Source organism: Microbacterium kunmingense, from assembly GCF_023155745.1.
Taxonomy (GTDB): domain Bacteria; phylum Actinomycetota; class Actinomycetes; order Actinomycetales; family Microbacteriaceae; genus Microbacterium; species Microbacterium kunmingense.
Map to the genome: position 1 here is coordinate 226,994 of NZ_JAKNUS010000003.1, position 56,419 is coordinate 283,412.

At 71.5% G+C, this 56,419-nt stretch carries 53 protein-coding genes and 1 tRNA gene (2 of these 54 cut by a window edge); 22 read left to right on the forward strand and 32 right to left on the reverse strand.

Going from position 1 to position 56,419, the window contains the following annotated elements; all coding sequences use genetic code 11:
• The 3 genes from MA875_RS06055 to prmC form a co-directional block, all read right to left on the reverse strand.
• Positions 1-455, reverse strand: partial view of an MraY family glycosyltransferase gene (locus MA875_RS06055; RefSeq protein WP_248241044.1) — the 5' portion only. It extends 706 nt beyond the left edge of the window; 455 of the gene's 1,161 nt are visible here — the first part of the coding sequence; it begins with the start codon at positions 453-455; the stop codon falls past the left edge of the window.
• The gene (locus MA875_RS06060; RefSeq protein ID WP_248241046.1) at positions 452-1,135 is read right to left on the reverse strand and encodes an L-threonylcarbamoyladenylate synthase; all 684 of its coding nucleotides are present in this window, start codon (positions 1,133-1,135) and stop codon (positions 452-454) included. The genes MA875_RS06055 and MA875_RS06060 overlap by 4 nt, the downstream gene beginning before the upstream one ends.
• A gap of 66 nt (positions 1,136-1,201) precedes the next feature.
• Entirely contained in the window at positions 1,202-2,080 is an 879-nt protein-coding gene (gene prmC, locus MA875_RS06065; protein ID WP_248241363.1) for a peptide chain release factor N(5)-glutamine methyltransferase, read from the reverse strand.
• 88 nt (positions 2,081-2,168) lie between these two features.
• Here prmC and cysK (MA875_RS06070) point away from each other — a divergent pair, with 88 nt between their 5' ends.
• The 3 genes from cysK (MA875_RS06070) to epsC are packed head-to-tail and all read left to right on the forward strand — an operon-like array spanning position 2,169 to position 4,669.
• Positions 2,169-3,107, forward strand: coding sequence for a cysteine synthase A (gene cysK, locus MA875_RS06070; protein WP_248241048.1), 939 nt, complete (start codon positions 2,169-2,171; stop codon positions 3,105-3,107).
• Between the two features lie 33 nt (positions 3,108-3,140).
• The gene (gene cysK / locus MA875_RS06075) at positions 3,141-4,094 is read left to right on the forward strand and encodes a cysteine synthase A (RefSeq protein ID WP_248241050.1); all 954 of its coding nucleotides are present in this window, start codon (positions 3,141-3,143) and stop codon (positions 4,092-4,094) included.
• On the forward strand, positions 4,091-4,669 hold the full coding sequence (gene epsC / locus MA875_RS06080; RefSeq protein WP_248241053.1) for a serine O-acetyltransferase EpsC: 579 nt from the start codon (positions 4,091-4,093) through the stop codon (positions 4,667-4,669). Before cysK (MA875_RS06075) ends, epsC begins: the two co-directional genes overlap by 4 nt.
• A gap of 6 nt (positions 4,670-4,675) precedes the next feature.
• On the opposite strand, the gene MA875_RS06085 is transcribed toward epsC, so the two are convergent.
• Positions 4,676-5,098, reverse strand: a complete 423-nt coding sequence (locus MA875_RS06085) for a hypothetical protein (RefSeq protein ID WP_248241055.1) — start codon at positions 5,096-5,098, stop codon at positions 4,676-4,678.
• 90 nt (positions 5,099-5,188) lie between these two features.
• Here MA875_RS06085 and MA875_RS06090 point away from each other — a divergent pair, with 90 nt between their 5' ends.
• Complete coding sequence (locus MA875_RS06090) at positions 5,189-6,586, forward strand: amidase (protein WP_248241057.1); 1,398 nt, start codon at positions 5,189-5,191, stop codon at positions 6,584-6,586.
• Between the two features lie 277 nt (positions 6,587-6,863).
• Here the strand turns inward: MA875_RS06090 and prfA are convergent, their stop codons facing one another.
• The 9 genes from prfA to MA875_RS06135 form a co-directional block, all read right to left on the reverse strand.
• On the reverse strand, positions 6,864-7,943 hold the full coding sequence (prfA, locus tag MA875_RS06095) for a peptide chain release factor 1 (protein ID WP_248241364.1): 1,080 nt from the start codon (positions 7,941-7,943) through the stop codon (positions 6,864-6,866).
• 27 nt (positions 7,944-7,970) lie between these two features.
• A complete protein-coding gene (gene rho / locus MA875_RS06100; RefSeq protein ID WP_248241061.1) occupies positions 7,971-10,187 on the reverse strand; it encodes a transcription termination factor Rho in 2,217 nt (738 codons plus the stop codon).
• 178 nt (positions 10,188-10,365) lie between these two features.
• The gene (gene thrB / locus MA875_RS06105; protein WP_248241063.1) at positions 10,366-11,304 is read right to left on the reverse strand and encodes a homoserine kinase; all 939 of its coding nucleotides are present in this window, start codon (positions 11,302-11,304) and stop codon (positions 10,366-10,368) included.
• Complete coding sequence (gene thrC, locus MA875_RS06110; protein WP_248241064.1) at positions 11,301-12,389, reverse strand: threonine synthase; 1,089 nt, start codon at positions 12,387-12,389, stop codon at positions 11,301-11,303. The genes thrB and thrC overlap by 4 nt, the downstream gene beginning before the upstream one ends.
• Position 12,390: 1 nt before the next feature.
• Positions 12,391-13,731, reverse strand: a complete 1,341-nt coding sequence (locus MA875_RS06115; protein WP_248241066.1) for a homoserine dehydrogenase — start codon at positions 13,729-13,731, stop codon at positions 12,391-12,393.
• A complete protein-coding gene (gene lysA / locus MA875_RS06120) occupies positions 13,724-15,124 on the reverse strand; it encodes a diaminopimelate decarboxylase (protein WP_248241067.1) in 1,401 nt (466 codons plus the stop codon). The genes MA875_RS06115 and lysA overlap by 8 nt, the downstream gene beginning before the upstream one ends.
• 207 nt (positions 15,125-15,331) lie before the next feature.
• Positions 15,332-16,159, reverse strand: coding sequence for an LmeA family phospholipid-binding protein (locus MA875_RS06125; protein ID WP_248241069.1), 828 nt, complete (start codon positions 16,157-16,159; stop codon positions 15,332-15,334).
• Positions 16,160-16,162: 3 nt separating this feature from the next.
• Complete coding sequence (gene argS / locus MA875_RS06130) at positions 16,163-17,827, reverse strand: arginine--tRNA ligase (RefSeq protein ID WP_248241070.1); 1,665 nt, start codon at positions 17,825-17,827, stop codon at positions 16,163-16,165.
• 48 nt (positions 17,828-17,875) lie between these two features.
• A complete protein-coding gene (locus tag MA875_RS06135; protein ID WP_248241073.1) occupies positions 17,876-18,697 on the reverse strand; it encodes a transglutaminase-like domain-containing protein in 822 nt (273 codons plus the stop codon).
• 69 nt (positions 18,698-18,766) lie between these two features.
• On the opposite strand from MA875_RS06135, the gene MA875_RS06140 reads away from it, so the two are divergent.
• Positions 18,767-19,588, forward strand: coding sequence for an SGNH/GDSL hydrolase family protein (locus MA875_RS06140; protein ID WP_248241074.1), 822 nt, complete (start codon positions 18,767-18,769; stop codon positions 19,586-19,588).
• Between the two features lie 43 nt (positions 19,589-19,631).
• Positions 19,632-19,704: transfer RNA gene (locus tag MA875_RS06145), tRNA-Arg, on the forward strand.
• 412 nt (positions 19,705-20,116) lie between these two features.
• Here the strand turns inward: MA875_RS06145 and MA875_RS06150 are convergent.
• The 3 genes from MA875_RS06150 to MA875_RS06160 are packed head-to-tail and all read right to left on the reverse strand — an operon-like array spanning position 20,117 to position 22,627.
• On the reverse strand, positions 20,117-21,010 hold the full coding sequence (locus MA875_RS06150) for a CPBP family intramembrane glutamic endopeptidase (protein WP_248241075.1): 894 nt from the start codon (positions 21,008-21,010) through the stop codon (positions 20,117-20,119).
• Positions 21,010-21,744 carry a tRNA (guanosine(46)-N7)-methyltransferase TrmB gene (gene trmB, locus MA875_RS06155; RefSeq protein ID WP_248241076.1) on the reverse strand — a complete coding sequence of 245 codons (735 nt, stop codon included), beginning with the start codon at positions 21,742-21,744 and terminating at the stop codon, positions 21,010-21,012. Before trmB ends, MA875_RS06150 begins: the two co-directional genes overlap by 1 nt.
• Before the next feature lie 40 nt (positions 21,745-21,784).
• Positions 21,785-22,627, reverse strand: a complete 843-nt coding sequence (locus tag MA875_RS06160) for a DUF3097 family protein (protein WP_248241079.1) — start codon at positions 22,625-22,627, stop codon at positions 21,785-21,787.
• Positions 22,628-22,767: 140 nt separating this feature from the next.
• Here MA875_RS06160 and MA875_RS06165 point away from each other — a divergent pair, with 140 nt between their 5' ends.
• The 4 genes from MA875_RS06165 to MA875_RS06180 all read left to right on the forward strand — a co-directional run bounded on the left by MA875_RS06165 (position 22,768) and on the right by MA875_RS06180 (position 26,909).
• Entirely contained in the window at positions 22,768-24,765 is a 1,998-nt protein-coding gene (locus MA875_RS06165) for a TPM domain-containing protein (RefSeq protein ID WP_248241081.1), read from the forward strand.
• 92 nt (positions 24,766-24,857) lie between these two features.
• Positions 24,858-25,610 (forward strand): PspA/IM30 family protein, encoded by a 753-nt coding sequence (locus tag MA875_RS06170; protein ID WP_248241083.1) that lies wholly within the window; start codon positions 24,858-24,860, stop codon positions 25,608-25,610.
• Between the two features lie 64 nt (positions 25,611-25,674).
• Entirely contained in the window at positions 25,675-26,487 is an 813-nt protein-coding gene (locus tag MA875_RS06175) for an arginase family protein (protein ID WP_248241084.1), read from the forward strand.
• A complete protein-coding gene (locus tag MA875_RS06180; protein ID WP_248241086.1) occupies positions 26,484-26,909 on the forward strand; it encodes a Fe-S oxidoreductase in 426 nt (141 codons plus the stop codon). Before MA875_RS06175 ends, MA875_RS06180 begins: the two co-directional genes overlap by 4 nt.
• On the opposite strand, the gene MA875_RS06185 is transcribed toward MA875_RS06180, so the two are convergent.
• From MA875_RS06185 to MA875_RS06195, 3 genes are read right to left on the reverse strand one after another with little or no spacing between them, the layout of a single operon-like run.
• Complete coding sequence (locus tag MA875_RS06185; RefSeq protein ID WP_248241088.1) at positions 26,893-27,369, reverse strand: SIP domain-containing protein; 477 nt, start codon at positions 27,367-27,369, stop codon at positions 26,893-26,895. The genes MA875_RS06180 and MA875_RS06185 overlap by 17 nt on opposite strands.
• 33 nt (positions 27,370-27,402) lie before the next feature.
• Positions 27,403-28,170 (reverse strand): tyrosine-protein phosphatase, encoded by a 768-nt coding sequence (locus MA875_RS06190; protein ID WP_248241090.1) that lies wholly within the window; start codon positions 28,168-28,170, stop codon positions 27,403-27,405.
• On the reverse strand, positions 28,167-28,652 hold the full coding sequence (locus MA875_RS06195; RefSeq protein WP_248241092.1) for a carboxymuconolactone decarboxylase family protein: 486 nt from the start codon (positions 28,650-28,652) through the stop codon (positions 28,167-28,169). Before MA875_RS06195 ends, MA875_RS06190 begins: the two co-directional genes overlap by 4 nt.
• 50 nt (positions 28,653-28,702) lie before the next feature.
• Between MA875_RS06195 and MA875_RS06200 the strand changes: the two genes are divergently transcribed.
• The 8 genes from MA875_RS06200 to MA875_RS06235 all read left to right on the forward strand — a co-directional run bounded on the left by MA875_RS06200 (position 28,703) and on the right by MA875_RS06235 (position 36,154).
• Positions 28,703-29,662, forward strand: a complete 960-nt coding sequence (locus tag MA875_RS06200; RefSeq protein ID WP_248241093.1) for an alpha/beta fold hydrolase — start codon at positions 28,703-28,705, stop codon at positions 29,660-29,662.
• Between the two features lie 132 nt (positions 29,663-29,794).
• Entirely contained in the window at positions 29,795-31,303 is a 1,509-nt protein-coding gene (locus MA875_RS06205) for an ABC transporter substrate-binding protein (protein ID WP_248241094.1), read from the forward strand.
• Positions 31,300-32,250, forward strand: a complete 951-nt coding sequence (locus tag MA875_RS06210) for an ABC transporter permease (RefSeq protein ID WP_248241095.1) — start codon at positions 31,300-31,302, stop codon at positions 32,248-32,250. Before MA875_RS06205 ends, MA875_RS06210 begins: the two co-directional genes overlap by 4 nt.
• Positions 32,247-33,125 carry an ABC transporter permease gene (locus tag MA875_RS06215; protein WP_248241097.1) on the forward strand — a complete coding sequence of 293 codons (879 nt, stop codon included), beginning with the start codon at positions 32,247-32,249 and terminating at the stop codon, positions 33,123-33,125. Before MA875_RS06210 ends, MA875_RS06215 begins: the two co-directional genes overlap by 4 nt.
• Positions 33,122-33,913, forward strand: coding sequence for an ATP-binding cassette domain-containing protein (locus MA875_RS06220; protein ID WP_248241099.1), 792 nt, complete (start codon positions 33,122-33,124; stop codon positions 33,911-33,913). Before MA875_RS06215 ends, MA875_RS06220 begins: the two co-directional genes overlap by 4 nt.
• Positions 33,910-34,734 carry an ABC transporter ATP-binding protein gene (locus tag MA875_RS06225; RefSeq protein ID WP_248241101.1) on the forward strand — a complete coding sequence of 275 codons (825 nt, stop codon included), beginning with the start codon at positions 33,910-33,912 and terminating at the stop codon, positions 34,732-34,734. The genes MA875_RS06220 and MA875_RS06225 overlap by 4 nt, the downstream gene beginning before the upstream one ends.
• Positions 34,735-34,744: 10 nt before the next feature.
• Complete coding sequence (locus MA875_RS06230) at positions 34,745-35,797, forward strand: M4 family metallopeptidase (protein WP_248241103.1); 1,053 nt, start codon at positions 34,745-34,747, stop codon at positions 35,795-35,797.
• 33 nt (positions 35,798-35,830) lie between these two features.
• On the forward strand, positions 35,831-36,154 hold the full coding sequence (locus MA875_RS06235) for a protealysin inhibitor emfourin (protein ID WP_248241104.1): 324 nt from the start codon (positions 35,831-35,833) through the stop codon (positions 36,152-36,154).
• Here MA875_RS06235 and MA875_RS06240 read toward each other — a convergent pair whose 3' ends face one another.
• Genes MA875_RS06240 through MA875_RS06250 form a run of 3 tightly spaced genes read right to left on the reverse strand, consistent with a single transcriptional unit; the run spans position 36,155 to position 38,298 of the window.
• Positions 36,155-36,769, reverse strand: a complete 615-nt coding sequence (locus tag MA875_RS06240) for a GNAT family N-acetyltransferase (RefSeq protein ID WP_248241106.1) — start codon at positions 36,767-36,769, stop codon at positions 36,155-36,157. It lies immediately after the preceding gene.
• A gap of 9 nt (positions 36,770-36,778) precedes the next feature.
• The gene (locus tag MA875_RS06245; protein ID WP_248241109.1) at positions 36,779-37,477 is read right to left on the reverse strand and encodes a uracil-DNA glycosylase; all 699 of its coding nucleotides are present in this window, start codon (positions 37,475-37,477) and stop codon (positions 36,779-36,781) included.
• Positions 37,477-38,298, reverse strand: a complete 822-nt coding sequence (locus tag MA875_RS06250; RefSeq protein ID WP_248241110.1) for an SDR family oxidoreductase — start codon at positions 38,296-38,298, stop codon at positions 37,477-37,479. The genes MA875_RS06245 and MA875_RS06250 overlap by 1 nt, the downstream gene beginning before the upstream one ends.
• Positions 38,299-38,457: 159 nt before the next feature.
• Between MA875_RS06250 and MA875_RS06255 the strand changes: the two genes are divergently transcribed.
• Complete coding sequence (locus MA875_RS06255; RefSeq protein WP_248241112.1) at positions 38,458-39,780, forward strand: bifunctional o-acetylhomoserine/o-acetylserine sulfhydrylase; 1,323 nt, start codon at positions 38,458-38,460, stop codon at positions 39,778-39,780.
• A 216-nt stretch (positions 39,781-39,996) separates the two neighbouring features.
• Here MA875_RS06255 and MA875_RS06260 read toward each other — a convergent pair whose 3' ends face one another.
• Together MA875_RS06260 and MA875_RS06265 are read right to left on the reverse strand one after the other, a co-directional pair.
• Complete coding sequence (locus MA875_RS06260) at positions 39,997-40,695, reverse strand: SDR family oxidoreductase (RefSeq protein WP_248241114.1); 699 nt, start codon at positions 40,693-40,695, stop codon at positions 39,997-39,999.
• 18 nt (positions 40,696-40,713) lie between these two features.
• The gene (locus MA875_RS06265) at positions 40,714-41,910 is read right to left on the reverse strand and encodes a sensor histidine kinase (protein ID WP_248241115.1); all 1,197 of its coding nucleotides are present in this window, start codon (positions 41,908-41,910) and stop codon (positions 40,714-40,716) included.
• Positions 41,911-41,989: 79 nt separating this feature from the next.
• Between MA875_RS06265 and metX the strand changes: the two genes are divergently transcribed.
• A complete protein-coding gene (metX, locus tag MA875_RS06270; protein ID WP_248241117.1) occupies positions 41,990-43,198 on the forward strand; it encodes a homoserine O-acetyltransferase MetX in 1,209 nt (402 codons plus the stop codon).
• On the opposite strand, the gene MA875_RS06275 is transcribed toward metX, so the two are convergent.
• The 6 genes from MA875_RS06275 to MA875_RS06300 are packed head-to-tail and all read right to left on the reverse strand — an operon-like array spanning position 43,195 to position 48,934.
• On the reverse strand, positions 43,195-43,989 hold the full coding sequence (locus MA875_RS06275) for an NUDIX domain-containing protein (protein ID WP_248241119.1): 795 nt from the start codon (positions 43,987-43,989) through the stop codon (positions 43,195-43,197). The two genes, metX and MA875_RS06275, sit on opposite strands and share 4 nt — an antisense overlap.
• Positions 43,986-44,312, reverse strand: a complete 327-nt coding sequence (locus tag MA875_RS06280; protein WP_248241121.1) for a thiamine-binding protein — start codon at positions 44,310-44,312, stop codon at positions 43,986-43,988. Before MA875_RS06280 ends, MA875_RS06275 begins: the two co-directional genes overlap by 4 nt.
• A 23-nt stretch (positions 44,313-44,335) precedes the next feature.
• Positions 44,336-45,556, reverse strand: coding sequence for a glycosyltransferase 87 family protein (locus MA875_RS06285; protein ID WP_248241123.1), 1,221 nt, complete (start codon positions 45,554-45,556; stop codon positions 44,336-44,338).
• A gap of 59 nt (positions 45,557-45,615) precedes the next feature.
• Positions 45,616-46,521, reverse strand: a complete 906-nt coding sequence (locus MA875_RS06290) for an ADP-dependent NAD(P)H-hydrate dehydratase (RefSeq protein ID WP_248241125.1) — start codon at positions 46,519-46,521, stop codon at positions 45,616-45,618.
• Between the two features lie 41 nt (positions 46,522-46,562).
• Positions 46,563-47,612, reverse strand: coding sequence for a hemolysin family protein (locus tag MA875_RS06295; RefSeq protein ID WP_248241127.1), 1,050 nt, complete (start codon positions 47,610-47,612; stop codon positions 46,563-46,565).
• A complete protein-coding gene (locus tag MA875_RS06300) occupies positions 47,609-48,934 on the reverse strand; it encodes a hemolysin family protein (protein ID WP_248241129.1) in 1,326 nt (441 codons plus the stop codon). The genes MA875_RS06295 and MA875_RS06300 overlap by 4 nt, the downstream gene beginning before the upstream one ends.
• A gap of 234 nt (positions 48,935-49,168) precedes the next feature.
• On the opposite strand from MA875_RS06300, the gene MA875_RS06305 reads away from it, so the two are divergent.
• Complete coding sequence (locus tag MA875_RS06305; RefSeq protein ID WP_248241130.1) at positions 49,169-50,662, forward strand: aldehyde dehydrogenase family protein; 1,494 nt, start codon at positions 49,169-49,171, stop codon at positions 50,660-50,662.
• 34 nt (positions 50,663-50,696) lie between these two features.
• On the opposite strand, the gene guaB1 is transcribed toward MA875_RS06305, so the two are convergent.
• Positions 50,697-52,154, reverse strand: a complete 1,458-nt coding sequence (gene guaB1 / locus MA875_RS06310; protein ID WP_248241132.1) for a GMP reductase — start codon at positions 52,152-52,154, stop codon at positions 50,697-50,699.
• A gap of 175 nt (positions 52,155-52,329) precedes the next feature.
• Between guaB1 and MA875_RS06315 the strand changes: the two genes are divergently transcribed.
• Positions 52,330-56,097, forward strand: a complete 3,768-nt coding sequence (locus MA875_RS06315) for a multifunctional oxoglutarate decarboxylase/oxoglutarate dehydrogenase thiamine pyrophosphate-binding subunit/dihydrolipoyllysine-residue succinyltransferase subunit (protein WP_248241134.1) — start codon at positions 52,330-52,332, stop codon at positions 56,095-56,097.
• Between the two features lie 128 nt (positions 56,098-56,225).
• Here the strand turns inward: MA875_RS06315 and MA875_RS06320 are convergent, their stop codons facing one another.
• Positions 56,226-56,419 carry the 3' portion of a zf-HC2 domain-containing protein gene (locus MA875_RS06320; protein WP_124292770.1) on the reverse strand. Its footprint extends 49 nt past the window's final position, so only the last 194 of its 243 coding nucleotides appear in the window; its start codon lies beyond the right edge, outside the window; it ends in the stop codon at positions 56,226-56,228.

Here is a 56,419-nt window from a genome sequence, read left to right on the forward strand (position 1 = left end):
ATCACGATCGACAGGACGGTCAGGAGGAAGCTCTGCCACCCGGAGCCGATGATGAGGTCGCCGATCGGCAGGGTGTAGATCTGCAGTCCCCCGAACCACGCGATGATGCCCGCCGCGACGAACTGCGCCCCGAGCTTGACCATCCAGTCCAGATCGAACAGGTCGTCGGCGACCCCGACGACCACGATCAGCGCGGTGGCGACGAGGATCGCGATGACGGTGCGCGGTTCGAGCCACACGATCGCGAAGAACGGGTTCTGCGACGACACCAGGAAGGCCGCCACGACCCCCAGGAACATCGCCACTCCCCCGAGGCGCGGCGTGGGGGTCTTGTGCACGTCGCGCTCGCGGATGCCCGGGTAGAGCTTGAAGCGCAGACTCAGTCGCCAGACCACCCACGTCAGGACGAACGTGACGGTGGCGGTGAACAGGACGGTGAAGACGTACTGCTTCACCCTGTGCCCGGCTCCGGATCCTCCAGCAGATCGCCGAGCAGCTCACGGAGTCGGTCGCGGCCCACCGCGCCCTCGCGGAGGATCCGCACCCGCGGCTCGGCGCCGCGGACCACGAGCGGCGTCGCGTCGACGATGGTCGAGGCGACCCCGACGTCGGCCGGCCCGCCGTCGAGGTAGACGGCGATGCTGTCGCCGAGCATCTCCTGCGCCGCACCGATCTCCACCGCCGCCGGGCGCCCGGTGAGATTGGCGCTGGAGACGGCAAGGGGCCCGGTCTCCTCGAGCAGCTCGAGGGCGATGCGATGGGCGGGCATGCGCACGGCGACCGTGCCGTGCGTCTCTCCGAGGTCCCACGACAGCGAGGGCTGGGAGGGGAGGACGATCGTGAGGCCGCCAGGCCAGAACTCCGCGACCAGCCGCTCGACGGGTTCGGGGACCTCGGCCACGAGGGCCCGGAGCGTCGCCTGCCCCGCCACGAGCACGGGCGGCGGCGACTGACGACCGCGGCCCTTGGCATCGAGCAGCCGCTGGACGGCGCGGGCGTTGAAGGCGTCGGCGGCCACGCCGTAGACGGTGTCGGTGGGCATCACGACGAGGTCGCCGCGGCCGATGGCCTGCCGGGCCTGCCGCATGCCGGGGAGGAGCTGCTCGTCGTCACGGCAGTCGAAGAGGGTAGACATGACGCCACGAGTCTACGGCCCGGCGCTCGCAGACCCCCCTCCCGGACCCGCCGCGCCGGCACCCGGTCAGGGCCGGAGCGCGGTGGTCGCCCGGTCGCGCAGGGTGAGATCCCGGTGGGTGGCGGCGGCGCGCCATCCGTCCGAGGTCAGCAGATCCCGGATGGCGGCTCCCTGCCATTCACCGTGCTCGATGATCAGCACACCGCCCGGATGCAGCAGTCGCATGCCCACGCCGCTCAGCACCCGGATGACGTCCAGGCCGTCGGGGCCGCCGTAGAGCGCCGCGGGCGGGTCGAAGAACCGCACCTCCGGGTCGCGCGGGATGGCGTCGTCGGGAACATAGGGCGGGTTGGACACGACGACCGACACCGTCCCGTCGAGCTCGCCGAACGCCGCCGCGAGGTCGACGAAGGCGACGCGGGCGTTGCGTGCTCCGACCGCGGCGAAGTTCTCCTTGGCCCAGAGGAACGCCGCGACGTCGTTCTCGGCCGCGTGGACCTGCGCGTGAGGCACCTCGGTGGCAAGGGACAGGGCGATGGCTCCGCTGCCGGTCCCGAGGTCGACGGCCACGGGCTCCGGCGAGGCCGCGGCCCGGAGGGCGTCGATGGCCAGCTGGGCGACCATCTCGGTCTCCGGGCGGGGGACGAACACTCCAGGGCCGACGCGGAGCTCGAGGTGACGGAACGGGGCGGACCCGGTGAGGTGCTGGAGGGGGACGCGCGTGGCCCGCTGGGCGACGACGTCGTCGAAGCGCGCACGGTCGGCGGCATCCAGGCGGGCACCTCGGATCACGGCGGCCTGCACCTCGCCCCGGCCGACCCCCAGCACGTGGGCGGCGAGGAGTTCGGCGTCGACCTCCGCGCCCCCGACTCCGGCGCGCTCGAGCCGCACGCGGGCGTCGCGAAGGGCGTCCGAGAGCGCGGAATCGTCGGGAGGGGTGTGCATGACCGTCGTCCAGACTGTCACATTCGGGCCCCCTGGCCGCTCCTCCCGTAGGCTTTCACCGTCACCCCTACCGCCCGAAAGGTCAGCCATGCCCGGCATCCACCCCGACATCACGTCCGCTTTCGGCGACACGCCGCTCGTCCGACTGAACCGGGTCACCGAGGGCCTTCCCGGCACCGTTATCGCCAAGCTCGAGTTCTACAATCCCGCCTCCAGCGTCAAGGATCGCCTCGGCATCGCGATCGTGGATGCGGCGGAGGCGTCGGGCGAACTGAAGCCCGGCGGCACCATCGTCGAAGCGACGAGCGGCAACACCGGCATCGCGCTCGCGATGGTGGGCGCCGCCCGCGGCTACAAGGTGGTCCTGGCGATGCCGTCCTCCATGTCGATCGAGCGGCGTATTCTGCTTCGCGCATACGGCGCCGAGGTCATCCTCACCGATCCCGCAGGCGGAATGAAGGGCGCGGTCGCGAAGGCGCAGGAGATCGTCGCCGAGACCCCGGGGGCGGTCCTCGCCCGTCAGTTCGAGAACGAGGCCAACCCGGCCATCCACCGCAAGACCACTGCCGAGGAGATCCTGCGCGACACCGACGGCGCCGTCGACTACCTCGTCGCGGGGATCGGCACCGGCGGCACCATCACGGGTGTGGGGCAGGTGCTGAAGGACCGCGTTCCCGGCGTGAAGATCGTCGCGGTCGAGCCGGCCGACTCCCCCCTCCTGACCAAGGGCACGCCCGGTCCCCACAAGATCCAGGGGATCGGCCCCAACTTCATCCCCGCCATCCTCGACCGCGACGTGATCGACGAGGTCTTCGACGTCGAGTTCGACGACGCCGTCGCCACCGCGCGTGACGTCGGCGCACGCGAAGGCATCCTCGTGGGGATCTCCTCGGGTGCGGCGGTCTGGGCGGCGCTGCAGCTGGCGGCGCGTCCCGAGGCGGCCGGCAAGAACATCGTCGTGATCATCCCCTCGTTCGGCGAGCGCTACCTCTCGACGCCCCTGTACGCCGACCTGCGCGAGGACTGAACCGGGCCCGCCCGGGTTCGAGAGGCCACTGCCGTGTCCGCGATCCATCCCGACATCACCACCGCCTTCGGCGGCACCCCGCTCGTGCGGTTGAACGCGCTGACGAAGGGCCTGGGCGCTGAGGTCGTCGCCAAACTGGAGTTCTACAACCCGGGGGCGAGCGTGAAATGCCGCCTCGGGATCGCGCTCATCGACGCCGCGGAGGCTTCGGGAGAGCTACGACCCGGCGGCACGATCGTGGAGTCGACGAGCGGGAACACCGGCATCGCCCTGGCCCTCGCAGGTGCCGCTCGCGGCTACCGCGTGATCCTCACCATGCCCGCGTCGATGTCGAAGGAGCGGCGGACGCTGCTGAAGGCCTACGGGGCCGAGCTGGTCCTCACCGATCCCTACAAGGGGATGACCGAGGCGGTCCGCACCGCACGGCAGATCGCCGCCGACACTCCCGGGGCGATCCTCGCGCGGCAGTTCGAGCATCCGGCCAATCCCGAGATCCACCGGCGTACGACCGCGGAGGAGATCTGGCGCGACACCGACGGGCGCGTGGACTACTTCGTCGCGGGCTCCGGCACAGGCGGCACCATCACCGGCGTCGGCCGCGTGCTGAAGGAGCGCAATCCCGCCGTGAAGGTCGTGCTCGTCCAGCCCGCCGATTCTCCCGTCCTCACGGAGGGCCGGGCGGGCGGTCACCGCATCCAGGGCATCGGACCGAACTTCGTCCCCGATGTCCTGGACCGGGAGGTCGTCGACGAGATCATCGACGCCGACTTCGACGACGCGATCCGGGTCGCTCGGGATCTCGCCACCCGCGAGGGCATCCTGGCGGGGATGTCGGCGGGCGCGGCGGTGAGCGCGGCGCTTCAGATCGCACGCCGCCCCGAGGCATCCGGCGCACGGATCGTCGTGATCGTGCCCGATTCGGGGGAACGATACCTCTCGACGGCGATGTACGCCGATCTTCGCGAAGAAGAGGCGGTGCCGGCATGATCCTCACCCGCGCCGTCACGCGGGTGCGCGAGGACCTTGCGGCGGCGAAGCTGCGTGACCCCGCCGCGCGGGGCGCCTTCGAGATCGCGCTGCTCTATCCGGGTCTTCATGCTGTCTGGGCGCACCGCGTCTGGCATGCGCTGTGGCGGCGCGGACTCCGCTTCCCCGCCCGGTTGGGCTCGCAGGTCACCCGCTGGCTCACCGGAATCGAGATCCATCCCGGGGCGGTCATCGGCCGCCGCTTCTTCATCGACCACGGCATGGGGGTCGTCATCGGCGAGACGGCCGAGGTCGGCGACGACGTGATGCTCTATCACGGCGTGACGCTGGGCGGTCGTCAGCGGGAGGGCGGGAAGCGCCACCCCACCCTCCTCGACGGTGTCGCCGTGGGTGCCGGCGCGAAGATCCTCGGGCCCATCACGATCGGGGCACGCTCGGTCGTGGGCGCGAACGCCGTCGTCACCAAGGATGCCCCCGCCGACAGCGTTCTGGTCGGCGTGCCCGCGAAGCCCCGTCCGCGGCGCGAGGGGATGGACACCCGCGCGGTGCTCACCGCTCCGGAGTACGTGATCTGAGCGTGTTCAGGCCCGAGCGTCCCGACCGTCGCGCCGATCGTCGATGCGGCGCTTGAGGAAGATCATCGGAAGGAACAGGGTCGCCAGGGCCGTGACGAGCCACACGATCACCGGCGCCAGGATCCAGGTCAGGACGAACGGCTGGCCGATCGTGATCCCCGCCCCCGGGATGAGGACCACCACGACGAGCGCGACGAGGGTCGAGATGATGCCGATCCCCCCGAGAAGTGCGGGGGCGTTCCGGCGCGCGACGCTCGCGATCCACGGGGTGAGGATGCTCTGCAGCACCGCGAAGATGACGATGGCGAGGGCGAACCCCCACCAGTTGCGCCAGTCGATGAGGAACCCGGGGAGCAGCAGATCCGCCACGATCAGCCCGAGCGCCGCGGAGACGAGGAAGATGAGCGCGCGGATGAGGAAGATGATCACGCGCTCAGGGTACGCCCCGGCGCCGTCCGCCGCCGGCCGTACGGGCGCGCCACGCCGCGGCATCCCGCCGGAACGGACGGCGGTCGGAGGATGAGCGATCTCCTCGCGATGTCGGCGGTCGATCTCGCGGCGGCGCTGCAACGGCGGGAACTGCGCGCCGTCGAGGTCGTCGAGGCTGCTCTCGCCCGGGCGGCGGAGACGAGGGAACTCGGGGCTTTCGTCGAGCTGATCGGCGATCAGGCCCTCGAGCAGGCCGCGCAGCGCGACGCCGCAGCGCCGGAGGGGCCGCTCTGGGGCATCCCGATCGCGGACAAGGATCTGGTGGCGCGCGCGGGCGTTCCCACCCGGTACGGATCGCGTGCCCGCGCCGATTTCGTCCCCACGGTGTCCGACCCGCTCGCTGCGGCCCTGGATCGCGCGGGCGCGGTGAGCATCGGCAAGACGAGCACGTCCGAGTTCGGACTCACGGGGTACACCGAGCCCCGAGGCGGCGGCGCTTGGGCCCGCGACCCCTGGAATCCCTGGGACGGTGCCGGCGGCTCGAGCGGTGGAGCCGCGGTCGCCGTGGCCACCGGGGTCCTGGCGGTGGCCCCGGCCTCGGACGGCGGCGGCTCGATCCGGATCCCTGCGGCCACGGTGGGCGTCGTCGGGCTGAAGCCCTCGCGCGGGCGCCTTCCTGTGGGTTCGGGCCTGGACGCCCCGGAGGGCCTCGCCGTCACGGGGCCGATCGCCCGGACGGTCGCCGATGCCGCCTTCCTCCTCGACGCCCTGTGCGGGCTCGCGCCGTACGACTTCTCGGTCCGCGCCGTCGACAGGCCGCCCTTCCTTCCGGCGACGGCGGCTGACCCGCCGCGATTGCGGGTAGGCGTCACCGTCGTGTCGCCCTGGGACGACGACATCGAGGTCACCGTGGATCCGACGGCGGTCGACGCGGTCCAGCGGGCCGCGACGATGCTCGCCTCCGCGGGGCATGAGATGACGGATGCCACGTGGCGGCCGCACGGCTACGGGGCGCTCTTCCGGGTGCTGTGGCGGGCGAGCGCCGCGCGCATCCCGCTCACCGACGACGACCTGCAGGTCGTGGAACCGCTCACGGCATGGCTCGTGCGCGAGGGGCGATCGCTGGACGCACGGGCCCTCCTCGGCGCCTTGGCTGCGGCCCGGGCCTTCGAGCGGGAGACCGTGTCGGCCTTCGCTCCCTACGACGTGGTGCTCACGCCTGCGCTCGCGCAGACGCCCCGGCCCATCGGCTGGTACGACGGCGACGACCCCGAGCGCTGCTTCGCGCAGCAGGTGCAGTACGCGCCGTTCAGCAGCTTCGTCAACGTGGCGGGCCTGCCGGCGATCGTCCTCCCCCTCACGATGGCCGGCGGACACCCGGTGAGCGTGCAGCTCATCGGCCGCCCGGGCGCCGAGCGGACCGTCCTTGCAGCCGCCGCGCAGCTGGAGCGGATGCGGGGGCTCCTCCCCCGTCCGCCGGCGCCCTGACCCTCCCGCGTCGCTCCCGCGGCGCTCCTGGCGCCGCTCCCGCAGCGCTCCTCGGCTGCACAGCGGAGGAGATCCGCACGTGGGAGGGCTTCGCCGCAGCATCCGTCCTCCCGTGCACGGATCTCCTCCCGTGTGCCGCTGAGATGGTGGTGCGCCGCTGAGATGGTGGTGCGCCGCTGAGACGACGGTGCGCCGCCGAGAGGGCCGCGCGCCGCTCAACGTCGGTACGCGGCCCTGCGCCCGGAAGCGGGCGACGCCTCCGATAACGGAGGTGGCGTCAGGCGTCGCCGCCGAGGGCGGCGAGGCGCTCCTCCTCGTCGGCGGTGATGCACGACTCGATGAGCGGCTCGAGCGCGCCGTCCATCACCTGATCGAGGTTGTACGCCTTGTAGCCCGTGCGGTGGTCGGCGATCCGGTTCTCGGGGAAGTTGTACGTGCGGATGCGCTCGGACCGATCCATCCCGCGGATCTGCGACTTCCTGGCATCGGATGCCGCGGCATCGCGTTCCTCCTGCTGACGCGCCAGAAGCCGCGCCCGGAGTACGCGCATGCCGGCCTCGCGGTTCTGCAGCTGCGACTTCTCGTTCTGCATCGACACGACGATGCCGGTCGGAAGGTGGGTGATCCGCACGGCGGAGTCGGTCGTGTTCACCGACTGACCGCCGGGCCCGGACGAGCGGAACACGTCGATCTTCAGGTCGTTGGGGTCGATCTGCACCTCTTCGGGCTCGTCGACCTCGGGGAAGACGAGAACACCGGTGGTGGAGGTGTGGATGCGTCCCTGCGACTCCGTCGCCGGCACCCGCTGCACGCGGTGCACTCCGCCCTCGTACTTCAGATGCGCCCAGACGCCCTGCGCCGGGTCAGAGGATGACCCCTTGATCGCGACCTGGACGTCCTTGTACCCGCCGAGGTCGGACTCGGTGCGCTCGAGGAGCTCGGTCTTCCACCCCTTGGCGGCGGCGTACTGCAGGTACATCCGCAGCAGGTCGGCGGCGAACAGCGCGCTCTCGGCACCGCCCTCGCCGGCCTTGATCTCCATGATCACGTCGCGGGCGTCATCCGGGTCGCGCGGGATCAGCAGGCGCCGCAGCTTCTCCTGCGCCTCCGTCAGCCGTGCCTCCAGCGCCGGCACCTCCTCGGCGAACGACGCATCCTCACGTGCGAGGTCGCGCGCGGCATCCAGATCCTCGGATGCTGCGAGCACGGCCTCGTGCGCCGCGACGATGCGCGACAGCTCGGCGTAGCGCCGGTTGACGCGCTTCGCGCGGGCGGCGTCGGCGTGCACCGCCGGATCGGACAGCTCCTGCTGCACCGCCGCGTGCTCGTCGATCAGCGCGCGGACGGAATCCCACATCGCGGGCTCAGCCACCGGCGGCCCCGCTCAGCGGATGCTGTTGTCGTGACCGTGGCTGCTGCCGTGGCCGCCGTGACCGCCCTGGGCGGGTGCCGGCATCGACTTCTGCATCTGCACGAGGAACTCGACGTTCGAGCCGGTCTCCTTGAGCTTGCCGAGCACGACCTCCAGCGCCTGCTGGGGGTCCAGGCCCGCGAGGGCGCGGCGGAGCTTCCAGGTGATTTTGACCTCGTCGGCCGACATCAGCATCTCCTCGCGACGCGTCGACGAGGCGTTGACGTCGACGGCGGGGAAGATGCGCTTGTCGGCGAGCTGACGGTTCAGGCGCAGCTCGCTGTTGCCGGTGCCCTTGAACTCCTCGAAGATCACCTCGTCCATCTTCGAACCGGTCTCCACGAGCGCCGTGGCGAGGATCGTGAGCGACCCGCCGTTCTCGATGTTGCGGGCCGCGCCGAAGAAGCGCTTTGGCGGGTAGAGCGCCGAGGCGTCGACCCCGCCGGTGAGCACGCGGCCCGAGGTGGGGGCGGAGATGTTGTACGCACGGCCGAGACGCGTGATCGAGTCCAGCAGCACGACGACGTCGCGACCGAGCTCCACCAGGCGCTTGGCCCGCTCGATGGCGAGCTCGGCGACCGTGGTGTGGTCCTCGGCGGGGCGGTCGAAGGTCGAGGCGATGACCTCGCCGCGGACCGTCCGCTGCATGTCGGTGACCTCTTCAGGGCGCTCGTCGACGAGCACGACCATGAGGTGGACCTCGGGATTGTTGATCGCGATGGCGTTGGCGATCTGCTGCAGCACGATCGTCTTCCCGGCCTTGGGCGGCGCGACGATGAGGCCGCGCTGGCCCTTGCCGATGGGCGCCACGAGGTCGATGATGCGCTGCGTCAGCTTCTCGGGCGCCGTCTCCAGCCGCAGGCGCTCCTGCGGGTACAGCGGCGTGAGCTTGCCGAATTCGACGCGTTCGGCGGCGTCGTCGACCGACAGGCCGTTGACCGCGTCGACCTTGACCAGCGCGTTGTACTTCTGGCGGCTGGACTGCTCGCCCTCGCGCGGCTGTTTGATCGATCCGACGACGGCGTCGCCCTTGCGAAGGTTGTACTTCTTCACCTGACCGAGCGAGACGTAGACGTCCTGCGGGCCGGGGAGGTAGCCGGTCGTGCGGACGAAGGCGTAGTTGTCGAGCACATCGAGGATGCCCGCGATCGGGATGAGGACGTCGTCCTCGTTGATCTCGGTCTCGAACTCGTCGGCCTGGCCCTGGCCCCGGCGCTTGCTGCGCTGGCGACCGCGTCCGCCGGTCGAGGAGGTGTCGTCATCGGATGCGTCGGGGCCGGCGTTCGCGGGGGCGTTCTGGTTCTGCGCGCCGCGACCGTTTCCCCCCTGGTTCTGGCCGCCCTGATTCTGGCCGCCCTGGCCGTTGCCGGCCTCCTGGGCGTTGCCGTTCTGGCCGCCGCGGTTGCGGTTGCGGTTGCGGCTGCGGCTGCGGCCGCGCGAGGGGGTGTCGTCGCCGGCGCTGTCCTCGCGACCGCCGGACTCGGCGTCGCCGCCCTCGGACGAGGTGGTCTCCTCGGCCTGCTCTGCCGAGGGTGCAGTGTCGTCGCTCTGGGCGGTGCCGTCTGCGGCGGGAACCGCAGCGGCGTCATCGCGGGGCTGTGCGGCCGCGTCGGCGGACTCGGCGCCGGCGGCCGGGCTGTCGGTGGCAGTGGTGTCCTCGACCGTGCTCTCCGCGACGACCGGGCTCTCCGCAGCTGTCGCGTCCGAGGTCGCGACGTCGGGCGACTGAGCCGCGTCGGCGGGCTGGTCCGCGGCGGGCTCGGCGGCGGGGGCGTCGCCGGCCGCTGCGGCCTCGGCCGCCGCGGTCGCCTTGGTGGCGCGGGTGCGCTTGGGACGGGTGGTCGCGGTCGCGCCCTCGGTCTTCGCGCGACGCGGCGCGCGCTTGCGCGGCTCGGTCTCGGCGGGAGCGTCCTCGGCGGCGGGCTCCGAAGCGGGCGCGCCATCGGCCGGAGCCTCCTCGGCGACCGTGGCCTGGTCGGCGCTGTCGACGGGCGCTTCCTCGACCGTCGCCTCGGCGGCGGCATCCGAGCTCTTCTCGGCGTCCGGCACGGCGTCGACGTCGGTCTCGGCGTCCGCGGCGGCGGACGAATCGTCAGGGGTGGTGTTCGGGTCCGTGGCGACCGCCTCGGGCGCGTCGGCGCGCTCGTCGGTGGTGTCGTCGGGGGTGTGGACCTCGGAGATGGACTCCACGAGTTCTCCTAATCAGCAGATTGCAGGCAGATGAATGTCAGACGGTGCACGATGACCGCACGCGCGGCAAAGCGGAATCTCGTCCGGTTCTCGGCGACCCGGCGTGGCTAGAGCGCCGCGGCAGGACGAGAGGTGTGCGGTGGTTTCGCAGAATTGCGACGGAGGCCAGATTCACGTATCACGTGGAACCCTCCGCGTACTCCCTCACTGTACCACCCTTGACATCGACGGCCAGCATGAGGGCCTCCCACGGGGTGTCGGTCGCGCGCTCGGCGACGGCCACCGCCTCAAGTCGTCGTCCGGGACCGTCGGCGAGGACCAGGACGCTGGGACCGGCGCCCGACACCACCGCCGCGAACCCCACCGCCCGCAGCGCCCGCACCAATCGGTCGGTGTCGGGCATCGCCTGCGCCCGGTAGTTCTGGTGCAGCTTGTCCTCGGTCGCCGCGAGCAGCAGCTCGGGGCTCTGGGTGAGCGCCGCGATCAGCAGCGCCGACCGCGAGACGTTGAACACCGCGTCCTCCCGCGGCACCTGGAGGGGCTGCAGGCTGCGCGCGACCGACGTGGACATCGTGAACTCCGGGACGAAGACCAGCGGCGCGACACCGCGGTGCACGAGGAGCTTCTTGTGCTGCGGTCGTCCGTCATCGACCCACGCGATCGTGAGACCGCCGAACAGCGCCGGAGCGACGTTGTCGGGGTGGCCCTCCATCTCGGTGGCAAGGCGCAGCAGGGTGTCGTCGTCGAGATCGACGTCACCGGCGAGGAGACCCTTGGCGGCGAGGAGGCCCGAGACCACGGCGGCGCCGGAGGAGCCGAGGCCCCGTCCGTGCGGGATGACGTTGACCGCGTGCAGCCGCAGCCCCGGCATCTCGCGCTCCGCCGCGTCGAAGGCGTACCGGATGGCCCGCACCACCAGGTGCGACGCGTCGCGCGGCACACCCTCCGCGCCCTGCCCCTCGACCTCGATCTCGATCCGACCGGGTTCGAGGGCGGTGACGGTGAGCTCGTCGTAGACGCTCAGCGCGAGGCCGAGCGTGTCGAAGCCGGGGCCGAGGTTCGCGCTCGTCGCCGGCACCCGCACGACGACTTCTCGCCCCACGGGCACCGCGCTCACGCCGGTGCCGCGACAGGGGCGAGGTCGAGCACCGAAGCCACCTCGGTGGTCGCCGCGTCGACGACCGTCGGCTGCACCTCCGAGCCGTCGGCGTTGCGCAGCGCCCACTGCGGGTCCTTCAGCCCGTGCCCGGTCACGGTGAGCACGACGCGCGAGCCCGCGGGGATGACCCCGGCCTCGGCGCGATCGAGCAGCCCCGCGACGCTGATGGCCGACGCGGGCTCGACGAAGATGCCGACCTCACCCGAGAGCAGCTTCTGCGCGGCGAGGATTCGCTCGTCGTCGATGGCGCCGAAGTAGCCGTCGGTGGCCTCGCGCTCCTCGATGGCGAACTGCCACGACGCGGGGTTCCCGATGCGGATGGCGCTGGCGATCGTCTCGGGATGACGCACGACCGAGCCGGTGACCAGGGGGGCGCTGCCGGCCGCCTGGAACCCGAACATGCGGGGAAGGCGCGTGGCGACGCCGCGCTCGACCTCTTCGCGGTAACCGCGGGAGTAGGCGGTGTAGTTGCCGGCGTTGCCGACGGGGATGAAGTGGAAGTCCGGCGCGTCGCCGAGAACCTCGACGACCTCGTACGCCGCGGTCTTCTGTCCCTCGATGCGGTCGGGGTTGACCGAATTCACCAGGTGCACCGGGTAGTTGTCGGCGAGCTCGCGGGCGATCTCGAGGCAGTCGTCGAAGTTGCCGCGGATCTGGATGAGCCGACCCTGGTGGGCCACGGCCTGGCTGAGCTTGCCCATCGCGATCTTGCCCTCGGGCACGAGGACCGCCGCGGTGATGCCGGCGTGCGCGGCGTAGGCCGCCGCCGAGGCGGAGGTGTTGCCGGTGGACGCGCAGATGACCGCTTTCGCGCCGTGCTCGACGGCGCGCGAGAGCGCGACCGTCATGCCGCGGTCCTTGAACGAGCCGGTGGGGTTCATGCCCTCGAACTTCACCCAGACGTCGGCTCCCGTGCGCCGGGACAGCGCCGGCGCCGGCAGGAGCGGCGTGCCGCCCTCTCCCAGGGTGACCACGGTGGAGTCGTCGGTCACTCCCAGTCGGTCGGCGTATTCGCGGAGGACTCCCCGCCAGACGTGCGCCATGTCACTCTCCTTCCACTCGCAGCACCGAGACGACCCGCTCGACGACGCCGCTGGCGGCCAGTCGTTCCACGGTCTCGCTGAGGTCCTGCTCTTTGGCCTTGTGCGTGCCGATCACCAGGCGCGCGGTGTTCTCCGGGGTCTGCGGCGCGGTGCCGCCGCCCGGCACGGGCTCGCCGGCGACGGTCTGCTCGACGGTCGCGATCGAGACACGACCCTCCGACAGGATCCCCGCCACCGTGGCGAGCACGCCCGGCTGGTCGTCGACCTCGAGGGTGATCTGGTAGCGCGTGGTGACCCGGCCGATCGGCACGACGGCCAGGTTCGCACGGGTGGACTCCCCCACGCCGACGCCGCCGGCGATGTGACGCCGCGCGGCCGAGACCACATCTCCCAGGACCGCGGAGGCGGTCTGCACGCCGCCGGCTCCTGCGCCGTAGAACATGAGGTTTCCCGCCGCCTCGGCCTGGACGAAGACGGCGTTGTTGGCCCCGTGGACGCTGGCGAGCGGGTGCGTGCGGTCGATCAGGGCCGGGTAGACCCGGACGGAGATCGACTCGGAGTCGTCGGCGTCGCGCAGACGCTCGCAGACGGCGAGCAGCTTGATCACGAGGCCCGCGTGCCGCGCGGCATCCATCATCGCCTTGTCGATGCCGGTGATGCCCTCGCGGTGCACGGACTCCAGGGGAACCGAGGTGTGGAAGGCCAGGCTCGCCAGGATCGCGGCCTTCTGGGCGGCGTCGTAGCCCTCGACGTCCGCGGTCGGGTCGGCCTCGGCGTACCCCAGGCGCTGCGCATCGGCGAGCACGTCGGCGAACTCCGCCCCCTCGGTGTCCATGCGGTCGAGGATGTAGTTCGTCGTGCCGTTGACGATGCCCATGATGCGCTGGACGCGGTCGCCGGCGAGCGAGTCGCGCAGCGGCCGGATGATCGGGATCGCGCCCGCCGCCGCCGCCTCGTAGTAGACCTGCGCACCGACCCGGTCGGCGGCGTCGAAGATCTCGGGCCCGTGGGTGGCCAGGAGCGCCTTGTTGGCGGTGACGACGTCCGCGCCGGAGTTGATCGCCTGCAGCAGGTAGGTGCGCGCCGGCTCGATCCCGCCCATCAGCTCGATCACGATGTCGGCCCCGACGATGAGGCTCTCGGCGTCGGTGGTGAACAGCTCCTTGGGGAGGTCGGTCTCGCGGGGGGCGTCGAGGTTCCGCACCGCGATGCCGGCGAGCTCGAGGCTCGCGCCGGCCCGGTCGGCGAGCTCGGCGCTGTGGAGGCGCAGCAGAGCGGCGACCTGCGAGCCGACGGCGCCGGCTCCCAGGAGCGCGACGCGCAGGCGACGGTAGTCAGGCATGGGGTCCCTTCGTTGATGCGTCGGCAGGCCGCGGCGCGGCGCCGACGTCTCGGGCGAGGAGGTCGTCCACGCTCTCGCCGCGGACGATGAGCCGGGCCTCGCCGTCGCGGACGGCGACGACCGGGGGCCGGGGTACGGCGTTGTAGTTGCTGGAGAGCGAGTAGCAGTAGGCGCCGGTCGCGGGCACGGCGAGGAGGTCGCCGGGGGCGACATCCTCCGGCAGGTACTCGAGGTCGACCACGATGTCGCCCGCCTCGCAGTGCTTGCCCACGACGCGGCTGAGCGCCGGCCGGGCGGTGCTGGTGCGCGAGGCGATGCGCGCGGAGTACTGCGCGCCGTAGAGAGCGGTGCGGGCGTTGTCGCTCATGCCGCCGTCGACGCTGATGTAGAGCCGGTCGACGCCGGACTCCAGGTGCACGGGCTTGACGGTGCCGACCTCGTACAGGGTCACCCCCGCCTGACCCACGATCGAGCGGCCGGGCTCGAACGCCAGCGCGGGAACGGGGATGCCGCGGGCGGCGCACTCCTCGGCGACCGCACCGACGATGGCGGTGGCCAGCTGCTCGATGTCAGTCGGCTCGTCGGCTTCGGTGTAGGCGATGCCGAAACCTCCGCCGAGATTCAGCGCGGGGACCTCGCCCCCCTCGCGCAGCGCCGCGTGCAGGTCGATCAGGCGCGAGGCTGCCTCGCGGAAGCCGGCGACACCGAAGATCTGCGACCCGATGTGCGAGTGCAGCCCACCGAAGCGCAGTCCCGGCACCTCCCGGATGCGACGGACAGCGGCCGGTGCGTCGTGCAGGGCGAAGCCGAACTTCTGATCCTCGTGCGCGGTGGCGAGGAACGAGTGCGTCTCGGCGTGCACGCCGCTGTTGACGCGGACGAACACCGTCTGCGGGTCCGCGCGCCTGGTGTCGGCGCGCGCGGTCAGGGCGGCGAGGCGTTCGATCTCGATGTGGCTGTCCACGACGATCGATCCGACGCCGACCTCCAGCGCCCGCTCCAGCTCGACCACGCTCTTGTTGTTCCCGTGGAAACCCAGCGCCGCGGCATCCGCACCACCGGCGAGCGCGATCGCGAGTTCCCCTCCGCTGGCGACATCCACACCCAGCCCCTCGGAGGTGACCCAGCGCACGATCTCGGTGGAGAGGAAGGCTTTGCCCGCGTAGTAGACGCGTGCCGTCGTGCCCCGCACAGCGGCGGCGCCCTGGAACGCGGCGCGGACGCGCCGGGCGTGCGCGCGCACCTCGGCTTCGTCCATCACGTACAGCGGGGTGCCGAACCGTGCGGCGAGCGCACCGGCTGCAACCCCGCCCAGCACGAGCTCACCCGCGGCGTCGCGGGCCGCGCTCGTGGGCCAGACGGTCGGGACGAGGGCGTTCGGATCGGCGGGCATGTCCCGTGAGGGGGACGAGCCGGGCGATGGGGCGGCGGACACGGGTGGGAGACCAATCAGTGGATGCTTCGGCGCGACGTCGACCGGGATCGCCGGCGTGACGGGCTGCCGCGACCGGAGGACTCACGTGCCGGGCAGTCCTTGCAGTCTAGGGCAGAGCCCCACCGGCGAACGGTCGCGTGACGTCCCGCTCCCGCGCTGGGTCGGTCAGGCACACGTGCCGTTCTGCTGCAGGGAGGCGTCGCGGACGATGGCCGGGTCGATCGCGAACGATCCCCTCAGCCGGTCGCCCTCGACGACGAGGTCGGTCAGTGTGATGCCTGCGGGAAGGTCGCCCGCGATGCACACGGTCCAGGTGCGGAGCACCCCGTCGGCGAGTCCTCCGAACTGATCGCGCACGCCGTCGGCGGTCAGTTCCGCTCCGGCGACCGACACCGCCGAGGGGGTGAGGGCGAGGTCGCCCGCCACCGCCGAGGGGACGACCGCGACGGTGACGGGCACCTCGACCCCGAACACCGGGAAGGAGGTCGAAAGGCGCACATCCGGAGCATCCAGGGCCAGCTCGGCGCCGTCGGGGACGTTCTCCAGGCCGCTCAGGAGCCCTTGGAGCTGGGCGGCATCGAGCGTGACCGTGCCGGACCCGGCGGCGAGGTCGGCATCCCCGCGGATGGGCACCCCCTGCACATCGACCGCGATGTCGCCGGTCAGCGGACCGATCGTGACATCGTCGGAGGAGATCGACAGGTCGTCGAGCGTGCCGCGGATGAGCTGCGGAAGAACCGCACCGGTGACCTCGACGTCGATCTGCTGGTCGGGCGGGAGAGCGAGGGTCGTGATGACCTGTTCGCGGGCGGTGCGGGTCACGAGGTCCCGCGCGACCGCCTCCCCGACGAACCATGCCACGACGGCGAGCCCCGCCACGACGAGCAACGCCAGCAGCCACGGCCAGACCCGTCTGCGGCGTCGGGCGGGCGGCGCGGTCTGGAGCGACCACGCAGGGAGCGGCCGGGTCGGCTGGGTGTCGCCCGCGGACACCGGCTACATCCGCTCGGGTGCCGAGACGCCGAGGAGCGTCAAACCGTTGCGCAGCACCTGACCGGTCGCGTCGTTCACCCACAGCCGGGTGCGATGCACCGGCTCGATGGGCTGGTCCCCCAGCGGGATGACGCGGCAGTTGTCGTACCAGCGGTGGTACAGGCCGGCGAGCTCCTCGAGGTAGCGCGCCACCCGGTGGGGCTCCCGCACCTCGGCGGCGAACGCCACGACCCGGGGGAACTCCTGCAGAGCTCCCAGCAGCGCCGACTCGGTCTCGTGGGTCAGCAGCTCGGGGGCGAACTCCGACCGGTCCACCCCGGAGTCGGCGGCGTTGCGCGCGACGTTGTGCGTGCGCGCGTGGGCGTACTGCACGTAGAAGACCGGGTTGTCGTTGGTCCGCTTCTGCAGGACGTCGAGGTCGACGTCGAGATTGGAATCCGCCGAACTCCGTGTGAGGGCGTACCTCGCCGCATCCGTACCCACGATCTCGACGAGATCCTCCATCGTCACGACCGTGCCGGCACGCTTGGACATGCGGACAGGCTGACCGTCTTTCACGAGGTTGACCAGCTGGCCGATGAGGATCTGCAGGTTGACGTTGGGGGTGTCGCCGAATGCAGCGCACATCGCCATCATCCGTCGCACGTAACCGTGATGGTCGGCGCCGAGCATGATGATGCACTGGGTGAAGCCGCGCTCGCGCTTGTCGAGGTAGTAGGCCAGATCACCGGAGATGTACGCCGGCTGCCCATCGGACTTGATCACGACACGGTCTTTGTCGTCCCCGAATCGCGTGGTCTCCAGCCACGTCGCACCGTCGGCCTCGTAGATGTGGCCGAGCTCGCGAAGGCGTGTGACGGCACGCTCCACGGCACCCGAGTCATGGAGGTCGTTCTCGTGGAAGTAGACGTCGAAGTCGACCCCGAACTCGTGGAGGCTGGCCTTGATCTCGTCGAACATGAAGGAGACGCCGAGTTCACGGAACGTTTCCTGCTTCGCCTCGGCGTCGAGGGCGTCGATGTCGCCCTCATAGGCAAGAGCGACGCGACGGGCGATGTCGCCGATGTACGCTCCGCCGTAGCCGTCCTCCGGGGTGGGCCGCCCTTCGTGTGCGGCGACCAGGCTGCGCGCGAATCGGTCGATCTGCGCGCCGTGGTCGTTGAAGTAGTACTCGCGGGTCACCCGTGCGCCCTGCGAGGACAGCAGGCGCGCGAGCGCGTCGCCGACCGCTGCCCACCGGGTGCCGCCCAGATGAATCGGGCCGGTCGGGTTGGCCGAGACGAACTCGAGATTGATCACCTCGGCCGCCAGCGTGTCGTTGGTGCCGTAGGCCTCGCCCGCCTCGACGATCTGCTTGGCCAGGGCGCCGGCGGCAGCGGCATCCAGTCGGATGTTGATGAATCCGGGGCCCGCCACCTCCACCTCGGCGATGCCGTCGACCTCCCGCAGCCGCGCGGCGATCTCCCCCGCGAACTCGCGGGAATTGGCCCCGACCGCCTTCGACAGCTTCAGCGCGGCGTTGGAGGCCCAGTCGCCGTGGTCGCGGTTCTTGGGCCGCTCCAGCACCAGGTCGGCAGCCGTCAGCCCGTCGCTCGCGCCCGGGCGTCGGGCCTCGGCGAGCGGGGCGATGACGTCGAGCAGGGCGGCGGAGAGCGTGTCGGGATTCATAGCCCGACCAGTCTAGATGTGGCGGGTATGCCCGCCGGATGCCGCGGCTCAGCCGATGCGCACGAGGGCGCGGTGGTCGTCCGCGCCGCCGGGAAGATCGGGATCGACGCCCTCGCCCGCTGTCCACTCGGCGTCGACCCGGAGGTGCTGGAGGCCCACGGCACCGCCGTGGTAGCTGAGGAAGGCGCAGTCCGCGGCATCCCTCCCCGTCGCGATGCGCACCAGCGAGCGCCGGTCGGCCAGGCGTGTGGCGTCGATGACGTACCAGGCGCCGTCGAGGTAGGCCTCGGCGACGGCGTGGAAGTCCATCGGCTCGAGCCCCGGGGCGTAGCAGGCGGTGTAGCGCGCGGGGACGTCCATCGCCCGCAGAAGGGCGATCACGACGTGCGCATAGTCGCGGCAGACGCCCTGGCCGGTCATGAGGGTCGTGACCGCGCTGTCTGTGCCCTGGCTGAGCCCGGGCGCGTAGGTCGTGCTCGTCGCGACGAAATCCTCGACGGCGGTGAGCAGGTCCGCGCCTTCGAGGCCCCGGAACTGCCGGCGCGCCTGGGCGAACACCTCGTCGGACTGGCAGTACCGGCTCGGCCGGAGGTAGGTGATCGTCTCGAGGTCGCGGGGTTCGGTCGCCGCGGCAGGGCCGGTGACCACCGCGCGGTAGCGGACCTGGAGCACCCCCGCCTCGCCGGTGATCCGGTGGAGGCGGCTGCCGTTCTGGTCGACGATCTCGGTCGGCATGTACTCGCGATCGCCCTGACGCAGCGTCAGCGACTCCTCGGCGAGGGGGGTGTGACGGGTCGCCGCGACCTGGAGGATCAGGTCGACGGGAGACCAGATCTCCAGGTCCATCTCAGCGGTCACGACACGCGGCACCGGAGTATCCTCGCACGCCTCGCGAGCGTCGGATTCGGTGGAGCGGCTCGCGTGATTTACCCTTCCCGTGTGACCCGTGCCCTCGCCCCCCGGCCGTCGTGGCGGGCCCGCGCGATCGTGACCGTCCTCGCGCTGGCCGTGGCCGTCGGCGCGGTCGCCGGCGTCGCCGGCATCCGGGCCTGGCTCACCCCTCCCCCGGCCCCGCCGGTGGCTGTCGCGGCACCCGAGGACGCGGTCATCCAGCCCGCACCGCTCGTGCTGCCCGACACCCCTCGCATCCTGGTGTTCGGAGATTCGTGGACGTTCGGCTCCGCGGCCAGCGATCCCACCCTCGGCTACGCCTACCTGCTGGCCGATCGCCTCGGCGCGGAGGTGGTCGTGGACGGCGTCCGCGGCAGCGGGTATCTGAAGCCGGGCCTCGACGGCGGATCGTTCGGCGAGCGCGTCGCGGCGCTCGACCCGGCGTTGGACCCCGACCTCGTGCTGCTGCAGGGCTCGATCAACGACCGTCGCCTCTACCCCGCCGGATACCGCGATGCGGTGACGGCGGTGTGGGATGCCGTCGCGGCGACCTACCCGGACGCGACCGTGGTGATCCTGGGCCCGGCTCCGCAGGTGCTCCCCGTGGAGGCCGCGACCGCGCAGATCGACGACGACCTCGCCGCTCTCGCCGCCGGTCGCGGCTGGTGGTACATCTCCCCCGTCGATGAGGGGTGGATCACCGAGGCCAACTACGACGCGGTCATCGACACCGGCATCGGCCGCGACCACCCCTCGACCGAGGGCCACGCATACCTCGCCGATCGCGTCGCCGAGGCGCTGCGGACCCTCGGGGAGGGCGCCGACGTCGTCGCGGATGCGCCGGTGGACGAGGGCGTCGTCGCTCCCTGAGCGTCGGGGAAGCCCGTGCGCGGGTGGTAATCTCGACCGGTACGCCTCCGTAGCTCAGGGGATAGAGCGTTGGTTTCCGGTACCAAAGGTCGCAGGTTCGATTCCTGTCGGGGGCACTCCTTCATCTCGGCGTGATCATGGTGCGGCGCGCGCGTTGCGCGTCGTGCGATCGATGTGGCGCAGATCGTCACGGTGACGCGCTCAACCTCGCCATCTGCGTCACCTTCTGGCTGCCCCGCCACCCTGCGCGGGATCGAAGTGACGGAATTGGTCGCCCGCAGCAGCCCAACGCGACCAATAGCGCCACCTCGATTTCGTCGGCCAGATCGACGTGGCGCAAATGGTCGCCCACGGCGGCCGAACGCGACCAATAGCGCCACCCCGATCCCCTCGGCCAGATCGATGAGGCGCAAATGGTCGCCCACAGCAACCCAACGCGACCACTCACGCCACCCCGACCCCCGCCCCCACATCGACCTGCCGCAAATGGTCGCCCACAGCAGCCGAACCCGACCGAGCGGACCCGCGTCAGGGGCTCGGGACGAAGAACAGCCCGTCGAGAAGCCCCGGGTTGTGGGCGTGCACGAGCACGGCGAACACCACCGCGTCGAAGAGCAGATGCACGGTGACCACGTACGCGAGCGACCGGGTGCGCATGAAGATGTACCCCTGCAGGAGCGCAAAGGGGATGGTGAGCACCGGACCCCACGCGCGATAGCCCAGCTCCCATAGGAACGACACGAAGATGATCGCCTGCAGCACGTTGGCCTGCACGTCGGGGAAGTGTCGCCGCAGCAGCGCGAAGCACGTGCAGATGAAGAACAGCTCGTCCCAGATGCCTACGGCACCCACCCCGACGAACAGCCGTGCGATGAGGTCGGGCGTATCGACGACGGGCCAGTTCTGGTACACGCCCGAGGTGATGAAGTAGAACGGCAGGATCAGCCAGCCGAGCACCAGCACGCCGACGAGCCAGCCCCACTGGAGCGCGCTCCAGCGGCCTCCGCCCCGCCACGGGAAACGGATCGCGTAGTCGCGGTAGACGAACCGCGAGATCAGGTAGGGCACGAGCACCGCGCCGCCGAGCGCCACGGTGAAGCGCAGCATCGCGATGTTGTCGAGCTCGGCTTCGAGGGGGATCGCGCTGACGATGAGCATGCCGGCGGCGATGAGGGAGAGATCACGAAGGATGCCGGGGGCGCGGCGCCCCTCGAACGCCGCGGGCTCCTCGCCGCCCACCTGCAGGGCGCGTCGTTCGAGCAGGAACGCCGATACGAGACCCGCGGCCAGCAGCACCCAGCCGAGCCACGGCAGGAGGAGCACGAAGAAGGCCGGCGCGGCCAGGCAGACGAGGATCGCCGGGGCGAGCTTGTACGACAGCGCGGGGCGGTGGAGCGTCGCGACCTCGGGAAGCGCGGGCATCAGCTGCCGCCGGCCGTCCGGTAGGCCAGGTCGCGGATCGCACGACCGGCCCGTTCGCCCTTGCGCTCGAAGGCGGTGAGCACCCTCCCGGGGTGGCGTTCGGCCCACTCCCCCGCGAAGTCGCGGGTGAAGCCCTCGGCCCCGTCGAACACGGTGCGCATCTGCCGCGCGTAGTCGTCCCAGTCGGTGGCGAGCCTCACGATCCCACCGGGCCGCAGCGCCCGGCGCACCATCGGGGGGAACCCCCCGTCGATGAGGCGGCGCTTGGTGTGCCGCTTCTTGTGCCAGGGGTCGGGGAAGAAGATCCACAGCTCGTCCACCGAACCGGCCGGCAGCAGGTGTTCCAGCACCTCGGGCGCATTGGCTTCGGCCAGCCGGAGGTTGCGCGCCCCGACCCGGTCGGCATCGAGCATGGTGCGGGCCAGGCCCGCCTTGAACACCTCGACGGCGAGGAAGTCGGTGTCGGGACGGGATGCCGCGGCGTGCACGATCGCATGACCCTGACCTGATCCGATCTCGACCACGAGGGGGGCGTGCCGGCCGAACTCCCGTGCGGGGTCGATGGCGGCGCCGGGGCGCACGCTCGTGGCGGCGTCCCCGCGCGGGATCGGCAGCACGTAGTGCCCCGAAAGCTCCGCCCACGCGCGCTCCTGCGCCTCGGACATCCGGCCGCTGCGTCGGACGAACGACACCGGCCGCTCGCGGAAGACGCGCACGTCGGTGGATTCGGGCATGCCCCCAGGCTACCGACCCGTTACGAGGCGCCGGGTTCGGTCAGTGTGCCGGTTCGGTGACGAAGTCGATGAGCTCCTCCACACTCCCGAGGAGCGCCGGTTCCAGGTCGCGATACGAGCTCACCCGTCCGAGGACGCGCTGCCAGGCGCGGGCGATGTCGGCCTGGTCGCGCGCGGGCCAGCCGAGCGCCCGGCAGACGCCGACCTTGAACTCGACCCCCCGCGGAACCTCGGGCCACGCGGCGATGCCCATCGCCCGCGGCGTGACGCACTGCCAGACGTCGATGAAGGGATGCCCGACGATGCGCACCGAGGGGCCGTGCCGCGAGGCCTCCACCGCCGCGGCCAGCCGCGACTCCTTCGATCCGGGGACGAGGTGATCCACCAGGACGCCGTAGCGGCGCCCGGGTCCGGGCGGGTCGGCGTCGAGGACCTCGGCGAGATGGTCGATCCCTTCGAGGTACTCCACCACCACCCCCTCGACCCGCAGGTCGTCGCCCCACACCTTCTCGACCAGCTCGGCGTCGTGCCGCCCCTCGACGAGGATCCGGCTCGCACGGGCAGTGCGCGCCCGAGCATCGGCCACCGCGAACGATCCCGACGCGGTGCGCCGGGGCGCCGATGCGGCCGCCCGGCTCGGCGGGTCGAGGATGACGTCGGCTCCGTCGATGAGGAACCCGGGGCCGAGCGGGAACACCCGCCGGCGCCCGAGGCGGTCCTCGAGTTCGACCAGACCGCCGGTGACGCCGGTCACCGCCCCGCAGAAGCCGTCGTCGGCGACCTCGACCACGAGGTCGCGCTCCGCCGCGACGCGCGCCACCACGGGACGGCCGCGCTCGCGCCATCCTGCCGACAGCACGTCACCGCCGTATCGATCGTCCATCTGCACCCTCCGCAAGCCGCGAGAACCCTACCCGGGCGGCGCCCGCCCACGGCGAAGCGACCCGCGGGTCGGGCGAGCCTGGACGTTTCCCTACCGCGGTGTCTTCACCCCTGCATAGACTCACGGTGGGAGGCTGATCCATGCGTGCGCGATGGGCGGCGGCGGTCACGGCGGCGCTGACGATGATCCTCATGGCGGTCGGGCCCGCCGCCTCGGCGACCGACCCGGTGGAGCTGGGGGCCGGCTACGTGGTCGACGAGTCCGACGTGCTCGACCAGGCCCAGGAATCGGCTGTCCAGGATCGCCTCGCCGAGCTCTACGACCAGACCGGCATCGACCTCTACGCCGTCTTCGTGTCAGAGTTCACCAACCCTGCCGACAGCCAGCAGTGGGCCGATGAGGTCGCGAGTCGGAACGGACTGGGCGTCGACCAGTACGTGCTCGCCGTCTCGACCGACGGGCGGGAGTACTACATCTCCGCCGACAGCGCAGGCCCGGTCTCGGCCGACGAGCTGACCGCGATCGAGGGGGAGATTCGCCCCTTCCTGCGCGACGGCGACTGGGTGGGCGCGGTCACCGCGACGGCCGGCGGATTCGAGGCGGCGACCTCGTCCAGCGGAGCGTCGGGGTGGATCTTCGTCCTCGTCCTGGTGGCGATCGCCGCGGTCGTGGTCATCTGGCTCGTCGTACGCCGTCGCCGCTCGACCGGCGAGGTCGCTTCCGGAAAGGCCGGCGCGCCGGGCGCCCCGCAGGTGCCGCTCGCCGACCTCGAGCGCCACGCATCCTCGGCGCTGGTCGACACCGACGACGCCGTCCGCACGAGCGAGCAGGAGCTCGGCTTCGCCCGGGCCCAGTTCGGAGACGACGCCACCGCCGATTTCGTCGTCGCGCTCGACACGGCGAAGGCGCAGCTCGCCGAGGCCTTCACACTCAAGCAGCGCCTGGACGACGAGATCGCCGACACCGACGCCGAGCGTCGCGAGTGGAACGAGCGCATCCTCCAGCTCTGCCGGGAGGCCAATGCCGGGCTCGACGAGAAGGCGGCCGATTTCGATGCGCTGCGCGAGCTCGAGCGCACCGCCCCCGAAGCGCTCGCCCGGGTCGCCGGCGAGCGAGAGCGCGCCGCCGCCGCGCTCGGCGCCACCGAAGAGCGGATGACGCGGCTGCGCGAGACGTACCGCGATACGGCGCTGAGCGCTGTCGCCGACAACGTCGATCAGGCCCGCCAGCGACTCGGGTTCGCCGAGCAGCAGCTGGCCGAGGCGAGGACCGCGCTCGACGGCGGCGACGGCGGGGAGGCCGCCGTCGGGATCCGCGCCGCCGAGGAGGCGGTCGATCAGGCGGACGTGCTCGAGAATGCGGTGGAGAAGCTGGCCGCTGATCTCACCGAGGCCGAGCGGGCGGCATCCGATCTCATCGCCGAGCTCGAGCGGGAGAGCGCCGCCTCGGGCGCCCTCCCCGACACCGAGGGACAGGTCGCGGCGGCCGTGGCCGCCACACGTCAGGTCATCCAGCTCGCTCGGGACGAGCTCGCCGCCCGCCCCCGCGATCCCCTCGCGACGCTGCAGCGACTGCAGGCCGCCGACCAGCAGCTGGATGCCCTCGTCGCGGGGATCCGCGATGCCCAGGCCGAGCAGCAGCGGGTGACCGAATCGCTCGCGCGCACCCTCGCGTCGGCCCGGGCGCGAGTGGCGGCCGCGGAGGACTACATCACGACCCGGCGCGGGGCGATCGGGGCGAATGCCCGCACCCGGCTCGCCGAGGCCGGCGCCGCCGCCGTGCGCGCCGATCAGCTCCAGGCCACCGACCCGCGCGCTGCTCTGGCCGAGGCGCAGCGCGCGCAGGCCCTCGCCGACGAGGCGCTCTCCTCGGCCCAGCGCGATGTCGGCGCCTTCGACCGCGGCGGGTACAACAGCGACGGGATGTTCGACGGCGGTCCCGGCGGCGGGGGCGGCAGCGACATCCTCGGGGCGATCCTCGGCGGCATCGTCGTCAACTCCCTTCGCAGCGGTGGCGGCTCGTCGCGACGCTCCGGCGGTTCCGGGTCGTTCGGCCGCCGATCGGGCGGCGCCGTCTTCCGCACCGGTAGCTTCGGAGGCGGCGGCACGCGGGGCCGCCGCGGAGGTGGCCGCTTCTGACCACCCGCCCCGTCCCGCGCCTTCAGACCCGCATCACCGGAAACCGACCCCGAGCCACGGCTCACCCCACGTACCGACAGGAAGGAAACACGATGGCCAAGCAGTCCATCTTCGGTCGCATCTCCACGCTCGTGCGAGCGAACATCAACGCCCTCATCGATCAGGCCGAGGATCCGCAGAAGATGCTCGACCAGCTGGTGCGCGACTACACCAACTCCATCGCCGACGCCGAGTCGGCCATCGCCGAGACCATCGGCAACCTGCGCCTGCTCGAGCGCGATCACCAGGAAGACGTGCAGGCCGCCGCGGAGTGGGGCAACAAGGCCCTGGCGGCCAGCCGCAAGGCTGACGAGCTGCGCGCCCAGGGCAACACCGCCGACGCCGACAAGTTCGACAACCTCGCCAAGATCGCGCTGCAGCGCCAGATCAGCGAGGAGAACGAGGCGCGGGCGATCGCCCCGACCATCGCCACGCAGACCGAGGTCGTCGACAAGCTCAAGGACGGCCTGAACGGAATGAAGCAGAAGCTCGAGCAGCTGAAGTCCAAGCGCTCCGAGCTGCTGTCGCGCGCGAAGGTCGCCGAGGCGCAGACCAAGGTGCACGACGCCGTCCGCTCGATCGACGTGCTCGATCCCACCAGCGAGCTCGGCCGTTTCGAGGACAAGGTCCGCCGTCAGGAGGCGCTGGCCCAGGGCAAGCAGGAGCTGGCCGCCTCGAGCCTGGACGCCCAGTTCACTGCGCTCGAGGATGTCGGCGAGCTCACCGAGGTCGAGGCGCGCCTGGCCGCGCTGAAGGCCGGGGGCTCGACGCCGCAGGCGCTGCCCGCCAGCCCCGACACGGTCTGACCGCATCGACGGGGGTGGGCGCGCGTCGCCCACCCCCGTCGCCGTTCTCCTGGAAGGAGCCGAGGTGGCACGCTTCATCGTCGTCCCGCAATGGCAGGGGTCGTCGTCCTCGCGGGCGATGCGCCTCATCGACGGCGCGCTCGCCATCGCCGGCGATCTCCCGCGCGCGGCGACCACCATCCTCGACGTCCCCGCCGAGGCGGGTGAGGATCTCGGTTCGGGGGTGCGGCGGTTCAGCTCGCTGACCCGGATCGCCGACCTCGTCTCCCGCGCCGTCGCAGACGGGGACGGGCCGGCGGTCGTCGTCGGCGGCGACTGCGGTGTCGCCCTTCCCGCCCTCGCGGCCCTGGACACCTCCGACATCGCCGTCCTGTGGCTCGACGCCCACGCCGACCTCCAGGCACCCGCCACCTCACCGAGCGGAGCCTTCCACGGCATGGTGGTCCGCGCCCTCCTCGGTGAAGCCCCGACGGGCCTCGCGCTCGACCCCCCGCTCCCCGCCGACCGCGTGCTCCTGGCCGGAACCCGCGAGTTCGATCCCGAGGAGGAGGCTTTCGCCCCGGCATCCGGAATCACCCTCCTGGGTGCCGAGGCCTTCGAGAGCCCCGAGGCCGTCGCCGAGGCGGTCGTGGCGACGGGGGCCGCCCGGGTCTACCTGCACGTCGACCTCGACGTGCTCGATCCCGGCGTGATCGGCGGCGTCAGTCATCCGGTGCCCTTCGGCGCGTCGGTCGATCAGGTCGTCGCAACCATCCGCGCGGTCCGCGCCCGCCTCCCGCTGGCCGGTGCCACGCTCACCGAGTTCTCCCCCGCCGCCCCCGAGTCCGCCGTCGACGACCTCGGAACGATCCTGCGCATCATCGGAGCGCTGGCGTGAGCGATGACCGGCCCGATCCCGACCGCCTGCTCCCGGCGTTGCTGCTCGACTCGCCGCTGAGCTACCTGGGATACCTCTACGGATGCCTTCTCGGGCGGGTGTGGGGGACCCTCTGGAGCACCGGCCGCATCGAACGCCGCGGGGGCCTGCTGATCTTCCGCGGCATGCCCGCCTGGAGCTTCGCTCGCGGCGGGGTCTGCGTCGGCGACTGCTTCCTCACGGGGACGGGCATCATCGACGATCGGCTTCTGCGGCACGAAGCCGTGCACAAGCGCCAGTGGCGCCGGTACGGGTTCCTCATGCCGGTGCTGTACCTGCGGGCCGGGCGCGACCCGCTGCGGAACCGTTTCGAGATCGAGGCGGGTCTAGAGGACGGACGCTATCTCCCGCGCAGACCGGAACGCGTCAGCGCGCGGAGCTGAGACCGTAGCGGGCCGGCGTGTGGATGCGCGCCGCATCGATGCCGCGGACCCCGGTGAGGTGCTCGAGGATGTCGGCGGTTGCGAGGTAGCCCCCGAGGAGATGGATGCGGGTGGCGTCGGCGTCGTCGCAGAGCATCTCGTCGGCCCACGCGATGACCGCCCGGGACAGCGCGTGGCCCGAGGCGCAGCCACGACCCGTGCCGGGCGCGCCGCTGCGGCGGGAGCGGTCGAGCCAGGTGAGCACCATCCGGGGCGGCACGACGAGGTCGGTGCGCTCGGAATCATCCGGGATCTCGATGAAGACCCGGCCCGTCGAGCACAGGGGCAGCGTCGCCAGAAGCGCCTCGAGCTCCGTGAGCGAGGTCTCGTCGGCGGCGATCACATGCTGCACCCGCGTGTGACGCGAGGAGCGGCAGGCGGCGGTGCTGTGCTCGGTGTGAGACGCGGGGGAGGTCGACATGGCCCCACCATCATACCTCCGAGGAAGGGTTGCCTAACCTGGGTTGCTCGATGCGGAGGCTATCTCCGGCGCATCGGAACCCTCGTAGACGAGCACCTCCCGAAGGCGCCTCACCTCGTCCTCGGTGAACCCGTGAGCGACGAGGAACCCGGCCGGCGACCCGTGGCGGGCGTCGAGGTCGTCGAGGAACGCGCGCATCACCGGCGCGGGCGACCGGGTCGCGAGCTCCTCGAGATGGACGGCCTCGGGATGCCACTGCTTGAGCCGGGCCACGAGGTCGCGGTTCCGCCACTCGGGCAGGAGCCCCTCGGTTCGGGCGTAATCGGCGATCACGGCGTCGCGGTCCACCCCGGCCGCGGCGAGCGCGACGGCCACGGTGACTCCGGTGCGGTCCTTCCCCACCGTGCAGTGGACGAGGGCCGGCGGATCATCGAGGATCGCGCGGATCGCGCTCACGATCTGGGCCCCCGATTCCTCGGCGAGCGAGCGATACATGTCGGACAGGCTCATGTCCTGGGTGAAGAACGAGGTCACCGAGCCGAGGAAGAGCGGCACATGGGCCGTCGCCACCGGAAGCGACTCCACGCGGCTCGGGGCGTGGGCGACCTCGTCGTCGGCGCGCAGGTCGACGATGGTGCGGATGCCCAGGCGTTCGATCGCCGCGACCCCGTCGTCGTGGAGCTGGGCGAGGTTCCCCGACCGGAAGAGGACGCCGGATCGCGTCCGGCCACGGCCGGCCGGCAGCCCCCCGGTGTCACGGAAATTGACGCTGCCGGGGACGTGCGGGTCACCGGCGGTCATCGTTGGCTCGCCGCGCTGGTGTCTCGCGGCGGAACGGGGTATCGCCCGGCGATCGCGAGGCGGTTGAAGGCGTTGATGGAGATGAGGATCCAGCTGAGGGCGACGTACTCGGCCTCGGTGAGGACACCCCCGACCCGGTCGTAGACCTCGTCGGGAATGCCGTCCTCGTGGATGAAGGTGAACGCCTCGGCAAGCTCCAGACCGGCACGCTCGCGCTCCGTGAACACGCCCGAGTCGCGCCACGTGGCGATCTGGGCGACCGCGTCGGCATCCAGCCCCGCCTTCATGCCCTTCTCCACATGCACGCGCACGCAATAGGCGCAGCCGTTCAGCTGCGAGACGTGGATCTGCACAAGCTCCTTGAGGCGGTCGTCGATCCCCGCGTCGGCGGCGATCGCGCCGACCTGCTTCGCCAGGCCCGCGAGCGAGCTGTAAGCGGGGGGAGCCGACTTCGCCAGGTGTACGCGCTGTTCCGCGGTCATGGCGTCAGCCTACCCGCGCGCCCGGGCACCGGCTGGGGCAGAATGGCCGCGTGACCGAACCCGCCGATGAGTTCTCCTTCCTCGCCGACCAGGCCGCCGATGCCGGACTCGACGGCCCCCTCCCCCACGGTGAGCGCCTGCGCACCGACCTGCCCGACGGCCGGGTGGTGAGCGGCCTCCGCTGGTGGTTCGACTCCCCCGACGAGCGTCCGGTCGTGACCCTCCTCCACGGCGCCGGGCTCAACGCCCACACCTGGGACACGACGGTCATCGCCCTGGGCCTCCCCGCCCTCGCGATCGACCTGCCCGGCCACGGCGACTCGTCGTGGCGCACCGACGCGGCCTACGTCGGACGGATGCTGGCTCCCGACGTCGCGGCGGCGATGACGGCGTGGACCGACCGGCCCCAGGTGCTCGTCGGGCAGTCTCTCGGAGGCCTCACCGCTGCGGCCGTCGCCGCCGCCCGCCCCGAGCTCGTCGAGCGTCTCGTGGTGATCGACATCACCCCCGGCCTCGATCCGAACGCCGGCGCCGCGGAGATCCGCCGGTTCTTCGCCGGCCCGACCGACTGGGCGAGCCGCGACGAGCTCGTCGACCGCGCCATGGCGTTCGGACTCGGTGGCGGGACGCGCGAGAAGGCGGCGCGAGGTGTGTACTTCAACTCCCGCGTCCGGGAAGACGGCCGCGTGGAGTGGAAGCACCACTTCGCCCACCTCGCCGCCGCGGCGGCGCGTTCCTCCGCGGCAGCGGACGACGCGGCGGCGGGCGCAGGGAGCGACGCCGTGGCCGCCGTCCTCGGCGAGGCCGGGTGGGAGGATCTCGCCGCGGTTCGCGCCCCGCTCGAGCTCATCCGCGGCGAGCGCGGCTACGTCACGGATGCCGACGCCGACGTCTTCGGCGAACGCGTCCCCGGAGCATCCGTCCTCACCCTGGCAGGCGGCCACAACCTGCAGGAGGACGCGCCCGTGGCCCTTGCTGCCGAGCTGCGTCGCGCCGCCGGGAAGGGTTAACGCTTCTGTTGCGTTCGGTGTAACGGGTTCGGCAGGGTTCCCGGCGGTTCCCTAGGCTGTATCCGCACCACGGCTCGCTCGGGCGAGCCGGCCGGCATCCCCTCCCCCGGGTGCCGTCCCGAAAGGAATCACATGCTTCGCCGCACGGCCTTCGCCGCCACCGCACTCTTCGCCGCGTCCGCCCTCGTGCTCGCCGGCTGCACCTCCTCCGCCGAACCGGGTCCGACGGGCGCCACGGGCGAGCCGAACCCCGACGCCTCGGTCGCGATCCGCCTGGTGCTCGAGCCCGGAAACCTCGACATCCGTCAGACCACCGGCGCGGCCCTCGACCAGGTCCTCATCGACAACGTCTACCAGGGGCTGGTGTCGCGGACCACCGACCAGGAGATCGTCCCGGCGCTCGCGAGCGACTGGGAGGTCTCGGACGACGGGCTCACCTACACCTTCACCCTCGAGGAGGGCGTCACCTTCCACGACGGGCAGGAGCTCACCGCGCAGGATGTCGTGTGGTCGCTGCAGACCCGGAAGGACACCCCCGAGTGGGCCGAGTCCTCGCGCCTGGCGAACGTGACCTCGATCGCCGCCGACGGGCAGACCATCACCCTCACCCTCGCCGAGCCCGACTCGAGCCTGCTGTGGAACCTCACCGGTCGCGCCGGGATCATCCTGAAGGAGGGCGACACGGTCGACTACCAGACCGCGGCCAACGGCACGGGGCCCTTCGTGCTGGACGAGTGGCAGCAGGGGGCGAGCATCACCCTCGCCCGTTACGACGACTACTGGGGCGACGCCGCGGGCGTCGGCGAAGTGGTCTTCCAGTACATCGCCGAGGACCAAGCCGCGGTGAACGCCGCCGCCGCGGGCGAAGTGGACGTGCTCACCGGGTTCGATCCGAACCTCGCCGAGCAGATCGAACAGAACGGCGACTGGACCGTCGTGCTCGGCACCGCCACCGACAAGAGCGTGCTGGCGATGAACAGCACCGCAGCACCCCTCGATGATCAGCGGGTGCGCCAGGCGATCCGTCAGGCGATCGACCACGACGCCATCGTCGAGGCGGTCGGCGCCGGGCAGACGCTGTACGGCCCCATCCCTGAAGTCGACCCCGGCTACGAAGATCTCAGCGACACCGCCCCCTACGACCCCGAAGCGGCGCGCGCGCTGCTCGAGGAGGCGGGGGTGGACGACCTCGAACTGACCCTCACGATCCCGTCGTTCTACGGCACGACGATCCCGCAGATCCTCGTGTCCAACCTCAACGAGGTCGGCATCACCCTCGAGGTCGACGCGGTCGACTTCGGCGTCTGGGTCAACGACGTCTACACCAACAAGGACTACGAGCTCAGCTACGTCAACCACGCCGAGCCCCGCGACTTCGAGAACTGGGCCAACCCCGACTATTACTTCACCTACGACAACCCCGAGGTGCAGGACCTTTACGAGCAGTCGCTGCGCGCCACGGACGAGGCGGAGGCCGATGCCCTCCTCGCCGAGGCGGCCCGCATCGTCGCCGAGGACGCCGCGGCCGACTGGCTCTATAACTGGGCGGGGGTCAGCGCCGTGGCCACCGGCATCGACGGCATGCCCGCCGACAACGTCAACGCCCGCCTCAACCTCGCAGAGCTGACCAAGAGCGAGTGATCCGGTACGCGCTGACCCGGGGAGCCCTGCTGCTGCTGGGGCTGTTCGTGGCCAGCGCGCTGATCTTCCTCACCCTTCGGGTGCTCCCCGGCGACGTCGCGCAGCAGATCGCCGGCACCAACGGCACCCCCGAGCAGGTCGCCGCGATCCGCGAGAATCTCGGGCTGAACGCGCCGCTGTGGGCGCAGTACACCGACTGGATCGGCGGTGTCTTCCGCGGCGATCTCGGGACGTCTCTCTACACGGGCCTGACGGTGACCGCCGAGCTCGCGGAGAAGGCGCGCGTGACGGTGCCCCTCGGCATCCTCTCCCTCGTCTTCGCCCTCGCCCTCAGCATCCCGCTCGGGGTCCTCTCCGCCCTCCGCCGCGGGAGGGCCGACGGCACAGCGCTGAGCGTGGGCGCGCAGGCCCTCGCCGCGGTCCCCGTGGTGTGGGCGGGCATGATGCTCGTCGTCGTCTTCGCGGTGTGGCTCGGGTGGCTCCCCGCCCAAGGCTTCCCCCGGGGCGGCTGGAGCCAGCCGCTCGACGCGTTCCGCGCCCTCATCCTCCCCGCGCTCACGATCGGGGTCATCGAGGGTGCGATGCTCCTGCGCTTCGTCCGCAGCGCCACCCTCCAGGCGATCGGCCAGGACTACGTCCGCACGGCCGCGGCGAAGGGGCTGACCCGCAACACCGCCCTGATCCGGCACGGCCTCCCCAACGTCGGTCTGTCGGTGATCTCGGTGCTGGGGCTCCAGGTCGCCGGCATCGTCGTGGGCGCCGTGATCATCGAGCAGCTGTTCAGCCTTCCCGGGATCGGACGGATGCTCGTGGCCGACGTCGACGCGAGAGATCTCCCCATGGTGCAGGGCGAACTGCTGATCCTCACCGGCTTCGTGCTGCTCGTGGGCTTCCTCGTCGACATCGTCCACCGCCTCCTCGACCCCCGGCAGCGGGAGGCCGCATGAGCGCGCTCCGCCGGCTGTGGCGGCTGTCGACCGGCCGATTCGGCCTCATCGTCGTCGCCGTGATCCTCGTCACGGCCGCGCTGTCTCTGGTCTGGACCCCCTTCGACCCGCAGCAGGTCGACATTCCGAACCGGTGGGCACCGCCCGGCTGGCCGCACGTGCTCGGCACCGACGGCACGGGTCGCGACATCCTGAGCCTCCTCATCGCCGGCTCGCGCACGACCGTGATCGTCGCCGTCGGCGCAGGCCTCGTCGCCACCGTCATCGGTCTCGCCCTCGCCGCGCTCGGCGCGCTCACCCGCCGCTGGGCGCGGGAAGCGGTCGCGGTGACCGTCGACATCCTCATCGCCTTCCCGGTGCTCCTCATCGCGATGATGATCTCGGCGGTCTGGGGCGGGTCGCTCTGGGTGGTGATCTGGGCCGTCGGCATCGGGTTCGGCGTGAACATCGCCCGCGTGACGCGCCCGGAATTGCGCCGCGTGCTGCAGAGCGACTTCGTGCTCGCCGGCCGGGCCTCGGGTCTCACCCCGGCGCAGAATCTCATCCGCCACCTGCTGCCGAACGTCGCGCCGGTGTTCATCGTCCAACTGTCGTGGGGCATGGCCGTCGCCGTCCTCGCCGAAGCGGGACTGTCGTACCTCGGGTTCGGCGCTCCCCCGACCGAGCCGTCGTGGGGGCTGCTCCTCGCCCAGCTGCAGCAGTACCTCACCGTGTATCCCCTCTCGGTGCTGTGGCCGGGGCTCGCGATCACCTTCACGGTGCTCGGGCTGAACCTGCTGGGCGACGGCATCCGCGACGCCACCGACCCCACCCTGTCCCGCCGGGACGGGTCGGCCCGCCGCGCCCGGACGCACGTGCCGGAGGTCGTCGCATGAGCCTGTCGGTGAAAGACCTCGTCGTCGAGATCGACGGCCGACGCGTCGTCGACGGCATCTCGTTCGAGGTTCCCGACGGCGCCCGGGTGGGCCTCATCGGCGAGTCGGGGTCGGGCAAGTCCCTCACCGCGCTGGCGATCCTCGGGCTCCTCCCCGACGGTGCGACGGCGTCGGGGAGCGTGCAGTGGAACGGCCGCGAGCTCATCGGCCTTCCCGACCGCGACCTGGCCGCACTCCGCGGCGACGAGATCGGCATCGTCTTCCAGGAGCCGCGCACGGCGCTGAACCCCATCCGGACGGTCGGCCGGCAGATCGCCGAGTCGGTGCGGATCCACGAGGGCGTGAGCCGGAAGGATGCCGCGGCCCGCGCCGTCGCCGAGGCGGCGCGCGTCGCCCTGCCCGACCCCGACGGGATCGTCAGGCGCTACCCGCATCAGCTCTCCGGAGGGCAGCGTCAGCGGGTCGCGATCGCGATGGCCCTCGCGTGCCGGCCGCGCCTGCTCATCGCCGACGAGCCGACCACGGCGCTGGACGTCACGATCCAGGCCGAGATCCTCGAGCTGCTGCGCACCCTCGTCACCGATGACGGGATGTCGCTGATCTTCATCACCCACGACCTCGCCGTGCTCTCTCAGGTCGCGACCCACGCGGTCGTGCTCGAGGACGGGAGGATCGTCGAGGCCGGCGCCGTCGCCACACTGCTCGGACATCCCTCCTCCCCCGTCACGCAGGGACTCCTGCGCGATGCCACAGCGACGCTGTGGCGCCCCGAGGGGAGGACGCTGTGAACGACGTCCTCGTGAGCGCCCGCCGCCTCACCCGCCGCCATGCGCTGCCGAAGACCACGCTGTTCGAGCGTCGCCGGTACACCACCGCCCTCGAGGACGCCGACATCGATGTCCGGGCGGGGAGCACCCTCGGCATCATCGGCGAGTCGGGGTCGGGGAAGTCCACCCTCGTCCGCCTCCTCCTCGGGCTCGATGCGCCCACCTCCGGCACCGTCGAGGTCGACGGGCGCGTCGTCGACGCCACCGCGTCCGCGCGCTCACTCCACTGGCTCCGGCGGCTGACCGGCGTGGTGTTCCAGGACCCGTACGCCTCGCTGGATCCGCGGATGAACGTCGGGCGGATCGTGGGAGAGCCGCTCTGGGCCCTCGGCATCGAGGGCGACCGGCGTGCACGGGTGCGGGAGGTGCTCACCCAGGTGGGGCTCGAGGCCGAGATGGCCGACCGCTTCCCCCACGAGTTCTCCGGCGGCCAGCGGCAGCGGATCGCCCTGGCCCGCGCGCTCGTGCACCGGCCGCGCCTGCTCATCGGCGACGAGCCGCTCTCGGCGCTCGATGTCACCGTGCGCGCGCAGATCCTCGCGCTCCTGGCCGACCTCCGGCGCGCGGAGGACCTCACCCTCGTGATGGTGTCCCACGACATCGGCGTGGTGCAGAGCATCTGCGACGAGGTGGTGGTCATGAAGGACGGCAGGATCGTCGAGGAGGGCCCGACCGAGAAGGTGCTCCAGCAGCCGCAGGTCGCCTACACCCGGCGACTCCTGGCCTCCGTGCCCACGATCGATCCCCCTTCCGGTCGCCCCGACGTCGGAGGGGGCCGCTAGCGTGGTCGCCATGCGCGCGATCATCCCTCCGTACCTGCTCGCCCGGATCGCTTCGGTGCAGGAGCCGACCTTCGCCCACGCGGCCGCGGCGGCGCGTGCCACCCTCCAGGCGACTCCGCCCTACCGCGTGACGCGGAGCAGGCTGCGGCTGTCGATCGGTGACGACGGCACGATCACGGCGGAGGCCGCGCCGGCGCCGGATCGCACGATCTCGGATGCCGCGGGGCGGGAGGTGCTTCCCGGCCGGCGGGTGCGCGGGGAGGACGACCCCGCCACCGGGGATGCCGCCGTGGACGAGGCGTTCGACGGCCTCGGCATCACCTTCGACGCCTTCTGGGATGCCTTCGGCCGGAACAGCATCGACGACGCCGGCGGGCAGTTGCTGGCGACCGTGCACTTCGGCCGCGACTACGACAACGCATTCTGGAACGGCGAGCGCATGGTCTTCGGCGACGGCGACGGCGAGGTGTTCTCCGGGTTCACCGGCTCGCTCACCGTCATCGCCCACGAGCTCGCCCACGGGGTGATCGAAGCCGCTGGGGGGCGGGAGTACCAGGACCAGTCCGGCGCCCTGAACGAATCGGTCGCCGACGTGTTGGGGGTGCTGGTCGAGCAGCAGCATCTCGGCCAGACCGCCGACGAGGCGAGCTGGCTGGTCGGCGAGGGCATCTTCACCCCCGCGGTGCAGGGGCGGGCGCTCCGGTCGTTGGCGGCGCCGGGAACCGCGTACGACGACGACATCCTCGGCCGCGATCCGCAGCCGGGGCACATGGACGACTACGTCGTGACCGCAGATGACAACGGCGGCGTGCACATCAACTCCGGCATCCCCAACCGGGCGTTCCACCTGTTCGCCACGGCGCTCGGCGGGTACGCCTGGGAACGCGCGGGCCGGGTCTGGTACCTCACCCTGACCTCGGGCACGCTGTCGCCCACCGCGGACTTCTCCTCGTTCGCCTCGGCCACGGTCGCCGCCGCGGAGTCGGAGTACGGTGGATCATCCGGAGAAGCAGCGGCCGTGCGCGCCGCCTGGGCGGATGTCGGCGTCGACCTCGCCCGGTGAGGCGCCGCGGCCCCGAGAGCATCGTGGACGGGGATGGCCGATCAGAAGGACGTGGACGATCGCGGCGACGAGGCGATCGTGGTGATCATGGTGGAACGCACCGGCGGGATCACCGGCATCCCCCGGCGATGGCGCGCCGAGGCCGAGGGTGATGACGCGTCATCCTGGATCCCCCTCATCGATGCATGCCCCTGGGACGGCGCCAGGCGCCCGACGCGGGGCGCCGACCGGTTCCGCTGGCGCGTGCACGCCACCGCTCACGGCGCCGATCGGGAAGCCGAGTTCGGCGATGCGGAGCTGGAGGGTGCCTGGCAGACCCTCGTCGAGCGCGTGCGCCAGCACGGTCGCCCCGGGTGATCAGCGCCCGAAGAGGGCTCTGCGCTTCTTGACCGGCTTGAGCGACTTCTGCAGGTAGACCGTTCCCAGCCACCGCCCGAATTTGAAGCCGACCCGTCCCATGCGGCCGACCTCTTCGAAGCCGAGCTTCTCGTGGAGGGCGATCGACGCTTCGGCCCCCTTGTCGCTGATGACGGCCACCATCTCGCGGATCCCCGCCTGTTCGCACGCCGTGATGAGTGCCTCCAGGAGCGCCCGCCCGAGTCCCTTCCCCGTCGCCGCCTGACCGAGGTAGATGGAGTTCTCCACCGAGTACCGGTAGGCGGATTTGCTCGACATCGGCTGGACGTAGGCGTACCCAAGCACCTGCCCGGAGGGCGATTGCGCGACGAGGAAGGGCAGACCCAGCTTCTTCAGGTGCGCCACCTTGTCACGCCACTGCGCGATCGTCCACTTCTTCTCATCGAAGGTCACGACCGAGTTGGTGACGTAGTAGTTGTAGATCTCGCGGATGTCGGGGATGTCGCCGTCGACGACGGGGCGGATCTCGAACGAGAAGGGACGCTCCGGCTCGGGTCGGCGGCGAAGGTGACGGGGAAGGCGGCGCCTCGCCGTCTCGTACTCCTCCTCCAGCATGGCGACAGCCTACGCGGCGGGGGGCAGACGCCAGTCCACCGGCGCTGCGCCCTGCGCGGCGAGCATCTCGTTCGCGCGCGAGAACGGTCGAGAACCGAAGAATCCCCGGCTGGCGGAGAGGGGCGAGGGATGCGCCGAGGCGATCACCGCGGTGTCGCCGAGGAGGGGACGCAGGGTCGCGGCATCCCTCCCCCAGAGGATCGCGACGAGCGGCCGGCCGCGGGCGGCGAGCACCCCGATGGCGTGCTCGGTGACCCGCTCCCACCCCCACCCGCGATGGGAGCCGGGTTCCCCGGGGCGGACCGTGAGCACTCGGTTGAGCAGCATGACCCCCTGGTCGCTCCACGCCGACAGATCGCCGTGCGCGACGGGCTCGATCCCGAGGTCGTCGCGCAGCTCGCGGTAGATGTTCGCCAGGCTCCGCGGCAGCGGCCGCACCCGAGGATCGACGGCGAAGGAGAGCCCGATCGGATGCCCCGGGGTGGGGTACGGGTCCTGACCGACGATGAGCACCTTCACCTCGTCGAGTGGACGGGCGAAGGCGCGGAGCACGCGGTCGCCGGCGGGGAGGTACCGGCCTCCGGCGGCGGTCTCGGCCCGCAGCCGCTCGCCGAGCGCGGCGATGTCGGGGGCGACGGGAGCGAGGGCGGCAGCCCACGCGGCATCCAGGAATCCTTCCCCGGCGAGGTCGTCGAGCGATCGTGCCATCATCCGGCGGTGCGCACGTGCAGCGGCCCGCGGGCCAGGAGGTGCTGCGCCGACTGCGCGACCGGTCGCATCGTGACGAGATCGAGGTTCACATGCCCCGGGGCCGACAGGGCGTAGCCGATCACGTCGGCGACGTCGTCGGCGGTGAGGGGCGCTTCGACGTCCTCGTACACGCGGTCGGCGGCCGCGCGGTCTCCCCCGAGACGGTTCAGGGTGAACTCCTCGGTCTGCACCATCCCCGGCGCGATCTCGATGACCCGGATCGGCTCGCCGTTCAGCTCCAGGCGCAGCGCGTGGGCGATCATCGCCTGCCCCGCCTTGGCCGCGTTGTACCCGGCACCGCCGGCGTAGGCGATCTGCGCCGCCGTCGAGGTGACGAAGACCACGTCGGCGTGCGCTGCGCGGTCGGCCGCGGCGCGACGCAGCAGCGGCAGGAGTGCGGCGGTGAGCCGCTGGGTGGCGAGCACGTTGACCTCGAACATCCACTGCCAGTCCTCGGCGTCACCGTCTTCGACACGGTCGGTGCCGCGGGCCCCTCCCGCGACGTTCACCAGCGCGTCGACCGGCCCGGTCTCCGCCAGCCACTGCGCGAGCGCGTCGACATCGGCGGCCGCGGTGAGATCGGCGGCGAACGCCACGACGCCGATCTCGTTCTCGAGGGCGGCGAGACGCTCCGCCCGACGGGCCACCGCCACGACGTCCCAGCCCAGGGCCCGCAGCTTCCGGGCCGTCGCTTCGCCGATCCCCGAGCTCGCTCCGGTGACCACGGCGCGCCTGGCGGCCGGTCGATCTGCAGCATCCGTCGTCGAGGCATCGGTCATACTCCTCACGCTACAAGCCGCGCCCGGTCCCGGGCGCACGGCCCGCAGATGCCTGCATTACGTCACATTTCCCCGGCATTGTCGGCCTGAGGGGCCTTCCGTACCCTCGAAGAGGTCGCGGAACCCGCCGCGGCACCCATCGACCGGTAGGAGCAGCCCATGTCCGCACCCGAGAACTGGCGTTTCGAGACCAAGCAGATCCACTCGGGCGCTCAGCCCGACCCGGTGACGAAGGCTCGCGCCACGCCCATCTACCAGACCACGTCGTACGTGTTCGACAACACCGACCACGCCGCGAACCTCTTCGCGCTGGCGGAGTTCGGCAACATCTACACCCGCATCCAGAACCCCACGCAGGATGTCGTCGAGCAGCGCATCGCCGCGCTCGAGGGCGGCACCGGCGCGCTGCTGGTCTCCAGCGGTCAGGCGGCAGAGACCTTCGCGATCCTCAACCTCGCCGAGGCCGGCGACCACTTCGTCTCGTCGAGCTCGATCTACGGCGGCACCTACAACCTCTTCAAGTACACCCTCGCCAAGCTCGGCATCGAGGTGACCTTCGTCGAGAACCAGGACGACGCTGAAGAGTGGCGCCGCGCGGTGCGGCCGAACACCAAGGCGTTCTTCGCCGAGACGATCGGCAACCCCAAGATCAACGTGCTCGACATCCGCACCGTCGCCGACGTGGCGCACGAGGCCGGTGTCCCGCTGATCGTCGACAACACCATCGCCACCCCGTACCTCATCCGTCCGTTCGAGCACGGCGCCGACATCGTGCTGCACTCGGCGACGAAGTTCCTCGGCGGCCACGGCACCGTCATCGGCGGCGTGATCGTCGACGGCGGCACGTTCGAGTGGTCGAAGAACGTCGACCGGTTCCCGGCGTTCACCGAGCCCGACCCGTCGTACCACGGCGCGAGCTACACCGCGGCGGTCGGCGACGGCCTGGCCTACATCATCAAGGCGCGCGTCCAGCTGCTGCGCGACCTCGGGTCATCCATCTCCCCGAACAGCGCGTGGCTGCTGCTGCAGGGCATCGAGACGCTGTCGCTGCGCATCGAGCGTCACGTGCAGAACGCCCAGGAGATCGCGGAATGGCTGGAGAACCAGTCCGACGTGGCCTCGGTGAACTACTCGGGTCTTCCCACCTCGCCCTGGTACGCCGCGGCGAACCGCTACGCCCCCAAGGGCGTCGGCGCCGTGCTGTCGTTCGAGCTGAAGGGCGGTGTGGATGCCGGCCGCGAGTTCGTCAACTCGCTGACCCTCTTCAGCCACCTGGCCAACATCGGCGACGTCCGCTCGCTCGTCATCCACCCCGCATCCACCACCCACTCGCAGCTGACCCCCGAGCAGCAGCTCACCGCCGGGGTGACCCCCGGCCTCGTGCGGCTGTCGGTGGGCATCGAGAACGTCGACGACCTCAAGGCCGACCTCGAGCAGGCTCTCGCCGCCGCGCGCCGCGTCTTGGAGGCCGCCCGCGCCTGACCTGTGTCGCCTCGGCGCCCCGCGAGCGGTTTCATCGCTCGCGGGGCGTCGTGCGTTTCCCTCCCGCCTCCTTTCCTCCTTCACGAGGAGATCCGCACCCACGCGGACCATTCCGCGCTCTTTCGTCCTCACCAACGCGGAAATCCTCGTGAGCGACGGTGATGCGGCACGACGAGCGCACCGCGCAGGCGCCCGCGCGGGCCGGACCCGCCCGCGTCAGACCTTCATGCGCGGGCGCACGCGCGCGAGCCCGCCGTCCACGGCGAGGACCTGGCCGGTGATCCAGTCGTTCGCGGGATCCAGGAGGAACGCCACGGCCCGCGCCACGTCCTCGGGCGCCCCGAGGCGCCCGAGCGCGTGCATGGCCTCCGACACCTTCCGCGCCCCTTCGGTCTCGGTGAGCGATGCGGTCAGAGATGTCTGAGTGAGCCCCGGCGCGACGGCGTTCACGCGCAGGTTCCGTGGCGCGTAGGTCGCGGCGGCGGAGAGCGCGAGTCCGATGACCCCCGATTTCGCGGCGGCGATGGCCTCGTGATTGGCCGTTCCATGCATGGCCGCCGCGGATGACACGAGCACGACCGATCCGCCGCGCTTGAGGTGCTTGCCCGCGCCCCGCACGGTCGCGAACGCGGTGGTGAGGGACGCGGCGATCACCTCGTCGTACTCCTCCGCCGTCGTCAGGTGCGCGGGCTTCAGCAGCAGCGACCCGGCGAAGCACGCCACGCCGTCGAGCTCGCCCGCCGCGGCGAAGACGTCGTCGACCGCGGCGAAGTCTGTGGCGTCCACCACGTGGTCGGGGGTGATGGTGCTCTCGCCGCGGGCGGTCGTGACGACCTCGTGCCCGCTGTCGCGGAGGATCTTCGCGGTGGCCTGACCGATGCCGCTCGAAGCGGCGATGAGAAGGAAGCGCGCCATGCTCCCATCATCGTGCGCTCAGAGGGCGACGGGCTCGAATCGGCGAGATCCGGGAAGGGCCACCCAGATCCGGGCCCCGCCGAGCGGAGAATCGCTGATCCCGATCTGTCCCCCGTGCGCCTCGACGATCCGGCGACAGGTGGCAAGACCGAGCCCCAGCCCCGGGGCGGTGACGTTCTGGCCGCGCTCCATCAGGCCGAACACACGTTCCCGATCCGCCACGGGGACGCCGGGGCCGTTGTCGTCCACGGTCAGCCGCATGCCCGAGGCCGAGCGCTCCACGCGCACCTCGACCCGCGGTCGCGTGCCCGACGCGGCGGCGAACTTCACCGCGTTGGCGACGAGGTTCTCCACGAGCACCCGCAGCATGGTCCGGTCGCCCTCGAGGTCCGCGTCGGCCGACACCGCGACGTGCGCGCCGGTCTCGCCGAGCGCCGCATGGAGGTCGTCCTGGATCTCCTCGAGCAGATCCGCGACATCCACCCTCACCGGCGTCGGCGGCACCCCGCCGATGCGCGCGAAGGCGAGGAGGTCGTCCAGCATGGTCGACATGCGATCGGCCGCGGCCTCGGCGCGCTCGATGGCCCGCGCCGCGACCGGTGCGTCGGCGAGCTCGGGTGCGTCGACGGCCAGCTCGAGGAACCCGCTGATCGCGGTCAGGGGGTTTCGGAGGTCATGACTGACCTGGCGCGCGAAGCCCTCGAGCGCCTCGTTCGATCGTTGCAGCTCTCGCGCGAGGCGCCGCAGCTCCAGCACATCGACCACCTGGTGGGCCAGCACGTCCAGGGCTGCGCCCTGCTCATCGGTGAGCTCGCGCGGGTCGTCGTCGAAGACGCAGAGCGTTCCGATGGGCACACCGCCCGGGGTGACCAGGGGGCTCGAGGCATAGAAGCGGATGCGGGCGATGTCGCCGGTCACGAAGGGGTTCCGGGCGAACCGCTCGTCGCGACGGGCATCGCTGACGACGACCCGATCGGCGTCCTCGAACACGACCGCGCACATCGAATCCTCGCGCGTGCACACGGAGGGGGCGATGCCGACGGTGGCGATCTGGTGCTGATGCCGATCGTCGATGATGTTGATCACCGCGGTCGGCACACCCGAGATGGTCGCCGCGAGGTGCACCAGTCCCTCGAGGTCGGGCTCGGGGGGTTCACCGACCACGCCGTACTGCGCGATGACCTCTCGGCGCGTGGCGTCCTGTGCTGTGTTCACGTCCGTCCCCCCGGCCCCCACAATAGCCGGGGCCGTAACACAGCGCGGGGCGCCGCGACCAGCGGCGAGAATGGCAGACATGGACTGGCAGACCTCCGAAGACACCGTGCCCAGCGCACCGGTGACGGAGGCCGATGCCCGGCTCCTCCTCGGGCGTCCGCCGGTCACCGGCGCATGGCGCGACGGCGACCCCGTGGGGGCGCGTCAGTTCGCCGCTTTCGGGGCGTTCCGCACCGAAGGCGGACGCGAGCTCCCCGGCATCCGCCTCGCGTTCGAGACATGGGGTGAGCTCGCTCCATCACGCGACAACGCCGTGCTCATCCTGCACGCCCTCACCGGCGACAGCCATGTGACCGGCGAGGCCGGGCCCGGGCACCCCACCGACGGATGGTGGGACGACATCGTCGGCCCGGGGAAGCCCATCGACACGGATCGCTGGTTCGTCATCGCACCGAACATGCTGGGCGGATGCCAGGGCTCGACCGGCCCCGCGAGCATCGCGCCCGACGGCTACGAGTGGGCGTCGCGGTTCCCCTACCTCACCGTCCGCGACCAGGTCGCCGCCCAGGTGCGGCTTGCCGACACGCTGGGCATCGACAGCTGGGCCGCCGTGATCGGCGGCTCGATGGGCGGGATGCACGCGCTGGAATGGGCCGTCTCGCACCCCGAACGGGTGGAGCGGATGGCGGTGCTGTCGGCCCCGCCCGTGACGACCGCCGACCAGGTGGCCCTGAACTCCGTGCAGCTCGAGGCGATCCGCATCGATCCGCGGTTCCAGGGCGGGGAGTACTACGACGCCGGCGACGGCGACGGGCCGCACCGGGGGCTCGCGCTCGCGCGACGCATGGCGCTGCTGAACTACCGGTCGCCCACGGAGCTGAATCAGCGCTTCCAGCGGTCGTGGCAGTCGGGGGTGAGCCCCCTGGGTCACGGCGGGCGCTTCGCGGTGGAGAGCTACCTCGACTTCCACGGCAACAAGTTCACGCGCCGCTTCGACGCGAACAGCTACCTGACCCTCGTCGAGGCGATGAACTCCCACGACATCGGGCGCGATCGCGGCGGGGTCGAGAGCGCCCTGGAGCGGGTGACGGCGCGCGCGCTCGTGCTCGGCATCGACAGCGACCGGCTCTTCCCCGTCGACGGGCAGCACCGGATCGCCCGGGGGCTCCGCCACAACATCGACGGCGACCGCGCGGTCGAGCTCGTCAGCGACTTCGGCCACGACGGCTTCCTCATCGAGACGGGGCCGGTCGGCCATCACCTGACCCGGCTGCTCGCCGCCGCCTAGCGCCGCAGGTACCGCCAGGGGAGACGTCCGATCTCCAGACGATGGCGCGCGTCGCCCGACGCCGGCGCGAGGTATTCCGCATCCTCCTCCCACAGGAGGACGGAGCCGTCGGGCCCGGTCCGCGCCACGGTGTCGTACCGGCGGATCCCCGCCATCCGGGTCGACGCCACGGCGTGCTCGACGCTCGTCGCGTCTGCCAGGTCGTGGAGGGTCACCCAGGTCGGCGGGTAGAGCACGAGTTCGCCGCGGCCGTGGGAGGCGAGCGCCTCGACGGGGCGGATCCACTGCGCGCGGACGACCTCCTCGGGCGCGAGGACCAGGTCGTCGACTCCGGAGGCGTGGTCTCCGGAGATCTCCGCGAGGAAGAACCACGTGCGGATCCGAAGGGGAAGGCCGGGCGGCGGATCCCACCGCGAAAGGGTCGTGAGCGCCGCCGCCTCGACGTCCAGGCCGGTCTCCTCCCGCGTCTCGCGCGCCGCCGCGCGCCGCGCCGCCGCCTCTTCACCGGCACTCCCCGCGCCCTCGGCATCACTCGGCTCGAGCTTTCCGCCCGGAAACACCCACGCGCCGGCGAACGACCCGCGGCTCGGCCGCTCGAGGAGGAGCGCCTCGATGCCCGACGGCGCGTCGCGCAGCAGCACCGCGGTTCCGGCGACGGGCACCGCGGGGTCGTCCCGGTCTTCCGCGACGCGGGAACGCGACGACCCGGCCGCATCGGCCAGAACCCGCGCGAGCCTGTCGGCCGCGGACTCCGGCAGGGCCCCGGGCTCCCCCGGGGTCGACGTGCTCACACCTCGGCCGACGGTTCGACCCCGTCGACGATCGCGCGCTCGAGGCGTTCGATCTTGGCGTCGATCTCGCCGGTGCGCCCGGGACGGATGTCGGCCTTGAGGACCAGCGAGACCCGCGAGCCGAACGGGAGCACAGCCTCGGTCGCGCGCTTGACGACATCCATCACCTCGTCCCACTCCCCCTCGATCTCGGTGAACATCGACGTGGTGCGATGCGGCAGACCAGAGCTGCGCACCACGCGCACGGCGGCGGCGACAGCGTCGTGGACGGAGCCGTCGGAGCGGCCGGTGCCGCTCGGGGCGACGGAGAAGGCGACGAGCATGGGGGTTCCTCTCGGTGGGCGGATCAGGTCAGGGCGTCGGCGACGGCCGGTGCCGGCGCGCGCCGGGGGGTGCGCGCGAGCAGGGCGACGCTCCAGACCAGGAGCGCCACGAGCAGGAGGTTTCGGAGGGTGAGCGCGCCGACCGCGATGGGGTCGCCGCCGAGCACCCGGCCGTACCAGAGCGGGTAGACCAGGTGCGTGAGGGCCGCCGTCACGAGCCCGAGGCAGGCCGGCGACCACCATCGCTCGCGGTCGAGCACGAGCCCGACCACGAGCGGGGCGATGATCCAGGTGAGGTACTGGGGCGAGCCGACCTTGTTCGTGACGATGAAGACCAGCACCAGACTGAGCGCGAGGGCGGGGAAGACCCGGAGGAACGGGATGCCGCGGCGCACCCGCACCGCGCCGACGAGCGTCACCACGGCGACGGCCGCGACGAGCACCGGGGTCATCGCGTCGCTGACGGCTGAGACGCCGGGCCCGGCGACCTGCCAGGTGAGGATCTCGTCGTCGTAGTACACGCGGGAATCGGCGGCCCCCAGCGCCGCACGCCAGAGCCAGAAGGCGCTGACCGGGGCTTCGATCTGCAGCCCGCGCTCGGTCTGGTCGGACACGAATCCGAACAGGTGCGCGGCGCCGCCGACGGCGACCACCACGGCGACGACGATCGTCGACAGCGCGGCCGCGCCCCCGAGGAGCGCCAGGCGGCGGCGGGTCGCCACGACCGCCGCGAGAAGGAGCGCTGCCGGCCAGACCTTGATCCACGTGGCTGCGGCGAGAAGGAGCGCCGCGACCCACGGTCGGGAGAGGAGCCACAGGCACCCGGCGACGGCCACGGGGACGGTGATCGCGTCGAGCCGGTACATCCCCACGGGCCCGAGCGCCAGGATGAACACCAGCCAGAACCACGCCGCCACCGCGCGACCCTGGGACCGGCCCCGGCCGATCAGGAGCGCGAAGGCCGCGGCGTCGACGGCGGTGACGACGACGGCCCATGCGATGACGTACCAGCCGAAGAGGGGCGCGAGGGCGTGGGTGAGCAGGAGGGGGACAAGCGCGAGGGCCGGGTACACCCAGTTCTCGGTGATCCCGACGACGCCGAACCCCGTCACCGCACGGGCGGACCAGGGCTCGTACACCATGTACACATCGCCCATCGGCTGGTTGGGCTCGACGAAGCCGAGGACCGCCACGGCGCCGTGCACCAGCACGAACGCGACCCACAGCACCGCCCGCTTCGACACGCGCCCATCCTAGGCGCGCCGCTGTGCCGCACCCTCGACGACGGCCCTGCCGATCCCGGTCAGCCCGAGAGCACCTCGGCGACCACGGCGGGTAGGGCCTCGGCCACATCCAGTGCCGTCACCGGGCCGCCGTTCGTCGCGCCGCCGGCCGCACGGGATGCGGCGCGGACGCCGGCGCGCTGGTGGAGCCACACCGCCGCGGCAGCGCGCCGGGCCCAGGGCTCGAGACCGCCGTCCGACGACTGCCGAGCGCTCGCGTGCACCCCTGCCCGCTCCTCCCGGGCCGCGGCGCCCGCGACCACCGCGGCGAGAACCCCGGCGAGCACGTCGCCGGTTCCGGCGGTGGCGAGCCAGCCCGTCCCGTCCTGGGTCACCACGACGCGGAAACCGCCCGGTTCGGCGACGACCGTCCGGGCACCCTTCACCACGACGACCGCGCCGGTGCGGCGCGCGGTCTCCGCCGCCGCGTCGAGGCGCCGGTCGCCCGCATCGGGGCCGAGGGGGGCGAGCCCGATCGCCTCGCGCACCCGGTCGTGCTCCCGGTCGTGGGGTGTCAGGATCCGCACCCCGCCCTCGCGCGACCCGTCGGCGACCAGATCGAGCGCGCCGGCGTCGACGACGACCGGCTCGGGGCGGGAGAGGATGCCGCGCAGCGCCGACACCTCGCCCGGCGGCCGCGCCGCGGCATCCGTTCCCGACCCGATCAGCCAGGCCTGCACCCGCCCGCCCGAGGTCACCGTCTCGGGACGGCGGTGCAGCACGAGCCCGGTGGGTCGGTCGGGACCGAGATAGCGGACCATGCCGACGCCCGTGCGCCACGCCGCCTCGACGCCCAGCACCGCCGCTCCGGGGTACTGCTCCGAGCCGGTGCGGATCCCGACGACGCCTCGCCGGTACTTATCGTCGGTGTCGGTGGGGGCGCGCAGCTCGGCCGCCGTCTCGGTCGGACCCCAGGGGACGCTCATCCCGTCACCCTACCCAGGCCTCCTCTTCCCTCGAAGGGCCGTCAGCGACGACGCCGGGTGGCGTCCTGCACCTCGCCGACGAGCTCTTCGATGACGTCCTCGAGGAAGAGCACCGCGGTGATCGTGCCCCGCTGATCGCGCACCTGGGCCAGGTGACGTCCGTCGCGGCGCATGAGCGCGAGAGCGTCCTCGAGATCGGTGGTCTCCTGCACGGGCACCATGTGGTGGATGCGCTTGGCCGGGATCGGGGTGTCCATCGCGGCATCGGGCCCCTCGGCCACCCGCAGGATGTCCTTGAGGTGCACGTAGCCCACCGGCGTGCCGTCGGCGCCGACGATGACGTACCGCGAGAAGCCGTGCCGTGCCACGGCCCGCTCGATGTCGCCGGGGGTCGTGGTCTCGGGGAGGGTCACGAGGTCGGCGAGCGGCACGGCGATGTCCTTCGCCTGCTTGTCGGTGAACTCCATCACCGCCGCCACCGTCCCCGCGGAGTCATCCAGCACCCCCTCGATGCGGGACTGGTTGACGATCGTGGCGACCTCCTCGAGCGTGAAGGTGGAGGCGGCCTCGTCCTTGGGCTCGACCCGGAAGAGCCGAACGATGTGGTTGGCGATCCAGTTGAGCGTGAAGATCACCGGGTGGAAGACCTTCGACACCCACACCAGCGGGGCGGCGAGCATCAGCACGGCACGATCGGGCACCGAGAACGCCAGGTTCTTCGGCACCATCTCGCCGAAGACGACGTGGAGGTACGACACCAGCACGAGCGCGATGGCGAAGGCGATCGCATCGACCAGGCCGGCGGGCAGTCCGGTGAGGGCCAGCGGCTCTTCGAGCAGGTGGTGGATGGCCGGCTCGGAGACGTTCAGGATCAGCAGCGAGCAGATCGTGATGCCCAGCTGCGACGTGGCGAGCATGAGGGTCGCGTGCTCCATCGCGTACAGCGCGGTGCGCGCGGCGCGGACGCCCTTCTCGGCGAGCGGCTCGATCTGCGAGCGCCGCGCCGAGATCACCGCGAATTCGGCGCCGACGAAGAAGGCGTTGCCGAGCAGCAGCACGACGAGCCAGGCGATCCCCGCCCAATCGTTCATCGGTCCTCACCCCCGGCCTCGGCGCGGGCGGCGACGACCGCGGGCGTGAAGCGCACTCGGTCGACGCGGCGGCCGTCCATCCGCTGCACCTCCAGGGCACCGTCCTCGATGCTCACGGTGTCGCCGACGGCGGGGATGCGCTCCAGGACGCTCATGATGAATCCGCCCACGGTGTCGTACACGTCTCCCTCAGGGATGCGGATTCCGGTGCGGTCGCGCACCTCGTCGGGCCGGAGTTCGCCGGGGAAGCTCACGTAGCCGCTCCCGCGCACGATTCCGGCGCGCCGCCGGTCGTGCTCGTCGAGCACCTCGCCGACGATCTCCTCCACGAGGTCTTCGAGGGTCACCACCCCCGCCGTGCCGCCGTACTCGTCCACGACGACGGCCATCTGGTACCCACGGGCGCGCAGCTCCGACACCAGGGCGTCGAGGTGCACGGCCTCCGGCACCCGCAGGACCTCGCTCGCGAGCGCTGCCGCCGGCACGTCCGCGCGACGATCCCTCGGCACGCCGATCGCGGCCTTGAGGTGGACGATCCCGGTGATGTCGTCCATCGACTCCCCGGTCACCGGGAAGCGCGAGTGGCCCGTCCGCCGCGCCAGCTGGATCACATCGTCGGCGCTGTCGGATGAGGACAGGGCATGGATGCTGGGGCGCGGGGTCATCACATCGGCGGCCGTCAGCCGGGCGAAGTTCAGACTGCGGTCGAGAAGACTGGCGGTGTCCTTCTCCAGCACACCCGCGCTGGCCGAACGCCGCACCAGGCTCGAGAGCTCCTCGGCCGTGCGCGCACCGGACAGTTCCTCCTTGGGCTCGATGCCGAGGGCCCGCAGCACGGCGTTGGCACTGCCGTTGAGGAGACGGATCGCGGGACGGAAGACGGTGGTGAAGGCCACCTGGAACGGCATGACCAGCTTGGCGGTCTGACGTGGGACGGCGAGGGCGAAGTTCTTCGGGACGAGCTCGCCGATGATCATGGAGAACACCGTCGCGATCGAGACGCCCACGATGGCCGAGAGCGGAACGACGAGGCCCTCGGGCCAGCCCCAGCCGAGCAGGACGGGGCGCAGCAGGTTCGAGATCGCCGGCTCCATCGTGTAGCCGGTGAGGAGCGTGGTCAGGGTGATCCCCAACTGCGCGCTCGAGAGGTGCGTCGAGGTGATCCGCAGCGCGCTGATCGTCGGCGACAGTCGCGACTCCCCCGCCTCGCGGCGGGCCTCGAGGTCGGCACGGTCGAGATTGACCAGAGCGAACTCGCTCGCGACGAACAGTCCGGTGCCGACGGTCAGCAGCAGCCCCACGCCCAACATGACGTAATCCATCACGCGTCACCCCCGATCAGCGCGAGGGCAGGGCGGTGGGGCGAGGGTCTACAACTGGGAGGGTCGTCCATCTCGCCGAGAAGTCTACGGCAGGACGCCCGGGGAAGCGGCGGCTCGGCTGCCGATGAGTGGGAACCATCCGCCGCGGCGGCGGGCCATGGACGTAGTCTTCCTCCGACGCATTCACGCGAATCCATCCGTGGACCCCGTCCACCGACCGACGAAGGAACAACGATGTCGACCGTCACCGATTCCACCACGACCACGACCCTGATCGATCCCGACGTCTTCGCGGGGCTCATCCACATCGACGGCGCCTGGGTGCCCGGGGAAGGCGGTCAGATCGCGTCGGTCGAGCCGGCGACCGGCGAGACCCTCGCCATGGTCGGGATGGCCGGCCCCGCCGATGTCGCGAAAGCCGCCGAGGGAGCCGCGCGCGCGCAGCGGGAGTGGGCGGCGACTCCGCACCCCGTGCGGGCCGGCGTGCTGCGCAAGGCGGCGCAGCTGTGGGAGCAGCACGCCGAGGAGATCATGGGCTGGAACGTCCGCGAGGTCGGGGCCATCCCCCCGCTCGCCGGCTTCGCGCTGCACGTCACGGCCGCCGAGTGCTACGAGGCCGCGTCGCTCCCGTCGGCGCCGCTCGGCTCGATCCTCGCGAGCGAGGAGCCCCGTCTGTCGCTGGCGCAGCAGGTGCCCGTGGGCGTCGTGGGCGTCATCTCGCCGTTCAACGTTCCGCTGATCCTCGGCATCCGCGCCGTCGCGCCGGCGCTCGCTCTGGGAAACGCCGTGCTGCTCAAGCCCGACCCCCGCACGGTCATCACCGGCGGGGTCAGCATGGTGCGCATCTTCGAGGAGGCGGGCCTTCCCAAGGGGCTGCTGCAGCTGGTGCCCGGCGGTGCGGACGTGGGAGAGGCGATGGTCGCCGACCCCCGCGTGCGCGTCGTGGCCTTCACCGGCTCGACCCGCGCCGGCCGTGCCGTGGGCGAACTCGCCGGTCGCCACCTCACCAGGGCCCATCTCGAACTCGGCGGCAACTCCGCGTTCGTCATCCGTCACGACGCCGATGTGGATCAGGCCGTCAACCTCGCCACGTGGGGCGCGTTCCTCCACCAGGGCCAGATTTGCATGACGGTCGGGCGCCACATCGTGCACGAGTCGCTCTTCGACGCGTACGTCGAGAAGCTCGCCGCCAAGGCCGAGTCGATGGTGGTCGGCGACCCGGCCGCGGGTCAGGTGCACCTCGGCCCCCTCATCGACGAGGTGCAGCGCGACCGCGTCCACACGCTCGTCCAGGACGCCGTGGCCCAGGGGGCGCGGCTTGCCGCGGGTGGCACCTATGAGGACCTCTTCTATCGTCCGACCGTGCTCGCGAACCCGCCGAAGGATGCCGCCGCCTATTGCGACGAGGTCTTCGGCCCGGTCGCCTCGGTGGTGTCGTTCTCGACCGACGATGAGGCGGTCGCGCTCGCCGCCGACACCGAGTACGGCCTCTCGCTCGGCATCGTCACCGCCGACGCGATGGCGGGATGGGAGATGGCCCAGCGCATCCCGTCGGGGATCGTGCACGTGAACGATCAGACCGTCAATGACGAGGCCAACGCCCCGTTCGGCGGCGTGGGGGCCTCGGGCACCGGTTCGCGCCACGGCGGCGCGCAGGCCAACATCGACGCGTTCACCGAAACCCGCTGGATCACGATGCGACGCGAGCCCGGTCAGTACCCGCTCTGACCGGCGACACCCGCCGGCAGGTCACCTGACGGCATCACCAGCTGACAGGGAGGGCCTTGCCCTCCTCGTAACCGGCGGCGGACTGCAGGCCGACGCGGGCGCGCTCGTGGAACTGCGCCACGGTGTGCGCGCCCGCGTAGGTGAACGACGACCGCACGCCCGAGGTGATCATGTCCAAGAGATCCTCGAGCCCGGGGCGGAGGGGGTCGAGGTAGATCTTGGATGACGAGATCCCCTCGGCGAAGAGCTCCTTGCGAGCCCGCTCGTAGGGATCGAGGCGGCCGAAGCGCTCCTGCACGGCTTTGGTCGAAGCCATGCCCCACGACTCCTTGTACGCCCGCCCCGCGTCATCCCTCAGGAGCTCCCCCGGAGCTTCGATGGTGCCTGCGAACCACGAGCCGATCATGACGGATGCCGCGCCTGCGGCCAGGGCCAGAGCGACGTCCCTGGGGTAGCGCACGCCGCCGTCCGCCCACACGTGCGCACCGCGGGCCCGCGCGGCCTCCGCGGTCTCGAGGACGGCGGAGAACTGGGGGCGCCCCACGGCCGTCATCATCCGCGTGGTGCACATCGCGCCGGGGCCGACGCCGACCTTGAGGATCGTCGCGCCCGCGTCGACGAGGTCGGCGACCCCGTCGGCGGTGACGATGTTCCCCGCCACGATCGGGACGCCGAGGCCCTCGGCCGACACCGCGCGCAGGGCCCTGAGCATGCCGTCCTGGTGTCCGTGCGCGGTGTCGACGACGAGGACGTCCACACCGGCGCCCACGAGCGCACGGGCCTTGGCCGCCACATCCCCGTTGATGCCCACCGCCGCGGCGACGGCGAGACGCCCCGAGTCGTCGACGGCGGGGCGGTAGAGAGTCGTCCGCAGGGCGCTGCGCCGAGAGAGCGTGCCGATGACGAAGCCGTGGTGCAGCACGCAGACCGTCTCTGCGTCGGCGGCGACGATCAGGTCGAATGCGTGGCGGGCGTCGTCGACGTCGTCCGCGTCGATGGATGCGGCGTGCCCGCGGGCGAGGTCGCCCAGGCGCGCGTCGGGGAGGGCGGAGCCCAGCCGGCGTGCCGGCACCACACCGAGGACGTCGTCGATGTGCACGCGCCCCGCCGGAGCGTCGCTGACGACGATGCCGTGCCCCTCGGTCGCCGGAAGGAGTCGAGCGGCATCGGCGACAGTGGCTGAGGACGGGAGCACGAGCGGCGTGTCCCACGGCACCGGCTGCGCCTTGACCCAGCGGATGGCGGCGTCCATCTCCTGCAGCGGCAGATCCTGCGGCAGGACGCCCAGGCCGCCGCGACGGGCCAGGGTCGCCGCCAGGCGCGCACCCGTCACCGAGTTCATGTTGGCCGACACCAGGGGAAGCGTCGCGGGCGTTCCGTCGGCCGGGGCGAGGTCGACGTCCAGGCGACTGGTGATCGCCGAATGGCGGGGCACCAGGAACACGTCCGAGTAGGTGAGGTCGACCTGCGGGTTCGCGCCGTAGAACTCCATTGCACCGATCCTAGAGACCTTTTCCCCCGGAAAAGAGGGCGATTCTTGCCATCCCGCCCGGCGCAAGCCCGGAAACGGCGCGCACAGACTGGGTTAGTCTTAACAACCGTGCGTGCGGGCCGTATCGAGACCTGCGCGGCGGACGAATTTCGGCGATGAAAGCAGGCGATCGAGCGTGTCGAGCCAGGTGACCGGCGTCGGGGTGTCGAGCGAGGGAGAGTTCGGGGCCAACGAATGGCTGGTCGACGAACTGTACGAGCAGTACAAGGTCGACAAGAACTCCGTGGACAAGGAGTGGTGGCCGATCCTCGAGGCCTATCACCCCGTCGAGGTCGACGGGGAAGGCGCGGGTGACACCGGCGCCGCCGCAAGCGACGCGGCACCGGCGAAGGACGCGGCGCCCCCGGCATCCGATGCGCCCGCCGCATCCGACGCTCCGGCCGCGTCCCCCGCGAACGATGCCCACCCGATCACCGCACCGGTGCCCGTGATCGGAGCCCAGCCCGTCGCGCGGACGACGGCGAAGCCCGCCGCCCCGCAGCCGATTCCGGCGCAGGCTCCGAAGGTCACGCCCTCAGCGGCGCAGGAGCAGACCGATGAGGACAAGGTCACCGTCCTCAAGGGCATGACGAAGACCCTCGCGGCCAACATGGACCAGTCGCTGACCGTTCCCACGGCCACGAGCGTGCGGACGGTTCCCGCGAAGCTGATGATCGACAACCGCATCGTCATCAACAACCACATGTCGCGTACCCGCGGCGGGAAGATCAGCTTCACCCACCTCATCGGCTGGGCGATGATCCAGGCGCTGAAGGAGTTCCCGAGCCAGAACGTCTTCTACGCCGAGGTCGACGGCAAGCCCTCGGTGGTCGCCCCCGCGCACATCAACCTCGGCATCGCCATCGACCTGCCCAAGCCCGACGGAACCCGGTCGCTCCTGGTGCCCAGCATCAAGCGCGCCGAGACCCTGACCTTCAGCGAGTACCTCGCCTCGTACGAGGATCTGGTCACCCGGGCGCGGGGCAACAAGCTCACCGCGGCCGACTTCCAGGGCACGACGATCTCCCTGACCAACCCGGGCGGCATCGGCACGGTCCACTCCGTGCCGCGCCTGATGAAGGGCCAGGGCTGCATCGTCGGCGCCGGCGCGCTGGACTACCCGGCCGAGTTCCAGGGAGCGAGCGAGAAGACGCTCAACGAGATGGCGATCGGCAAGACGATCACCCTCACCAGCACCTACGACCACCGCGTCATCCAGGGCGCAGGTTCGGGCGAGTTCCTGAAGATCATCCACGAGCTGCTGATCGGCAAGCGCGGCTTCTACGACGACATCTTCGCGGCGCTCCGCATCCCCTACGCGCCCATCCACTGGGCCAGCGACATCAACGTCGACGTCGCCGAGCGCGTCGACAAGACCGCCCGCGTGCAGGAGCTCATCAACTCCTTCCGCGTGCGCGGGCACCTGATGGCCGACATCGACCCGCTCGAGTACGTCCAGCGCACCCACCCCGACCTCGAGATCGAGCAGCACGGGCTGACCTTCTGGGACCTCGACCGCGAGTTCGTCACCGGCGGCTTCGGCGGCAAGCGCCTGATGAAGCTCCGCGAGATCCTCGGCGTGCTGCGCGACTCGTACTGCCGCACGATCGGCCTGGAGTACATGCACATCCAGGACCCCGCGCAGCGGCTGTGGTTCCAGCAGAACGTCGAGGTGAAGTACACCAAGCCCACCCACGACGAGCAGCTGCGGATCCTGTCGAAGCTGAACCAGGCCGAGGCCTTCGAGACGTTCCTGCAGACCAAGTACGTCGGTCAGAAGCGCTTCAGCCTCGAGGGTGGCGAGTCGCTCATCCCGCTGCTCGACGAGGTGCTGCAGGGCGCCGCGCAGGCGGGCCTCGACGGCGCGGCGATCGGCATGGCGCACCGCGGGCGCCTGAACGTGCTGACCAACATCGGCGGCAAGACCTACGGACAGGTCTTCCGCGAGTTCGAGGGCTCGGTCGCCGTGGGCGCCAAGCGCGGCTCGGGCGATGTGAAGTACCACCTCGGCACCGAGGGCACCTTCATCGCCGACGACGGCAGCGAGCTGCCCGTGTACCTGGCCGCCAACCCGTCCCACCTCGAGACCGTCGACGGTGTGCTCGAGGGCATCGTCCGCGCCCGACAGGACCGGAAGCCCGTCGGCACGTTCTCCTGGTTGCCGGTGCTCATCCACGGCGACGCGGCCTTCGCCGGCCAGGGCGTCGTCGTCGAGACGCTGCAGATGTCGCAGCTGCGCGGATACCGCACGGGCGGCACCGTGCACATCGTGGTCAACAACCAGGTCGGCTTCACCACGATGCCCACCGACGCCCGCACCTCGGTGTACGCCACGGATGTCGCCAAGACCATTCAGGCGCCGATCTTCCACGTCAACGGCGACGACCCCGAGGCCGTCGTCCGGGTCGCCCAGCTCGCCTTCGCCTATCGCGAGAAGTTCCACCGCGACGTCGTGATCGACCTCGTCTGCTACCGCCGGCGCGGCCACAACGAGGGCGACGACCCGTCGATGACGCAGCCGCTCATGACGAACCTCATCGAAGCCAAGCGCTCCGTGCGACGCCTCTACACCGAGGCCCTCGTCGGACGAGGCGACATCACCGAGGAAGAGTACGAGCAGGCCAAGCGCGACTTCCAGAATCGCCTCGAGATCGCCTTCGCCGAGACGCACGCCGCAGAGACCGGGTCCTCCCCGACCGTCGGTCCCGATGCGGATGACGCGGGGGCGACCCCTGCGGGCGAGCTGGACACCACGGGTGTCTCGCGCGACATGGTGCACCTCATCGGCGACGCCTTCGTCAACAAGCCCGAGGGCTTCACCGTGCACGGCAAGCTCCAGCAGCTGCTGGACAAGCGCCTGGACATGAGCCGCAACGGCAACATCGACTGGGGCTTCGCGGAACTCCTCGCGTTCGGCTCGCTCCTGGTCGAGGGCACCTCGGTGCGCCTCGCGGGTCAGGACTCGCGCCGCGGCACGTTCGTGCAGCGGCACTCGGTGCTGCACGACCGGCAGAACGGCCAGGAGTGGATCCCGCTGGCGAATCTCGCCGAAAACCAGGGCCGCTTCTGGGTGTACGACTCCCTCCTGAGCGAGTACGCCGCCATGGCCTTCGAGTACGGGTACTCCGTCGAGCGCTCCGACGCGCTGGTGCTCTGGGAGGCGCAGTTCGGCGACTTCGCCAACGGCGCGCAGTCTGTCATCGACGAGTTCATCTCGTCGGCCGAGCAGAAGTGGGGGCAGCAGTCCAGCGTGACGCTCCTCCTCCCCCACGGGTACGAGGGCCAGGGGCCCGACCACTCCTCGGCGCGGATCGAGCGCTACCTGCAGATGTGCGCGCAGGACAACATGATCGTCGCCCGCCCGTCGACGCCCGCGTCGTACTTCCATCTGCTGCGCCGTCAGGCCTACGCCCGCCCGCGCCGCCCCCTGATCGTCTTCACCCCGAAGGCGATGCTGCGGCTGCGGGGAGCGACGAGCAAGGTCGAGGACTTCCTCACGGGTCGCTTCGAGCCGGTGCTCGACGATGACCGCGGTATCGACGCCTCGAAGGTGGAGCGTGTGCTGCTGCACTCGGGCAAGCTGCACTGGGACCTGCGCGCGGAGCTCGACAAGAAGCCCGACCCCCGCATCGCGCTGGTGCGCCTGGAGCAGTTCTACCCGTCCCCCGTCGGGGCGCTGCACCGCGTGCTCGCGAACTACCCCGGCGCCGACCTCGTGTGGGTCCAGGACGAGCCCGAGAACCAGGGCGCATGGCCGTTCATCGCCCTGGAGCTGAGCAAGCACCTCGACGGACGCGATGTCGAACTGATCTCCCGTCCTGCCATGGCGTCGACCGCGACCGGGTCGCCGAAGGTGCACGCCGCCGAGCAGGCGGAGATCATGCGGGCGGCCCTCAGCTTCTGAGTCTCCTGGCAGACGCAACGGCGGGGACGGCGCACGACGCGCCGTCCCCGCTGTCGTCTCCGTCGGCGTGTCACGGCGGATCCCCGCCGTTGCGCACGGACGGGCGGTCCGTCAGACCGGGAGGTGCGTCAGTGGGTGGCCTGCACGGCGCGCAGGCGCGCGAGGATCTGATCGCGCAGCTCTTCGGGCGCCGTCTCCTTGCACGCACGGGCCACGACCTCGGTGAGCGTGCGCGCGACGAGCGCCTCGTCGCGGCATCCGGGACAGTTGTCCAGGTGCTCGGTGATGTCGTTGTGCTCGGTCTTGCACACCTCGTTGCGGA

What these genes read in the sequence shown, in the direction of transcription:
- MA875_RS06060 (WP_248241046.1), bottom strand. Translation starts at nt 1,135, where the DNA reads ATGTCTACCCTCTTCGACTGCCGTGACGACGAGCAGCTCCTCCCCGGC.
- prmC (WP_248241363.1), bottom strand. Translation starts at nt 2,080, where the DNA reads ATGCACACCCCTCCCGACGATTCCGCGCTCTCGGACGCCCTTCGCGAC.
- cysK (WP_248241048.1), top strand. Translation starts at nt 2,169, where the DNA reads ATGCCCGGCATCCACCCCGACATCACGTCCGCTTTCGGCGACACGCCG.
- epsC (WP_248241053.1), top strand. Translation starts at nt 4,091, where the DNA reads ATGATCCTCACCCGCGCCGTCACGCGGGTGCGCGAGGACCTTGCGGCG.
- MA875_RS06090 (WP_248241057.1), top strand. Translation starts at nt 5,189, where the DNA reads ATGAGCGATCTCCTCGCGATGTCGGCGGTCGATCTCGCGGCGGCGCTG.
- prfA (WP_248241364.1), bottom strand. Translation starts at nt 7,943, where the DNA reads ATGTGGGATTCCGTCCGCGCGCTGATCGACGAGCACGCGGCGGTGCAG.
- thrC (WP_248241064.1), bottom strand. Translation starts at nt 12,389, where the DNA reads ATGGCGCACGTCTGGCGGGGAGTCCTCCGCGAATACGCCGACCGACTG.
- MA875_RS06115 (WP_248241066.1), bottom strand. Translation starts at nt 13,731, where the DNA reads ATGCCTGACTACCGTCGCCTGCGCGTCGCGCTCCTGGGAGCCGGCGCC.
- lysA (WP_248241067.1), bottom strand. Translation starts at nt 15,124, where the DNA reads ATGCCCGCCGATCCGAACGCCCTCGTCCCGACCGTCTGGCCCACGAGC.
- argS (WP_248241070.1), bottom strand. Translation starts at nt 17,827, where the DNA reads ATGAATCCCGACACGCTCTCCGCCGCCCTGCTCGACGTCATCGCCCCG.
- MA875_RS06150 (WP_248241075.1), bottom strand. Translation starts at nt 21,010, where the DNA reads ATGCCCGCGCTTCCCGAGGTCGCGACGCTCCACCGCCCCGCGCTGTCG.
- trmB (WP_248241076.1), bottom strand. Translation starts at nt 21,744, where the DNA reads ATGCCCGAATCCACCGACGTGCGCGTCTTCCGCGAGCGGCCGGTGTCG.
- MA875_RS06160 (WP_248241079.1), bottom strand. Translation starts at nt 22,627, where the DNA reads ATGGACGATCGATACGGCGGTGACGTGCTGTCGGCAGGATGGCGCGAG.
- MA875_RS06165 (WP_248241081.1), top strand. Translation starts at nt 22,768, where the DNA reads ATGCGTGCGCGATGGGCGGCGGCGGTCACGGCGGCGCTGACGATGATC.
- MA875_RS06170 (WP_248241083.1), top strand. Translation starts at nt 24,858, where the DNA reads ATGGCCAAGCAGTCCATCTTCGGTCGCATCTCCACGCTCGTGCGAGCG.
- MA875_RS06185 (WP_248241088.1), bottom strand. Translation starts at nt 27,369, where the DNA reads ATGTCGACCTCCCCCGCGTCTCACACCGAGCACAGCACCGCCGCCTGC.
- MA875_RS06190 (WP_248241090.1), bottom strand. Translation starts at nt 28,170, where the DNA reads ATGACCGCCGGTGACCCGCACGTCCCCGGCAGCGTCAATTTCCGTGAC.
- MA875_RS06195 (WP_248241092.1), bottom strand. Translation starts at nt 28,652, where the DNA reads ATGACCGCGGAACAGCGCGTACACCTGGCGAAGTCGGCTCCCCCCGCT.
- MA875_RS06205 (WP_248241094.1), top strand. Translation starts at nt 29,795, where the DNA reads ATGCTTCGCCGCACGGCCTTCGCCGCCACCGCACTCTTCGCCGCGTCC.
- MA875_RS06215 (WP_248241097.1), top strand. Translation starts at nt 32,247, where the DNA reads ATGAGCGCGCTCCGCCGGCTGTGGCGGCTGTCGACCGGCCGATTCGGC.
- MA875_RS06220 (WP_248241099.1), top strand. Translation starts at nt 33,122, where the DNA reads ATGAGCCTGTCGGTGAAAGACCTCGTCGTCGAGATCGACGGCCGACGC.
- MA875_RS06230 (WP_248241103.1), top strand. Translation starts at nt 34,745, where the DNA reads ATGCGCGCGATCATCCCTCCGTACCTGCTCGCCCGGATCGCTTCGGTG.
- MA875_RS06235 (WP_248241104.1), top strand. Translation starts at nt 35,831, where the DNA reads ATGGCCGATCAGAAGGACGTGGACGATCGCGGCGACGAGGCGATCGTG.
- MA875_RS06240 (WP_248241106.1), bottom strand. Translation starts at nt 36,769, where the DNA reads ATGCTGGAGGAGGAGTACGAGACGGCGAGGCGCCGCCTTCCCCGTCAC.
- MA875_RS06245 (WP_248241109.1), bottom strand. Translation starts at nt 37,477, where the DNA reads ATGGCACGATCGCTCGACGACCTCGCCGGGGAAGGATTCCTGGATGCC.
- MA875_RS06250 (WP_248241110.1), bottom strand. Translation starts at nt 38,298, where the DNA reads ATGACCGATGCCTCGACGACGGATGCTGCAGATCGACCGGCCGCCAGG.
- MA875_RS06255 (WP_248241112.1), top strand. Translation starts at nt 38,458, where the DNA reads ATGTCCGCACCCGAGAACTGGCGTTTCGAGACCAAGCAGATCCACTCG.
- MA875_RS06260 (WP_248241114.1), bottom strand. Translation starts at nt 40,695, where the DNA reads ATGGCGCGCTTCCTTCTCATCGCCGCTTCGAGCGGCATCGGTCAGGCC.
- metX (WP_248241117.1), top strand. Translation starts at nt 41,990, where the DNA reads ATGGACTGGCAGACCTCCGAAGACACCGTGCCCAGCGCACCGGTGACG.
- MA875_RS06280 (WP_248241121.1), bottom strand. Translation starts at nt 44,312, where the DNA reads ATGCTCGTCGCCTTCTCCGTCGCCCCGAGCGGCACCGGCCGCTCCGAC.
- MA875_RS06290 (WP_248241125.1), bottom strand. Translation starts at nt 46,521, where the DNA reads ATGAGCGTCCCCTGGGGTCCGACCGAGACGGCGGCCGAGCTGCGCGCC.
- MA875_RS06295 (WP_248241127.1), bottom strand. Translation starts at nt 47,612, where the DNA reads ATGAACGATTGGGCGGGGATCGCCTGGCTCGTCGTGCTGCTGCTCGGC.
- MA875_RS06300 (WP_248241129.1), bottom strand. Translation starts at nt 48,934, where the DNA reads ATGGATTACGTCATGTTGGGCGTGGGGCTGCTGCTGACCGTCGGCACC.
- MA875_RS06305 (WP_248241130.1), top strand. Translation starts at nt 49,169, where the DNA reads ATGTCGACCGTCACCGATTCCACCACGACCACGACCCTGATCGATCCC.
- guaB1 (WP_248241132.1), bottom strand. Translation starts at nt 52,154, where the DNA reads ATGGAGTTCTACGGCGCGAACCCGCAGGTCGACCTCACCTACTCGGAC.